Source organism: Spirochaeta lutea (genome assembly GCF_000758165.1).
Taxonomy (GTDB): domain Bacteria; phylum Spirochaetota; class Spirochaetia; order DSM-27196; family Salinispiraceae; genus Spirochaeta_D; species Spirochaeta_D lutea.
This window is the reverse complement of record NZ_JNUP01000072.1, coordinates 155,192-212,862: the sequence shown is the minus strand read 5'-3', so window position 1 is coordinate 212,862 and position 57,671 is coordinate 155,192. Positions and strand designations below refer to the sequence as shown.

Genomic DNA, 57,671 nt, shown 5'->3' with positions numbered 1-57,671 from the left:
GCAAAAACCCGGCACTGCAGTAGGACGGGCAGATCATTCTCCTAGATCGAGACGACCCATGGGGTATGGAATGAGGGGGAAGGCCCGGCAGGGAATCTAGGGAGTCAGGGTACCCAGGAGTAATGAGGGGTTAGGGGGAGGCATATGGGATCTTGTTGGAATCAAGCTGAGGCCTGAAGGGTCACCAGGAAGGAATAGTCGTTTCCCTCCCCCAAGAAGGAAAAGTCTACAACTATCTTGCCCTTGGGGGTGTTCCACTGGGCGCTAATCACCTGGTATCCCTGGTGGCGTTGGATCCGGGGATCCTTGAATACCGAGATGCCCCGGGAAATTTGTCCGGGCAGACCGAGGATGGCGGTGTAGCTGTCAATGAGGGTCTCCGCTGTTTTCAGGGTTCGGGTAAAGGAGTCGGAGGTAATATCCTGGTTATAGCCGTTGAAGACGAACCAGGAGAGTTTATTGTCCCGGAAGCTGAAGGTCCAAACACCGGACACATCGAAGGCTGCATCCTGGAGCTCGATGGTGCTGGCGGTGGTTTCCTTCGCCCGAGGATAGAGGGCCAGAAGCTCGGCCTTGGACATGCCAATGTATATATCGGTGGTTTGATGGGGTGCAAGGGAATCCTGGGCGATCTGAGGACCCTGGGCGCGGTGCAGGGGAGCTTCTGCCAACCCCACAGCGGGTACCCCCCTGGTGCTCTCACCCACGGCCTCCACGCCGGAGGTAATACTGTTCCGTACCGTCTGGGTGAGGGATGACAAACTTCCTTCGGAGGAACATCCGGCGAGGGCCAGGACCAGGATCAGACCCATCAGTCCTGGATTAACTATGCTGTGTTTTTTCATAGGGTAATTCAACTGTGCGATGAATCTGCGTTTGTTGTCCATTCCCGGCCCCTCAGGTCTTCCCGTTATCTGACTGCAATGCATGTATAGTTACGAGACTCATTCAAACCGTAGTGTTGAAAGCGCCATGCGCCGGACTAACACTAGCAACCCATTTCTTTGAAATGATTTACTGGTTTCCATGTAATACGCATACAAATTGCAAATGACTCATAAAGTATACACCATCGTATTCGTTCGTGATAGATGCCTAAGAGTACCCCGGGGTTCTGGGGCTGTCAATGATTATTCCTTAGGAGGGGAGGGTTACCGGTGGGCAGATTTCAGCGGTTCCTGCAATCCGCGCATAGACCGGTGAACTGTACATAGGCCTGGGAAACGGTAAATCCGGCCGTTCCTTGGACCCGGGCTATCACCCCATCCAGTCCCTCGGCGGGCACATCGAAGATCCGGTTGCAGGATGTGCAGATCAGGTGGTAGTGGGGGGTATCCATAACATCGTAGCGGTCGGTATCGCTTCCGGGGATGTTCAGGCGTTCGATCCTGCCCTGTTCCTGGAGGATGTGTAGATTACGGTAGAGGTTGCCCAGGCTCAGAGAGGGAAATTCGGGCTTCAACTGGTCGTAGAGCCATTGGGCGGTGGGATGGGTATCAGTGGCTGCTATTACCTGGAACAGGCGCTCGCGTTGTGCACTTTTCCTGAATTTTGAAACAGTCATGGGGGTAGTATACACTGAAACCGGCTTATAACGGAAGTATTTCGAGCTTCACCAGGCCGTTGTATACGAATTGTACGCTCATTCCGGCCAAAAGGATTCCCATGATCCGTTCAATGACCTTAACCCCCGTGTCCCGGAGCACCTTTCGCACAAAACGGCTGCCGAGCATGAAAATCACCCCCAACCCTAAGACCACGGCAACCACTCCCAGAAGCACCAGGGAAAAGACGAGGTTGTGGGGATTGTCGCTCAGGTAGAGCAGAATAGCAGTTATCGCCCCGGGGCCGGAAAGCAGGGGCAGGGCCAGGGGAAAAATCGCCACATCCTGCCCCGGGGAATCCTCTTCCTGCTCGGAGGTTTTGGTCCGCTTAGGTTTCGCAAATAATAGGTCCGTTGCAACAAAAAACAGGAGGATTCCGCCGGCAACGTACAGACTGCCCGGCATGATTCCCAGGGCCCCGATGATGGTCTGACCGAGAAATATGAAGAGTCCCAGGACGATGAAGGCGATCAAGGGGGCACGCAGGGCGATTTTCCGGCGTTTTGCCAGGGGCATTTCTGCGGTCAAGGAGAGGTAGATCATGGATACTCCCAGGGGATCTATGAGGATGAAGAGGGCCAGAAAAATGGGAATGATCTGTTGTACCATGGTGTTTCCTTCGGGTGATTCAGGGTCTAGGTGAGTTTTACGAAGCGGCAGATGCCCATAGGAATCCACACGAGTTTATTGGCGTCATCGGGCAGAAGCAGTCGTCCTTTCTCGCTGTCCAGTCCGAGAACCGGGTAGTTCCGTTCATCCCGGAAGGCCAGGGTAGCCCGACGCTCCTCCGGAACCGTATCTAAAATGAGCCGTACGTAGAATGTACCCTTTTGCATCTTCTCTCCTTCGAAGGGAAATGATACAGTGAAACGCCTGGTATGAACACCTCCTTTCCTTATAATCCCCATTACGATGATCCCTACTTCTCCCCCGGAGCCGGCTTTGCCGAGGCTACCCACGTATTCATCCGCGGATCGGGACTTGACCTGAACATCCCCCGGGGAATCACCATCGGTGAGACGGGCTTCGGCACCGGCCTGAATCTCTGGGCCCTTCTGACCCACTTACCTGACTGTAGCCGGCAGTCCGGTGCCTTCCCGGGGAGGCCCCAGGGGCCGGCAGACGCGCTGGACCAACCGGCCGAGGCGCATAGTAGACCGGCGGGAGTCCAGAGCAGCCCGGCCGGATCGCGAGATCCGGCAGAAAATGAGAACCCCATGGCTGGATCGCAGAATCCGGCCGAGGCGCAGGGCCAACCGGCTGAGGCGCATAGTAGACCGGCGGATTTACAGAATCCGGCCGAGGAGCGGGATGTGGTCGACAGGCTCCGCGGCCAACCAAGGGAGCGAAAGAATCCGGCGGAAGAGTCGCCAGAGTTGTGGTACTGGTCCGTGGATGCGTATCCGCTGGAATGGGACCAACTGCAAGAATGGCTACAGCCCTACTGGGACAGCGGGGAGTTGTCGGCCCTGAACCCCGGTGATGTACGGTCTTGGTACCAGGCACTGGGGCTTGGACTGGGGCGGCTGGGGTGGCACCTGTCTTCCTGGGACTTTCGGGGCTGGCGGGTACGGCTGGCTCTCTGGCAGGGTGATGTGGAGGGAATGCTCTCGGCCCTAGGCCATTCCGGCGTGTCCTTCCATGGCTGGTTCCTGGACGGCCACAGCCCGGAGAAGAATCCCCAGATGTGGTCTTCGGAGGTGCTGCAGGATGTCGGCGCATTAACCTTGCCCGGGGGATTCGCGGTTACCTACAGTGCGGCCGGGGTGGTGAAGGCCGGACTGCGCCGGGCGGGGTTCCAGGTAGTCCGCCGGCCCGGTTTCGGAGTTAAGCGGCACATGGTGGTGGCGCGAAAACCGGCATCGGGTCCGGAGGGTGTTTTCGAGGGCTGAATAGCATGAACATACCAGGGGGCGGCCCTGGTTGCATTGCGCCGAGCGGCACCATGCCGGGCACCCGGGGTTGAACCCCATTGAGCCGGGCCGAGACACCGGAGTCAATCTTGACAAAACCAGTGGGGGAGACGTAGTATTCATTCATGAATCAGGTTCAGATAAGTCGGAGTATTAAGCAAACCCTTTTGTCTGATTCTCTATGCTTCAATGAAGCACTTTCATCCCTTCAATCCAGTTACGGTGATAATCCCGAGTTTTATTCCATTCTCATACGCCTACTGGCCCAGAAGGCCATTGAACCCCACCGTGCCCGGGAAATATACCGGGCAGCCCAGGATCTTCAGGAACGGTTATCTACGGGAATGCACGCTTCGGTGGATTTTAGATCCGCCCTCATGGAGTATTTGCTCTCCCAGGAGTCGCTCTACACCTTTCCGACGGTGGTGGAGTACCAAGAGTATGAACAGCAGCAGAACCACGCCCTGACAGACTTCCTGACCGGCCTGAGCAACCGCCGGTTTTTTGAGACCCAATGCACCCAGGAGCTGCACCGGGCCCGGCGACACGGCTACCGGATTGCTCTGGTCTTTGCGGATGTGGATGATTTTAAGAGCATTAACGATGAGTTCGGGCATAAGGCAGGGGATATGGCCCTGATCCGGATCGCCCGGTGCCTTCAGAAAAACGCCCGGATCGAGGATATAACGGCCCGGTTCGGGGGTGAAGAGTTTGTGGCGGTCCTGCCCCATACCGACGGTCAGGGTGCTATGGTGTTTGCTCAACGGCTGTGTCAGGCCGTAGCATCCATGAAACTGCCCTATTCCATAACCCTTTCTGCGGGGGTCGCTGTCTTTCCGGAGGACGGCATGAAGGTACGGGATCTCCTGGATACAGCCGACCGCCGTATGTACCAGGCAAAATCCCAGGGTAAAAACCAAGTGACAGGACCCGGAAGTCGTTCCTAACTCTTGATCTATTCACCCGGGAACCGGCCGCCCAGCGAGGGCTACAACCCGGCATCGGTACCGGATTGCCTCCTACCCAAGAAAGATGGAACAGCCCCCTTGAACATTATTCAGCTATTTTTTATTGTGTGCCCCACACGCTCATAAACGAGACCCCTACATAAAAGGCTTAAACATCATGCAGTACCTCATTGATCTATTCAGTCCCCAGGAGCTTTTGCATCTGGTTGGCGTTGCTAACAAGTTACGTATTCTTTCAACAGAAGATAAGCGATATGTAATCGCTCTCCGGATGTCGACTCCCTACACCCAGGACCTGGGGTACGAGATCGAACCGGCCAAAAAGCTTCGGTTCAACCGTGTTCTGAACCAGTTTTTTTCCCAGATGCCCCTGGGGGGGCGGTGTGATAAGGATATATGCGGTATCTGCGACCGCTTAGAAAACCTGCGTCAGGATTTCGCTGGACCCCAGGAATCTCTGGAGTTTTCTCTCTTTATGGACTGGGTTTCCCATAGTACCCAGGAATATAATCCTTCCATCGCAGCGACTCCCGGGGAGACATCTCAGAATGATGAGTCCCAGGAGGTTCGCGCGCCGCTGACTGCCCTGGAACGGCTTCAGCACCAAACCCGCTTAGATGAGGTCCATCGCAGTAAGCGGGTAGCCCGCCAGGTTGAGGCGTTCCGAAGTTACGAGATCGATCAGGATGATTTTGCCGATTCTAAGACCCTGGATACCTTGGAGCCAGGGGGTGTGCCGGAATCCGCCGAGACCTCCCGTGAGACCCCGGCCAGGGAAGCAGGAGTCGGGGAAGAAGCAGCCCCGGAAATAGCAGGTCCCGCCGAACTCCGGAAAAAGCCCCTGCGCCTCCGGGTAAAACGCCGATCCGGCAGTGTTCCATCTACCCCGGCCCGGGAAATCACCCCGGACAACAGCGCCGAACAGGCCGGACCCAAACCCCATGAGGGGAAGAGCCTGCAGTTTCCCCTCCACCGCCCAGATTCCTTGGAGCAGCTGGAAAAAACCCGGGAGCCCCTGTTTGTCCTGAATGCTGAACATCCCCTGGTCTCCACCCTGGAGTACATGGCCCGGATCGACCTGGATTCCCTGAATGCCCGGGGGCTGGAGGATTATTCCCGAGAGGCCAGGCAGTTGTTTCAGACCGTTTTGGATGTGTTTAATGAAATTCATACGGTAAAACAACCCCAGGCCTCGAACCAGTAGGGGCTTGTTGATATACTCCCTGCATGAATCAAAAAACGTTCAAGGTTTTACCCAATCCTGGGCTAATTCTTTCCGGGGCGGCCATCGGTGCGGCGAATGCGGTACCCGGGGTTAGCGGCGGCACCATCGCCGTAGTTACCGGAATCTATGACCGGCTCATTTCTGCCGTGAGCGGTTTCTTTTCCAACGAGTACGGGTGGAAACAGAATCTCTGGTACCTGGTGCAGGTCGGGGTCGGCCTGGGTCTGGGTATCATCGCTATTGCCCATCTGGTGGACTGGCTCTTCCTTCGGGCTCCTCAGCAAACCACCTTCGGATTTATGGGATTAATCGCCGGGAGTATTCCCTTCCTCCTCCATATTGCCCGTCCAAAGGAGTTCCGCTGGTACCATGGGGTGGTATTTCTTGTTTTTTTAGCGGGGATGATTCTCCTGAGTCTCCAGCCCGAACCCCTGGAATCCGGCGCCATGCGTGAGCTTACCCCGGAATCCGCCCTGGGTATCTTCGCGGCAGGGGTCATTGCTTCGGCTGCAATGGTCATTCCGGGTATCTCCGGCAGCTTTATTCTGTTGATTCTGGGATTGTACAGCACCTTCATCGGGGCGATTAAGGATTTCAATCTGCCCCTGTTGGGTATTCTGGTTCTGGGGGCTGCCCTGGGCATTATCGGTGTCAGCAAACTCATGGGGTTCCTGCTCCGGCGATTTCATAGTCTGACCTACGCTGCCATCATCGGGTTGGTGTTGGGGTCCCTGGTCGAGCTGTGGCCCGGAATCACCCTGGACCTTACCGGTGGCGTGTCTGTTCTCAGTTTCCTCGGCGGTGCTGGGGCGGCGTATCTGCTGGGTCGCCGGCCCAACGCCTAGACCCTTCAATAAACTCCCGTCCTTCCCCTGGAGTGATTAAAACGGTCGTGACCGCGAGGAACCTGCAGGCGTGCTGACAAAGCGCGCCTAAGATGCTACCCTTGGAACACACCATACAAGGAGCCATGCTATGTCGAAACCCCTGCTTGCCGGAATTGAGGCCGGAGGAACGAAGTTTGTCTGTGCGGTCGGATATTCCCCGGTGGATATCCTCAAGGAAATCCGATTTCCCACTACGACCCCGGAAGAGACCATGACCCGGGCCTATGATTTTTTTAAGGAATGCCAGGAAGAGTACGGGCCCATAGCATCCCTGGGAATCGGCTCATTCGGTCCGGTGGATTTGGATCGGCGATCCAAGACCTACGGGTATATTACATCCACCCCGAAGGTGCGCTGGGCTGGTACGGATATCGTCGGATTTTTTAAGAGTAGAATGGATGTGCCTATTGGGTTTGATACCGATACCGGCGCCGCAGCATTGGGAGAGGGACGGTACGGTGCCGGCCGGGGTTGCGATACCTTTCTCTACCTGACGATTGGAACCGGAGTCGGCGGCGGTGTGGTGGTAGATAATAAGGCGCTTCACGGGTTGGTTCATCCGGAGGTGGGACATATTCGGTTGGTACCCCGGGAGGATGATACCTTCCAAGGTACCTGTCCCTTTCACGGCACCTGCTTAGAGGGTATGGCTGCCGGCCCGGCAATTCAGGAGCGTTGGGGCAAACCGGGTATCGAATTACCCGAGGACCATCCGGCCTGGGATCTTGAGGCCTATTATTTGGCCCAGGGGCTGGCTGCTATGGTACTGACCCTGAGTCCTCAGCGCATTATCATGGGCGGCGGTGTCATGCATCAACCCCAGATATTTCCGGCTCTTCGGCGGTATTTGAAGGAGTTTCTCAACGGGTATGTTGACAGACCGGAGATTACCGAAGAACGGGAAGATTATATCGTATTTCCTGAGCGAGAGAACCAGGCGGGTATTACCGGTGCGCTTCTACTTGCCCAGGACCAGTTAGGAGCAGTACAGTAACCATATGGCAGATTCTCAGCAAAATCGGCGTAAACGAGGCCGTCGCAAGAAAAAAAACAAACAAGATCAATCCCAGTCTCTTGGCAAAGGGCAGGGGAGGGGGGGCTCTCGGGGACCCAAGGTCCGGGCCCTAACTCCCTACGACGATCCTTCCCGTACCTACATGCCGGATCCTCCCCCGATCCGGGAATACGATCCGGATCCCATAACAGGCGATCCGATTGAGAATATCTTGGCAGCCATTGCCCACCCCTCCACGGGAAAGCCGGCGAATATCGAGAGTGTAATCCGGACCCTGGAGGGCCAGGAGGAGCTTACCGAAGGGCAACGGATCACCTATATCGGGGCAGGGTGTTTTGGAGTGGTGGAAGAACGCCGGGAGCAGGGAAAACTGGTGGTGGAGATCATTAAAAAAATCCCCTACGAAGACACCCACGCTACCTACCCCTGGCGCAGGGAGCAGAGTCCCGGCATTTCCCGGGATTACCAGCCCAAGCCCGAACCCCTGGACAGCCTCTATACCCCCGAAGAAGAACGGGAATTCCCCAAGCTCGGTGCTGCCAGCAGTGCCCACTACATGCCTCACAGCAATTAAAAAGCAAGACAGCCGGTTCGATCAGGCATGAGGGGCAGGAGAATACCTCCTGCCCCGGAAAAATCGTGCTGCCCCCGGAATCGGAGGCAGGTGTTCCGATCCCCTTAGTTGGTTTGACCCTTCCGTTCCATTTTTGCCCAACTATCCTTCAGGGTGACGGTCCGGTTGAATACCAGGGTGCCGTCCTGAGGAAGGTGGTCGATTTCATCGGCGGTAAAATAGCCGTTGCGCAGGAACTGGTAGTGCTCCCCGGCTTTCGCATCCGTCATACAGGGTTCAGCCTTAGCAGTCACCTCCACCAGACTCTCCGGATTCAGGTAATCCAGGTAATCCTTGCCTTCCTCGAGGGTTCCCATGTCGGGTTTCACAAATAGGTTGTCGTACAACCGGACCCGGGCATCCACGGATTCCTGACAGCTTACCCAGTGCAGGGTGCCCTTGACCTTTCTGCCATCGGGGCTTGATCCGCCCCGGCTTTCGGGATCGTAGGTGCAGCGAAGCTCAGTGATAATTCCCCGGGCATCCTTAATTACCTCTTGGCAGGTAATGAAGTAGGCGTGTTTGAGGCGGACCTCCTTACCGGGTGATAGCCGGAAGTACTTCTTGGGGGGGGCTTCCATAAAATCTGCCCGCTCAATGAATAGCTCCCGGGAGAACGGAATGGTCCTCCAGCCGGCAGATTCATCCTCGGGATTGTTCTCCGCATCTATCTGCTCGGTTTTTCCCTCGGGGTAGTTGGTAATCACTACCTTTACCGGATCAAGGACTACCATCACCCGCCGGGCCGTACGGTTCAGCTCCTCCCTGACGTAGTATTCCAGGGCCGAGAGATCCACCATCCCTTCGGTTTTACTAACCCCCATCGCACCCACGAAGGCCCGTATGGCACCTGCAGGGTAGCCCCTCCGGCGGATACCCGAGATGGTTGGCATCCGGGGATCGTTCCAGCCCTCGACAATATTCTTCTGCACGAGTTCCAGGAGCTTACGCTTGCTCAGGACGGTGTAGGTAAGGTTCAGTCGGTTAAATTCTATCTGCCTGGGAGGGTTGGGCAGTTCCAGCTTCTCAAGATACCAGTTGTACAGGGGCCGGTGATTCTCGAACTCCAGGGTGCACATGGAGTGGGTTATTCCCTCTATTGCATCGCTTTGTCCGTGGGCCCAGTCGTACATGGGGTAGATGCACCATGCATCGCCGGTACGGTGGTGGTGGGCATGTTTAATCCGGTACATCACCGGATCCCGCATATTGAGGTTTGGATGGGCCATATCAATCTTTGCTCTGAGCACGCAGGAGCCGTCGGGAAATTTCCCGTCCCGCATGTCCTGAAAAAGCTCGAGGTTTTCCTCAACGGTGCGGGTTCGGTAGGGGCTTTCAATGCCGGCCTGGGTGGGTGTTCCCCGGTTCTTGCTGATCTCTTCGGGACTCTGGCTGTCAACGTAGGCAAGCCCCTTGGATATGAGCTGTTGTGCCCACTGGTACAGCTGTTCAAAATAGTCGCTGGCAAAAAACTCCCGGTCTTCCCAGTCAAAACCAAGCCAGTGGATATCTCGTTTTATGGAATCCACGAACTCTACATCTTCCTTGGTGGGGTTGGTGTCATCGAAGCGAAGATTGGTTTTGCCCTGCCATTCTTCGGCAATCCCGAAATCCAAGCAGATGGCCTTGGCATGCCCAATATGCAGGTAGCCGTTGGGTTCCGGAGGAAATCGGGTTGTAACCGGAGGGGGAAACCGTCCGGAATCCATGTCGTCCTTAACTGTTTGCCGTAAAAAGTCTAATCCTGGTCGTGTTTCATCACTCATGCCGGGCAGTATAGCAAAAAGGTATTTATATTGCATAGAAGGGAGCATATACTGGTGCCATGGATCTCCTTACCTGGCTTAGTGAGCTTTTTACAAAACAAGAAATCCAGCTGGACACCCTGGTGCTGCGGCTTGCCCTCTCTGCTATTTTTGGGGGTATGGTGGGATTAGAACGGGAGCGCAAAAATCAGGCCGCCGGTCTCCGTACCCATCTTCTGATCTGCCTCGGCGCTACCATTCTCATGATGCTCTCCATCTACATGGCCCAGGCCTTTCCCGGGGATGCGGCGGATCCCTCCAGAATCGCCGCCCAGGTGGTCTCGGGTATCGGATTTCTCGGAGCCGGGGCCATTGTCCGCATGGGACTGGATATCCGGGGTCTGACTACCGCAGCCAGTATCTGGGTGGTTGCGGCTATCGGTCTGGTGACCGGCGCGGGCATGTACGCTGCTGCCGTTATTGCGGTGGGCATCGTACTCTTTGCTCTGGGGATTCTGGAACGGATATCCACCAAGGTGTTTCCCAAGGCGGTAACCCGGCGTTTGAGTTTATCCGGGGAAGGCCTCCAGGAACGGGTTGAGACTATCCGGGGGATCATCGAGGATCAGCGGGTGGAGATTCACGGAATGAGCATTGATTACCAGGTTAAGAAGGAGGGGGTCACCATGCATCTGGATGTACTCATTCCGAAGGACATTCCGGTCAACCAGCTGGTGGTATCCCTTTCCGATATACCCGGGGTTAAACGGGTCAACCTTGAGTTCCACCCCGGTACCTAGAACCAAGAACCATAATGAAGGAGCAAATCATGACCACACAACCTGTAGGAACGAATGGACCGGTAGTCTCGCGGATCGGCTTTGGCTGTATGGGCCTGGGGGGTGATTGGACCGATGCTCCTCTATCGGCCCGGGCGGTGGATCAGGCCCGGGAGGTGGTGGAAGCGGCCTTACAAGCGGGGTTCACCCTGTTCGACCACGCCGACATCTATACCCGGGGCAAGGCTGAGGAAACCTTCGGAGAGTTGCTCAAACAGCAGCCCGGGTTACGCCAGTCCATGGTCATTCAGTCAAAATGCGGTATCCGGTTCGCCGATACCCCTGAACCCGGCGCACCGGGCCGGTACGACTTTTCCTATGACTACATTATTCAGGCGGTAAACGCCAGTCTTCGTCGTTTGGGTACGGACTACCTGGATATCCTCCTGCTCCATCGGCCTGATCCCCTCTGCGAGCCCGAGGAGGTGGCCCGGGCCATTGAGCAGCTCCATTCCCAGGGGAAGGTTCTGCACTTCGGTGTATCAAACCATAACTGGGCGCAAATTCAGCTCCTAGAATCTACCCTCACCCGCCCCCTGGTGGTGAATCAAATCGAGATGAGCCTGGCTCACTACGGATTTGTTGAAGCCGGGGTAAGCCTGAACCAGTTCAGTCCCCGGTATCCCCAGGGATTAGAGGGAACACTAGAGTACTGCCGACGCCGGGGGATTCAGCTTCAGGCCTGGAGCCCTCTGGCCCAGGGATATCTCACCGGCAGGCCCCTGGACGATCAGCACGCCCATCTGGCCCAGGTCGCGGAGCTGGTGGGCCGGTATGCCCAGCAGCACGGGGTGGCCGAGGAAGCTATTGCCCTGGCCTGGCTTCTTCGCCATCCTGGAGCCATCGTTCCGATTATCGGAACCACCAATATCGCCCGGATTAACGCCTGCGCCCAAGCAGACCAGGTACGACTCTCCCGGGAGGAATGGTACCATCTCTACACCGCCGCCCGGGGTGCGGTCATGCCCTAACCGGGAAACAAGCCCAACTCAAGAAGGCTGGCCGACCCGTTCGGGCCCAGGATAATATGATCCAAAAGGCCGATCCCGATGATCTCCCCGGCGCGTAACAGCCGCTCGGTAACCTCCAGATCCTCCCTGCTGGGTTCCAGGTTCCCCGAGGGGTGGTTATGGGCTACGATGACCGCCACCGCCCGGAGCTCCACTGCCGGTGCAAAGACCTCCCGGGGGTGGACAATAGTCCGGTTGATAAGCCCGATGCAGGTTACCCGAACCTGGATAATCTCGTGGGCGCCGTTGAGGTAGATCGATATGAAGTGTTCCTGGTTGCGGTGGGAATAGTGATTGATATGGGAAAGGACATCCTGGGGGGCTGATATCTTTTTACCCCGGGGGGTGTATACCCGGCGAAAGTACTCAGCCGCAGCGCTGAGCATGGCGGCCTTGGCAGCGCCGATCCCGGGGATGCGGGAGAAGATCTCCGGTTCGGGACCCCGGTGGCCCTGCAGACTGAGCAGGGGAAGAAGAAGCTTGCTGAGTTTCGAGACCGGGTGTCCCTTAATGCCGCTTCCGATCATCAGGCCGAGGAGTTCTTCATCGGAGAGTCCGGCAATTCCGGAGGAAACCGCCCGCTCCCGGATGTTGGGTTTTAAGGATCTGCCATGGAGGATAGGGAGTCCCGGCTCTCCGGCAGATCCATGATTCTGGTATAAGGGTGTTTTCATACACCTATTACCGCAAGAAAGAGCCGGGTTGCTTCAAATTCTATCGGATTTCCTACACCACCCGCTTATCGATGAACTTGGAGCTCATGAGGCGTGCCACGGCCATGTAGCTCGGCTTGAAGGGCAGGGACTGGCCGACCTGGTATTTTTTCTGGCCAGACGGGGTCTTGTTGCTACCCAGGCTGTACACCGTCATATCGCTGGTGCTCCCGAAGAGGCTGACCTCGGGATCCAGGGGTTCGAGATCCGCAGCATCAACATCGATTAATCCGAAGTCCACCAGGGCGCGGAAACTCTTATCGCTAGGGTCGTCTTCCTGGGCCTCAATGGCGTGGCCGATGTTTCCTTCTCCGATTACCCCGTCGGGCTGGGCGTCCTTTTCCTCAATTTCCAGGATCTGGGCATCGTATTCGAAGACTGATTCGCTTAGGGTGCTAAAGCGCTTCTGGTCCAGGGGACTTGTCCCCATGAATACTGCTTCCCCCACCCGGAAGTGGTTCACGGCCTTGGGAAGTTTGCCCTGTTCGATGACTGGCAGGGTGATGCTCGTGCCGCCGCTGACGAGGCTTACCTTGGTTTTAAAGGTGGCCTCGATGAGCTGTTTATAGAGGGACAGCTGGACGAGCTTATCCCGGGTGGGTTCCACCCCAAAAAGACAGCCGAGGTTGGTGCCGATCCCGATTATGTCGATGTGTTCCAGGGCAAAGACCCTGGTGTAAAAATCTATGAGGTTATCCCCCAGGATTCCCTCCCGGAGTTCCCCCATCTCGATCATAATAATGACCTTGTGGACCTTGTTCTGCTTGCCTGCAGCCCTATTCAGGGCCTCGATGGTTCGGAAGGAGCTGTTCAGGGATACGTCGGCATAGGTAACTACCTGGTCTGCAAAGCGGATAGCCGGGGGTTTGATGTACATGGTTTGAATTTCCGGATTCAGCTCCTTCACATGGCGCAGTCCCGTGAGCCGGCTGTCTCCCACGGACTGCAGGGCGCCGCTGAGAATGGGATCGGTAAGAATTTCTTTTAAAAGCCGCTTATTCCCCGAGAGCATCTTAACGATGAGGGTCCAGGTGATGCCGTGTTTTTCAAAATAGGTGTTGAGGGTCCGGATGTTTTTAAGGATTCGTTCTTTGTATATTACCAATTCGGCCATGGTGGCCTCCTTCCTGGGATGCCGGGGAATCTTACCGGGGGAGCCGCATTTCGGCGTATTTTGAGGTAAAGCCCACGGCTTCATAGAGTTTTTTGGCCGGGTTGTCGTACTCAACGTGGAGGGAAATGTCACCCTTGGTCTCGGATATGGCGGTTTTCATAAGCTGCTTACCGATGCCCTGTTTTCGGAAGTTACGGTTTACCGCGATGTACACGAGAAAGTGGGGAGGCACGTACCCGTCCATGCCCGTTTCATTCATCACGACCAGACCTGCCAGCTCGCCGCCTTTGTGGGCGGCGATGAGAAATCCCTTCTCTCTATTGTTGGCCGACAGGGCGAACCGGATGGCATTCTCAATAGCGGCCGGGGTATCCCGGAACTCTTCCAGGTGATCGTGTAAAAACGCCACGGCCTGCTCTAGGGTAACCCCGCTGGTTGACAGGTTTTCCTTGGTTATAACCGTAATGTCTGCTGAGGCTTTGTCGCTCATTCTACTTGCTCCTTTTGTTCTTCGTTATGCTGGGATTGGGAATCTGCTGTTAATATGGGCTCGGCCTGGATTTCGTGGGCGTTCATCATCTTGGCGATGCGCTGAAGGCTTGAGAGAATCAGGCTCTGCTCCCATGTGTCCAACTGTTCAAATTGGTCAAGAAATTCATCCTGGATGAAGGATGGGCTAGCCTCCAGGAGGATCTGCGCCTTGGAGGTCAGGGTAAGAAAGACCCGGCGTTTGTCCTCGGACGACCGATTGCGTACCACTAGATCCTTTTTTTCCAACCGGTCGATGATGCTGGTAACGGTGGCCTGGGCCAGGTTCACCGCTTTGGCCAGGTCGCCGGTGGCGATTTCACCGCTGCGCTTGATCTCGTTCAGCAGCAGCAGCTGCGGACCGGTCAGTCCTATGGTCTTTTTCAGGTGTTGAGAATGTATGTCGACTGCGCGGATTATCTGACGCAGGGTTTTAACCACCAATAAACTCACCGTTCTATCCATGTATCCCTCGGTTCACTGTGATGCCCGGGGACGGTTATTCCTCAACCCCGGGTGGTTCTATGCCCGTACTAAGCATATACCCGGGGATTTTCTTGGTCAATTCCTTCGTATTATAAGTATTAGAGTGCTAAAGTTTCGTACACTAAGCAAATAGTAGCAAAGTTGGTTGGTTTTGTAAAGGGTCTGCATTAATATGCATAGATTACGAAGCAACACATCTGATGCCAACCCCATTCAAATCACCATAAAAACCTATAAAGTAAGAAATTATTGATGTATTACGGTGATTTGAATGCTATATCCCATAAAAATTACTTAGTATACGAATAAATACTTGACAGAAACATATCCTTTTTACTATGCTTTATCAAGACTTAAAAAAATAGTGTACTAACTAATACTTGCAGATCAAAATAAAGGAAACCCAATGGAAGAGCGGAAAGTTAAGATTCGGGTTGAGGGCGTGTATAAGATATTCGGCCGCCATCCCGAAAAAGCCCGGGAGCTCATTAAGCAGGGTGTGTCCAAGGACGACATTCTGGAGAAGACCGGGCAGGCTGTCGGAGTTGCCGATGCCAGCTTCGATGTGTATGAGGGAGAGACCCTGGTTATCATGGGCCTCTCCGGTAGCGGTAAATCCACCCTGGTGCGCTGTATTAACCGGCTTATTGAGCCCACCTACGGAACGGTTACTATCGACGGTGTTGATATTACAAAGATGAATGAAGAGGAGCTCAGAGAGGTTCGCCGGAAAAAGTTCGGCATGGTCTTTCAGAGTTTTGCCTTATTTCCCCACCGGACAGTCATTGAGAATGCGGAATTCGGATTGGAGATTCAGGGCGTACCCCTGGAGGAGCGGCGGCCCAAGGCCCAGGCCGCTCTGGAACAGGTTGGTCTTGGCGGCTGGGAGGAATACTACCCCGAGAATCTTTCCGGGGGAATGAAGCAGCGGGTAGGTTTGGCCCGGGCCATGGCCATCGAACCCGATGTGTTGTTGATGGATGAGGCCTTCAGCGCCCTGGACCCCTTGATTCGAGCGGACATGCAGGACGAGCTGCTGTCCCTGGAGAGCCAGGTACACAAAACCATCCTGTTTATTACCCACGATTTAGATGAGGCCCTGAAAATGGGGGACCGGATTGTACTGATGAAGGACGGCCGGGTAGTTCAGATCGGAACACCCGAAGAGATCCTCTCCAATCCCGCGAATGCCTATGTGGCGAAGTTTGTAGAGAACGTGGACCGCTCCAAGGTGCTTACCGCCGAGGATGTCATGGTTAAGGCCCGGCCGGTGGCCTTCGTAAAAGACGGCCCCCGGGTTGCCCTGAAGGCTATGACCGAGGCCGGACACTCGGGTATCTACATTGTGCGGCAGAACTACGAGTTGGTGGGGTACATGAGCGCCGAGCAGGCTGCCGAGGCAGTTAAGCGGGGTGACAGCTGGCTTGATCATATTTTTACCCTTGATCAGGTCCCCACAACCCTACCGGATGTTCCGGTTAGGGATCTATTCGGGCCGCTCTCGGATAAAAGCTGGCCTGTGGCTGTGGTGAACGAGAAGAATATCCTGAAAGGGGTAATCGTACGGGGTTCGGTATTCGCCGCCCTTTCAGAAGGAGGAAGCGATGAATAATATAATTCCCCAAATACCCCTGGCTGAATGGGTGGATAGCCTGCTCAAATGGATGACCACCACCTTTTCATGGCTGACCCGGGCGTTTTCTGCGGTGGTAGGCACCGGTATCGACTGGATCAGCGAGGCGCTGCTCTTTATTCCCCCGATTATCCTGATTCTAGCCATCGGCGGGCTAGCCTGGTTCATTTCTACCCGGAAAATCGCCATCGGATCGGTTATCGGTCTGTTGTTTATCTGGAATCTGGGGCTTTGGGAGCCTACGGTGTCAACCATCACCCTGGTTCTGCTGTCCACGGGCATTGCTGTTCTCGTGGGGGTTCCCCTGGGAATTGTAGCGGCCCTGAACGAGACCTTCTTTAAGATTGTAAAGCCCATCCTGGACTTTATGCAGACCATGCCGGCCTTCGTCTACCTAATTCCCGCTATTCCGTTTTTCGGCCTCGGGGGAGTGTCGGCGATCTTCGCCACGGTTATCTTCTCTATTCCCCCGGCTATCAGGCTGACGGCCCTGGGAATCAAGCAGATTGATAAGGAGTTAATCGAGGCCTGTGTGAGCTTCGGTACCACCACCCGCCAGAAGCTCTTCAAGGTGCAGATGCCTTTGGCCATGCCCACCATTATGGCGGGGGTGAACCAGACCATCATGCTCTCTCTGTCCATGACTGTTATTGCATCCATGATTGGTGCCGGCGGTTTGGGCGGCGAGGTATGGCGGGCAATCCAGCGATTGCGCCCCGGCCAAGGGTTTGCAGCCGGATTGGGTGTTGTAATAGTAGCAATAATCTTGGACCGGATTACCCAACATATCGGTGATCCCGGAGCCAAGTCGAAAAAGAAATAACTATTCTGTAGGAGGAATGTATGAAAAAGGTACTTGGAGTACTTATGGTGATACTACTGGCCGGTGTGCTGGCGGTATCCTGCGGCGGAGGCGATGAGCCGGAGCAGGCTCAGCAATCCCAGCAATCTGAGCCCGAAGAGAAGGGTGAGGTTGATCTGGTCTACGTTGAATGGGCTCGTGAGGTAGCAATTACCCATGTTGCCGGTGAGATCCTGTCCCGCCTGGGATACGATGTGGATATTACTTCCGTAGCAAACGCCGCTATGTGGGCTGCTGTGGCCTCTGGAGATGCGGATGCACACCTTTCAGCCTGGCTGCCCGCAACCCACGGTATGTACTACGGTCCCGAGGGTGAATACACCGATCAGGTTGAAGACCTGGGTGTAACCTATGAGGATGCCAAGCTCGGTCTTGTGGTACCCACCTATGTCGAGTTTGATTCTATTGCCGAGGCAGCAGCAAATGCCGATGCCTTTGACGGCCAGATTATCGGAATTGACCCCGGTGCCGGCATGATGCAGCAAACCGAGAATGCCATTGAAAATAATATCAGCGGGATGGGCGCCTTTGAGCTTGTTGAAGGCAGCGGAGCAACCATGGCAGCCGCCCTGGGCAACGCCATCGACAACGAAGAGTACATTGTCGTAACCGGCTGGGCTCCCCACTGGAAGTTCGGACGCTGGGACCTGAAGATTCTTGACGATCCGGATAAGGTGTACGGCGAGGCTGAAACCATCCATAACATCGGCCGGCTGGGTCTTGCCGAGGATATGCCCGAGGTTCATAAGTTCCTGAGCGAGTTTGACTGGCTCCAGGTTGATCTGGGTTCGGTGCTGGTGGCAAACCAGGACGGAGCTGATCCCCGGGACAGCGCAAAAGAATTCGTCGATGCAAATATCGATCTGATCAACAGTGCTATGCCTGCTGGAATGAGTCTCTAAACCACAGGAGCAAATTAAAGAACATCGATAAATTCTTTAAGAATAAGGGATCCCGGTATTCACTGGGGTCCCTTTTTTATGGTGGATAGCGTTACACCATGATGATATAGTAGTTCTATATACAGATACTATGCAGATGAATCCGACGCAGTGATCCTGAAAGGATGGTTTTAGATGAACAAGGCAGCAAAAACCCTAGGGGCGGTATGGGCCGCACTGTTAATGGTGGCTGGCGGGGTGGTATTTGCCGGGGGCGGAGCTGAACCCCAGCCCGAAATTACCTTTCGGAAGGCTCCCACCTACATTTCTCCGGGAAGCCAGGATAACGGGGTTCTGACTCTCGAAATCTCACCCGATTCAGTCAAGAACACCGAATTCGCCCGGGTATTCGAACTAAAAATCTATAACAAAAATGGAGAGGTGGTGCACGCCGTAACCGCAGAAGTGCAGGATACCCGCTCCCTCCTTGCAAGAACCTTCGGCGTCGGAAACAAACCGATTCTGAATATCCCCGACAGCCTCGTTTGGGACGGCAGCAGCAACGGAAGCACCGTTCCCGATGATGTGTATTTTTATCAGTTGACCCTGGCCAATAAGCAGGGGTTGAAGTCTTCTACCGCTCCCCTTCAGGTGGTGGTGGATACCGTTCCACCGGAAATAACCTCGGTACGGCCTTCAGCCAGCATCTTTAGTCCCAATGATGACGGTGTGCGGGATACTATCTCCTTCCGGCACCGCACAGATGCGGCGGCATCTTGGGTCTATGAGATTCTGAATGATGCAGGCCGGGTTGTGTGGACCGATCAAACAGCGGCTCCTGAGGATCCGACGGCACCCGGGGTATTGGCGGTAGAAACCGTTGAATGGGACGGGAAGGCTAACCAGGGCGGGTCCGCCCTTCAGGCTGACGGTACCTATACCTACCGGCTTACCGGAGTGGACCGGGCCGGGAATACCGCGGTTCAGGAAGTGGTATTTCAGCTCAGTACCGATGAATCGGCGATCCGGGTAACCCTTCCCGAAGACGTAAGTCCGCATTTCTCCGCAGCCGCTGACGGGGAGCTCCCTCTCTCCCTCACTATCTCGGATACCGACGGCATGGAATCGTGGAAGGTTGAAATTAAGGATGAAGACGGCATTGTTGTCCGCCGTTATACAGGCACCGGAGAGGTACCGGCTTCCCTGGTGTTCCGGGGCATGGGGAATCCCGGCCGGCCGGAGCTGGAGAATGTAGAACTGCCGGACGGGCATTACACTGCTGAGTTTTCCGCAACCTACGAGAACGGTACGGTGCCGATTTCTGAGCCCCTGGATATTTATTTAGACAACACCCCCCCCGAGGCTGGTATAAGCTTGGCAACCCAGCCTGAGGCTACTCCCCGGGGACTTCCCCTGGTGTTTGGGGGTGATTCCAAGCCCCGTCTTCAAATTCAGGCGAATTATGAAAGCGGTGAGGATTGGGAGCTCGTAGTCGAGCATGAGTCAGGACAGAGCTTCAGCCTCAGCCTGGAGGCTCTTAATGAGGCCGGGTTTGAGTTCCCCCTTGCTTGGGATGGAACCGTCCCCGGTTCCCTTGCCGGCGCCCTTGGCGGGCAAACCGGCCGGTCCCTCCAGGCCATGGATGGGCTGTATCAAATCAGCCTGGTAGCCACCGATGAAGCGGGAAACCGCGGCAGCAGTAACAGCGCGCGGTTCATCAAGGATACCACTGACCGGTCAGCTAACCGGGTACGGTTGAGTCAGACGGCCCTCTCTCCTGGGGGCGATAAGGGATACGAGGTTGTCCGGATTACCCCCGAGCTGAGTTCGGCTAGGTACGTGGAGTACTTTGTACTCTCCATTAACGGCGAGGACGGTAGGCCTGTCTTTAGCCGGTCGGTGACCGAAGCCCTCCAGTATGTGGAGTGGCCGGGAATCCGGAACAACGGCATCCCTGCACCGGACGGTCGGTACAGTGTAGAGGTAACCATTAAGTACCTGAACGGCGATACCTCCCGATTCAGCGCCAATGAAAAGATCGTTCTCAACAGAACGAGGCCCCAGGTAACGGCTACCATAAACCAGCGAGTTTTCACCCCCAACGGCGATGGCGAGGACGATATCCTGACAATTCAGCAGACCTCCTCCCAGGAAGATGTTTGGTACGGTGAGGTAATGAATGCCGATGACCAGGTGGTGCGCAGCTTCGAGTGGGATGGCCAGGTGGAAGATCTCGTTTGGGACGGAACGGATGATCAGGGAGAGGTGTTGCCCGATGGTATGTACTCGTATGTAGTCTATGCCACCAACGAGGTCGGAAATGTGGGATCTGCAAAACTCATTAATCTGAAGATCGATAACCTGTCGGCGACCATCAGCATCGAGCCGGACCTGGATGTATTCAGTCCTAACGGCGACGGCTTCCGAGATACGGTCACCCTCACGCCCACCGTGGCGGACCGTGGTCAGCTCCGGGGATGGGAAGTAGAGTTGATTAACGAGACCGGCAGGATCCGCCGGTTGATTCAGGGCGGTTCGAATCTCCCCGAAACCATTGTCTGGGATGGGGTGAACGACGCCGGTACCGTGGAGGACGGAACCTATCAAGCCTCCTTCAGAGTGGAATACTCAAATGGAACCGCAACGGAAAAGGTCAGCCAGCAGAGCATTATTCTGGTTAAGACTCCGCCCAAGGGTGAGATTTCCGTTTCGCCTGAGCGCTTCAGTCCCGACGGGGACGGGGAGAACGATATCCTAACGCTTTCCCTGGACGCTACGGCAGCCGACCGGCCCATTGATAATTGGCGGGTAGAAATCCTTGATCCCATGGGAAATCTGTTCAGGCAGTGGTCGGGCCAGGGGGTACCTCCGGAAACCCTTTCTTGGGACGGTACCAACGGTAGTGGAGAGCTCGTTCAATCCGCAGTGGACTACATCGCCCAATTCCGTCTGGAGGATAATCTCAAGAACTTCCATGTATCCGGGGCGGTAATCACTGTCGATGTGCTTGTCCTGGACGAGGGCGACCGGTTACGGATTAATATTCCCAGCATTGTGTTTGCTCCGAATACCGCAGATCTCTTCGACGTGACCGGAGATATGCTAACCAGGAACCTGGATACCCTGCGGCGTCTTGCAGAAATCCTCAATAAATATCCGGATTATAAGATTGCCATTGAGGGACATGCCGTTCAGATCTACTGGAACGACTCGGTCCGCGGACCCGTGGAGCAGCGCGAGGTTCTGATTCCTCTCTCCCGCAACCGCGCCTCTGAGGTACGTCAGGCATTGACCATTCTTGGGGTAGATTGGAATCGAATGACACCCCGGGGAATCGGGGGAGCCCGGCCGGTGGTGCCCCATGGTGATACCGAGAACCGCTGGAAGAACCGGCGTGTAGAGTTCATCCTTGAGCGGAACTAGGCCGCCAAGGGGCTCTTGGACCTCTCGGACCGGTAACACCGATATGAGAGGTAAGAGATAGACGGATGAGGCGGTGGTATGACCCCCAGGGGGTCTGCTGCCGCCTTTTATTTTCATAATGCGTACACCCTTCAGCGGAACGCGGGATGATGGGGCATTATTCCGGTTCGAACCCGGGCATTGTCCTGCTGAAACCGAACCGTGCTAGGGTGTACGTACTTGGATTCAAGCCGAGTCAGGAGGTGCATTGATGGATACGCAACAAAAAGGGGTCTGTATTTTGGTTGCTCCGGGATTTGAGGAGGTGGAAACGGTAACACCTATGGACTTTCTCCGCAGGGCGGGAGTACGGGTCAGGCTTGCCGGGATTGGTGATACATCGATTACCGGGAGCAGGCAGCTCACCGTTGTTACCGACTGCCTTGTTCAGGACTACCAGGGTATCCCCGATGCAGTGGTATTGCCCGGAGGAATGCCGGGAGCGGCCAATATCTATGAGTCTCCCCAGGGAAGGGATTTGGTGAAGCGGGTGCTTCAGGCCGGGGGAATCGTGGCTGCCATCTGTGCTGCCCCGGCGGTAGCCCTCGGCGGCTGGGGGCTCCTGGAGGGGGTTCGTTTTACCTGCTATCCGGGCCACGAAGAGGCGGTAAGCCAGGGAACCTGGGTTCAGGACCGGGTGGTCTGGGATAAACCATTCCTTACCAGCCGGGGACCGGGAACCGCCGCTGAATTTTCCCTCGCGCTTATTTCCCTCTTATCCGGCAAGAAGGCTGCGGAATCGGTGGCAAGGGCGACGTTACAGCCGGAAAGTACCCTTACCTGGCTTGAGGGCTTTTCGACGAAGTAAGGGCGGCTGCCTGGATGGCTGTAGATGATGAGTGGTAGTAGGTATTTTTCCCGGCCTTTGGTAGTCAGTCCGGATTTTTAGAAGTAAAACCGCTAGTTCTGACGGATATCAGGGTATGGAAACCTCTTCTGCCGTCAAGTCTTTGGTAATTACGGTCATCCTTCTCTTGTTTGGCATGCCCGGGGTATGGTGTCAACCTGAACATGTCGTATCGCCCGCGGACGAAATAACCGGGGGCGCGGATGCGCTGGAGCCCGGGAACCTTGGCAGACTGCAACGATGGGTGGTGTTGGAGGCCCTAGGGTTTACTGCCAAATCTCAGAACACTGGATTTTTTTGGGACGCCGCCCTCTCTCTGGGGGCTCGTGGTCCCGGGGTAGGATCCTCCCAGGGGGCTTGGAAGGCCTTCAATCGAGAACCGGCTGAACTCCGGGTCTATGTATTTCAGCCCCTGGAAACCGCTCAGTATCCCCGATTAGCAGACCTGCGGGTGTCCCTCCCGGGATTTTGGGCGGGGAACCTGAGCTGGGGGGCAGGAACTGCTCAGTTGAGAAGACCATGGAACCCGGGTCCTGCTGATTTTGCGGTGTTGTCCGGCGCCCCCCTGTCCCGAGCCACGGAATTCGCATCGCCGGGGAGCGGCAAGCCCGGGGTTGCCGGGGTAGGGGGAGAAGGCCGGTTCCTTTGGGCACTCCGTTTTGCCGATGATGAGCGTCCCCAATCGCTGCTGATTGGGCAGTGGGCATCCCGGGCTGATTTCCCCAGTGTTCTGGGGGTCTGGGGCGCCTTCGATGGTGGTGGTGAGCACCAGATGGTATTCGGCATCCGTGGTAGGGGGATGGCAGCGGCCCGGGGACGTCCGGTGGTTGGGGGGAGTTTTTGGGGTGCCCTGGGGGTTGGGTTTGAATCGAGCCCGGGTCTGCCCTGGGGCTGGGCTAGGCAGGAAGATCCCAGGGAGGCCATGGCTCCCCTGGTGACCCCCCGGTGGGAGGCTGGTGTGGGCCTTCATATTCCCTGGTATGCTCTCTACACAGAAAAGCCCCTCATCTGGACCGAGGGCTATGCCTCCCTGGGGAAGGAGTTTTCCAGCGGGTTGCTTTGTAATCTTCAGGTAGGTGCCGCCAGCCCTGGAGCAGGCAGAATAGGCCTGAGTGCCCGATGGAGGATAAGGCTCTGGCAGGGTGGGTTGGATGCCGGCCCGGGCTTCCTTGGAATCCATGAAGGGACTGCGGACGGATTTGCCGGTCCTGTTGGGCTGTCGGGTGCTATTGCCGCTGGACCGGCGGGGATATTCGAGGGGACCGGCCGGGTGTATGTTCAGGGGTTTGGTAGGGTGTTCGGGAAAATTTCTGCTGAGGCCGGGTGGAAAGCCCGGGATGAAGAGCTTCCTTCCCGGATATTCACCCTGGAATGTCTCGGGGGTATCCGAGATAGGGGAGAGCTTGCCCTCGGATTCCAGGGAATTGGCGACGATTTTCTCGGGGCGTTCACCGGTGTGGGGGGATTCATACGCGGCACTGCCAGGTTTAGGGTGGACCCTGTATGGCGGCTGAAGATGGAAGCCCGGGTGGAGACAGGTGATCTCCTGTCTCCAGAAATTCTTCAGGGGGCGGGAGTCTCGCTGGTGCTGCATCCAGGGTTTCAGGAGCAGCTGGAGTTCTCCCTATCCTGGCGACTGGAACGGATTTCTCAAAAGTAGGATGTTTCGGGGGGCGGTACAGGTTAGCAATGCCGTGGAGTCACCTTAAAACCCGAATACCAGGGAATTAGAGGCTGAGCAGTTCTTTGGCAACGGTGGAGTATATGGTTATTCCGGTAAGGTCTATGAAGGTGGACATGAGGGGGCCGGCGATTACCGTGGGGTCGCCTCCTAGGCGGTGTATTACCAGGGGAGCCAGAGCACCCAGTAGTGAGGAGAACAGCACCACGAATACCAGACTGATCCCGACGACCATGGCCTGGTATACCTCCAGACCCGGGGGCAGAAAGACGCTTCGGAGCAGAATGACCAGTCCCAGGAGAACCCCCATAAGGAGACCGACCAGCAGCTCCTTCAACATAACCCGCCCGATATCCCGGAAGTTCAGGTCGCCCATGGCTAATCCGCGGATGATCAGGGTGGAACTCTGGGTCCCGGAGTTACCCCCCGTCTGGGTGATGACCGGGATGAAGAGGGTCAGGAAGTAGGCCGAAGCGAAGATGCTACCGAAGGCATCGAGTACGTTGGTGGTAACGGTACCCAGGACCAGGAGGATGATGAGCCAGGGAATCCGCTTCTTGATCATTCCCCAAACCGAGGTTTCTAAATAGATGTCCGCAGATCCCTCCATGGCACCCATCCGGTAGATGTCTTCGGTCTGTTCCTCCCGGATTACATCGATGACATCATCGAAGGTGACGATGCCCAGGAGTCGGTTGTAGCGGTCCACGACAGGGAGGGCCAGGAAATCATAATCCTCCAAGGTCTTAGCAACCTCCTCCTGGTCGGTATCTTCACGGACGGATACAACGTTCTGGACCATTTTATCCCCGATGCGGTCGTTGTCGTTGGAGAATAGGATTTCCCGCAGGGAGATAACACCCTGAAGTCGTTTCAGGGGATCCACAACGTAGACATAGTAGATGGTCTCAATATCCTCTACGCCCCGGCGGATGAACTGGATGGCCTGGGCAACCGTGATATTCGATCGCAGGGCTACGTACCTGGGGGTCATGAGTCCGGCTGCATCGTCTTCATCAAATTTAAGGAGGAATCTGGTTTCCTGTTTAGCCTCATCGGAGAGGGAGTTCCAGACTGATTCACGGACCTCGGGACTGATGGCCTGGATAATGTCTGCCAAATCGTCGGGTTCCAGGCGCATGAGAATCTCTTTGGTACTGTCCCGGTTAATAGATAGAAGCAGCCATTCCTGATCCCCCTCGGGCAGGTGGGTAAGAAATTCAACCTTGCGTTTTTCCGAGAGCAGCAGGAAGAACTCCGAGGCCTCTTCGTCATTCATGTCGTGCCAGAGCTCCAAGAGTTCGGTGTTGGACAGTTCATTCAGTACCTGGGAAATATCATCCTGGTCCATCAGGTGCAGGTACTCCTTCAGTTTTTCACGAAGATTGCTCATGCTCCCAGTCTCCCACGAAGAGAACCTCAGGTTCCAGGGTGATGCCCAGACCGTCCTGCACCCGCTGCTGCACCTGGGTTATCAATGCTCGGATGTCAGAGGCCAGGGCGCCGCCTCTGTTGATGATAATATTTGCATGACCGGGACTCACCTGAGCTCCCCGGTAGGCGAGCCCCCGCAGGCCCAGACTGTCGATGAGTTTACCCGAGGGCGCGCCGAAGTCGCGGTTGTTTTTAAAAATACTGCCGGCGCAGGGCGCATCAAAATGCCCCTTACTCCGGCGGTCCGCCTCGTACCCCCTCATACGGTTCCACAGAACCCTGGAATCCTCCCGGTGAAGATTGAACTCTCCTTGGAGGATAACATTCGAGTTTTTCATAAAGGGAGTGTCCTTGTAGCGGAACTCCTCCCTGGAGGGGACCATGGTACGGATGGTACCCTGGGGATCCAAATAGGTTACCCGGGTAAGGATATCGGCAATCTCAGAGCCGTAACACCGGGCGTTCATCCAGATGGCCCCGCCCACACTGCCGGGCATGGCGTAAATAAAATCAAAGCCGGATAGGCCTTGGTCGGCGGCCCAGGCTGCAGCCTTGCTCACCGGTATGCCCGCCTGGGCAAAGAGGGTAGTCCCCTGGCGGCGGATCTCCGACAGGGATTCCATATGGATTACTAAACCGGAGATGCCCGCATCGGATACCAGGATATTAGCTCCGCCGCCGAGAATGAACCAGGGGATTCGGTGCTCCTCTGCACATTCTACTAAGCGTTTTACATCCGCAATTGATCTGGGTTGGGCGAAGACCTCGGCCGGGCCGCCCACCTGAAAGGTGGTATAGTTGCTGAGGGGTTCCCCAAAGGCGATTTTGCCCTCAATATTGATTTTTTCAAAGAGATCACGTACCCTGTTCACACCCTGCAGTATATCGACCAAACTATCCTATGTTAAGCAGAATATTGGAGGTATATCGGCTTGAGCCGATGGAAAAGACTGGTACAATGGGCGTCATCAAAACCTGGGGTTCTCGGGCATTTTGTCCTAGCAGTTTGGGCAGTCAGAACCCGCTTGGGGGTAGGAACCGATCTGTTCCCGTCCCTGAACCGACGCCGAACCGGGGGTGCGGTTGAGCCCCGGGGTGACTAGTCTGGTAACCGGAGAAAAGGGGTATTGCGTGACACTATCGCTCTATAATTCAATGGGCCGCCGGGTTGAAGAATTTAAACCCATCCACGATTCCGAGGTCCGTTTATACGCCTGCGGCCCCACAGTCTATAACTACGCACATATTGGAAACCTCCGAACATTCCTGTTTGAGGATCTGTTAGTCCGAGCCCTGACCTACCTGGGATACAGGGTAACCCATGTAATGAACATCACCGATGTAGGGCACCTGACCGACGACGGCGACGATGGTGAGGATAAAATGATGAAGACTGCCAGGGAGCGGAAGCTGAGCCCCTGGGAGATAGCAGAGTTTTATACCAAGGCCTTTTTTGAGGACACCGAAAAGCTGAATATCCAGAAGCCTAGCATTGTCTGCCGGGCAACGGAACACATCCAGGATATGATAGCCCTGGTGAAGCAGCTGGAAGATCGGGGGTATACCTATCAGGCCGGGGGCAACGTGTATTTCGATATCAGTAAATTCCCCCGCTACGGCGAGCTTGCCAGCCTTGATCAGGAAAACCTCCAGGCCGGTGCACGGATCGAGGTAGACCAGAACAAGCGGAACCCCAGGGATTTTGTACTCTGGTTTACCAATTCAAAGTTCGAACACCAGGCCATGGTTTGGGACAGCCCCTGGGGACAGGGATATCCGGGTTGGCACCTGGAATGCTCCGCCATGAGCCGGAAGTACCTGGGAGATCAATTTGACATCCATTGCGGGGGAGTAGACCACGTTCCCGTCCACCATACCAATGAAATTGCGCAAACTGAGGCGGCAACGGGTAAATCCCCTTGGGTGCGGTATTGGCTTCATGCCGAATTTCTCCTCACCAAAGCCTTTAAAATGAGTAAATCCTCGGGTAATTTTCTTACCCTCTCCCGCCTGGAAGAAATGGGTTACACCCCCATGGACTACCGGTTTTTCTGCCTCGGGGCTCACTACCGGACCCAGTTGACCTTTACCGAGCAGGCTCTGCAAGCCGCTCAGTCCGCCCGCCGGAATCTCATGTCCCGGGTCGGTACCCTGCCCGACATGGACACAGCCCGCCGGCAGGAAGGTGTCTCCGGATTGTCCGAAAAGGCCCTGGAGTACCGCAGGCAATTTACCCAACACATAGCCGATGATCTGAATATGCCCCGGGGTTTGGCGGACGCCTGGGCTGTTGTGAAGGATAAGGAGCTCCAGCCCTGGGAGAAGCGCCTCCTCATCGCGGGGATGGATACTATCTTTGGGCTTGGCTTGGGTGATTTTACTGCCCCAGAGGAGGATCAGGTCTCCCAGGAGTCCCTTGACCCCGAGTTGGTCCGGCGTATTGAACTGAGGATTCAAGATCGAAACGAGGCTAGGAAGAACCGGAATTTTTCCCTAGCCGATTCCATACGGGATGAGCTCAAATCCGAAGGAATTATGCTCATTGATACACCCCAGGGAACAACCTGGACACCAGCTGAAGAAAAGCTGTAACGAATACCTGAGGCGTATTGTTTAATGAAGTGGACCAAGGAACAGGAAGATCTATTTTACCGCGTGTATACCGAGGTGTTTCCCATAATCGCCCGGGTAACCGCTAGGATAACCAACAGCCGCGAAGCTGCCGAAGAGGTTTGTCACGAGGCGATGATACGGTATTACCACCGGCTGGATCAGATTCCCGATGAGAACCAGGCGAAGTACTGGCTCATCCGGGTAAGCAAAAATCTGGCGCTGAATTACGTAAAGCGTAAGAAGCGTGAACGGAAGGCTTATGAACGGTTACTGAAGGAACCCGTCCGGGATCAGAAATCCGGGGAGGATCTAACTATCCGTAGCGAGACCCGGGAAGAGGTGCAACAGGCGCTGGAGAAGATTCCCGAGAAGTACCGGGTTGTATTGGTAATGAAGGAGTACGGTGATTTGAGCTACCGAGAGATTGGCGAGGTTCTTGGATTGAGCGAAGGAAATGTGAAGGTACGGGCCTTTCGCGGACGTGAAAAGCTTGCTGAGGTACTGAAGCGTGGAGGTAGTGGCTATGGGGCTTGATAGAGAATTATTGTCCGCCTATATCGACGGGGAAATACCCGAACCTTGGAAATCCCGGATAACCGCCAGGATCGAAAACGAGGCCGATACCAAACAGGCCTACGATGAACTCCTCTATGCCCATAGGGTGCTGAAGAACGATAGTACGAGGATTGAAGAGAATCTTGTGCCCCAGGGTGAAGAGGTACTATCAAAGATTTATGCGACCCTTGAATCCGGAGGGGCTAAGCCGGCCAAGACTTCTCCCTTTTCCGTAATTCGAAGGGGAGGCATTTTTTCATGGCGGATGAGCCTTCCCCTGCCGGCAGCTGCCGCCGCCGCTCTGGTGCTCATGTTCAGCCTTGGGTTTGGTCTGGCAAGTTTATCCCGGACCCCACGCATGGATAATCAGGTTGCCGACCTCTCGGCTGCCCAGGCCCAAGCCCAGGTTTCTCAGGTTCTGGATCAGGGCTTTCTCAATCCCGTTGCATCCCGAGGCTCCTCCGGATCAACCACCGGCTCCACCCCCCAGGGATTCTACTCCCGGACAAGCTTCGACGGTCTTCCCCTCTCGGTGGACCAGCTTATGGTGCTGCAACAGGCTCTAGACCAAATGAAAACCGGCCCTCAGGCAGCCTTGCCCGGGGTTACCATCACCGTTCAAGACCTGAGCCAACTGATTCAGATCCTACAGGGAACAGGTCGTATCCGAGAGATTACCATTGAGATGCCGGAACAGCGGAATCTTGAACTCATCGGCGAGCCGGCCTTGGTTACCTCTAGCGGTACACGGCAGGTCCCTCCTGGTCTGGATTTTTCCCCTTCCCCCGAAGCAGGCCAGACCCAAGGCCTGGAGAATTCAGGATTGATCATCCAAGGGAACAGCGCCAATGAGTAGAACTGACCGGGCCAGGGTTCCAATTGTTTCTCTCTTGATGCTCTGTTTTACTGCGGGAGTCTACGGACAAGATGTACAACCCCGGACGGATAGCCAGCTCGGTGATCCTCCCTCGGTTCAGTCTGTTCCCGAACACGCTCCGGATACGCCTAACCAGGGCGAGACGGTAACCCCAGGCCAGGATGCCATTCAGCAGGATCCCCAGGCCATTCTTGAAGCCCTTCGGGACGATGCACTGTTAGTAGATATTCAAGCCCAGGTGGAATCTGATGACGACCGGATTCTATGGAGCATGCAGTTCCGGGAGATTACGGTCTACGGGAAGGGCGTGCAGATCCGTATCAACGGGCTGAACCTGACTATTGAGGCGGAATTTACTCCCTTTACCCAGCAAAATGGCGATGTAGTTCTCCTGGCGAAGGGACAGACCTGGTTGCGGGATGAGGGGACGAAGGAGGTACAGTATCAATCTGCCTTTACTTCGGTGCCCATCGTGTTAGGGGATCCGGTGATTTTCTACCCCCTGGGGGTCGATTCACAGGAAGCCGGACTTGGAAAGGCAAACCTGGTCCTCCATATTCGTATCCAATCCCTCTCGGAATTTCTTGAAAAAAGCCAGGAAGGGCAATGAGACCTTCCTTTACAAAAATCCGGCTCTGGTTACTGCTTTCCGGCGGCGTGTTAGTTGTTCTGCTCGCTGTTCTCTGGTACCAGGCGTCCCGGCCGCCCTACCTCGATGGAGTCTACCCCCGTATTGCCTCTCCCGGTGAGGTGTTGGTTATCGAAGGAAGGCATTTCGGATCCAACAGGGGGAGCTCGCAGATTTTCATTGCCGGCACACGGGTAACCCAGAGCCGGATTATCGAGTGGACACCCCAGCGGATCAGCCTGAGGGTTCCGGATTCTGTGCAATCCGGGCTCATCACCCTGGAAACCAACCATGGCCAAAGTAACGGTCTGCTTTTTGCGAACCGGGCCCAGGTTCCCCGCAGGGCGGAGAGTCAAGCCCCAGGCTCCGGGGAGGGCTTGGAATCCAATTCAGATATACAATTGGAACCAGTCCTGTCCTCAGCCGCCCGAGGATACACCACCGGTGCCCTTGTTACAGTGAAGCATCCATCAATTCCTGATATCCAGGGAAACGGTGCAGTTTACCTCCCGGATAGCCAGGGGGAGAACGGAGCTGTTGTTCCTCAGTTCTGGATGCGGGGGAGTGTCGGGTTTTTTATTCCTACCTGGGCTCGTAGCGGGGATGTAACCCTGAAATTTCCCGGAAGGGAACCGGTTACCCTGACCGTCCCCATACTCATACAATCCGAGTTGCCCGCCGTTGAGGTTTCCCACCAGAACTGGATGATCCATTACGGATTAGAGACCCGGGTGACCCAGGGGCAACCCCAGGATAAACTCATTATCCGGGTGCCCCTCCCTCCCCAGCGACCTTACCAACGGATTCATGAAAAAACAGAAACCATCAGTGGTCTGGATGAGGGTTGGCGAGCCGTCCGACGGGTGGCAGAGCAGCCCGGTCAGGACTATGTCATCGCCCTAGGACCTGACGGGACAGGTGAACAGCCGATCGATCTGACTCTGGGGGTTCGGGGTACCAGCATCGGGTTGTCATATGAGATTGACCCTGGGCAGGTTTCCGGGAACTATCAGGGTTTTTTACCCGAGGTTGAAGGCTGGGACAGACTGGACCGGGTTCTCCATCCCCATGCAACGAGTACCCAGATTCAAGCCGCAGCATCGCGGATTGTGGGAAGGCAGTCGAATCCCTACCGCAAAGTACAGCTGGTGTTCGATTGGTTAGCCGGCCAGCTCGAACCCGGTCCGCCCGGGGGGGTGTACGGCCTCTCAAGCCGGTATACGGAGGTGTTGCTCGACCCCTCCGAGGCTTTGGAGGATGAACAGGTTGTAACCCCTGGCTCTTCCAGGGACTATGCCAGTCTCGGGGTGGATCTGCTCCGTGCAGGAGGAGTGCCGGCCCGGATGATCGACGGGTTTCTAGTGCTGCCCTACAATCATCTGGTACCCCATGCATGGATTGAGTACTTTTTGCCCGGGTTGGGCTGGATACCCGCAGATCCGGCTCTGATGGACGGAATGGTTAGCCAGCATCCCGGATTACCCAAGGATTCTGAGGACTTCTACCGAAGGGGGATTGATGCCTACCACATCCTCTTGGCTACCGAACCCAGGGGTTATATGGATTCCCTGGAGCACTCCGTGTTGACCAGTATTAAGCTGCCCGGTATTGCCCAGACACTTCCGGGAATCTTTTACACAACCCAGGGTGTCCGTTTGAGCCAGGCCCGCTGGAAAGTTCCCTACCTAACATTCTAGTAATTCATTCCCGGATGGCCGGGAGCTTTGTTGACATCTTATTTCCGATTCCGTATCCTGCAGCCATAAAATCCCCCGTAAGCAAGGAGCGACATGTGTCTATACTAGAAAAGGTAGATCCCGAACTGTATAAGGTAGTCCGTCTAGAGGAAAAACGGCAAATCGAGAAGCTGGAGATGATCGCATCGGAGAATTTTACCTCTCCAGGGGTACTTGAGGCCGCCGGTACAGTACTTACCGATAAGTATGCCGAGGGGTATCCTGGCAAACGGTACTACGGGGGATGTGAATATGTTGATATGGCGGAAGACCTTGCCAGAGACCGGGCGAAGCAGCTGTTCGGGGCAGACCATGTGAATGTCCAACCCCACTCAGGATCAAGCGCGAACATCGGTGTGTACAATACCGTCCTTGAGCCTGGTGATACCATCTTGGGTATGGACCTCGCTCACGGTGGACACCTCACCCATGGGGCCAGCGTGTCGGTATCCGGTACCCTGTACAATGCCGTACACTACGGTGTGGATAAAGAGACAGAAACCCTGAATTATGATGAGATTCTACGTCTTGCCCAGGAGCATAAGCCGAAATTAATAATTGCCGGTGCATCGGCGTATCCGCGTACCATAGATTTTGATCGATTCCGCGCCATTGCCGATGAGGTGGGGGCGTTGTTTATGACGGATATGGCCCATATTGCCGGTCTCGTAGCAGCGAAACTCCACCCGAACCCGGTACCGGTAAGCCATTTCACCACAACAACCACCCATAAGACCCTTCGTGGCCCCCGGGGCGGAATGATCCTCATCGGTAAGGATGGGGAGAATACCATCGGCAAGGTGGCAGCAAAATCCGGCAGGACCAAGCTGTGGAGCGAGTTGCTGGATTCTTCCATTATGCCTGGGATCCAGGGGGGACCGTTGATGCATATTATCGCCGCCAAAGCTGTGGCATTTAAAGAAGCCCTAGAACCCTCCTTCGTGGATTACCAGAAACAAATCGTCAAGAACGCCAAGGTCTTGGCTGATTACTTTACCTCCAAGGGGCTGCGTCTCATCTCCGGAGGAACGGATAACCATCTGATGCTTATGGATGTGACCAGCCTGGGGATTACCGGAAAAGAGGCGGAACAGATGCTGGATAAGGCCAACATTACGGTGAACAAGAATGCCATTCCCTACGATACCAAGAGCCCCTTCGTTACCAGCGGTATCCGGATCGGGACCCCGGCCCTCACGACCCGGGGACTGAAGGAGGATGATATGCGTACGGTGGGTGAGTTCATCTACACCGTTTTGTCCAGCAAGGGTGATGATGCTACCGTTGCTTCCGTTGCCCATGCAGTATCCCAGTTCAGTGCAAAATTCCCAAGAACTTCACAACAATAGGTAGCAAAACCTTGGAGATGTGGTATGCTGGAAAACCCGAGGAAAATCCTCGGGTTTTTTGTATTGGATGGAGCGATTCCGGAAATGATTATCCTGGAGGAAGAAGTTCCCAGGCTATCACAATTGACTTAGCCCAGGGCGCTCCGTATACTTTGAACTAAGACTAACTACGGGATACGGTATGAGCAACCCTTTACAGCTTTCCATGGTGAACTTTAACAAAGGTGCATACATCATTGTTGAAGGTAAACAGAACGCAAATCAGTTTTTTATTATTCGCCAGGGGAAGGTCCGCATTAGCAAAGAGGTTGAGGTGGTTGCTGAAGAGGGGGGGAACCTCCTTGGGCCTGGAGATTTTTTCGGGGTTGTGGCTACCATGTCCGGTCACAGTCATATTGAAACAGCCCAGGCCATAACCGATTGTTCTCTGATCTCGGTAACCCGTGAGAATTACGGTACCCTGATTGAACGGAATACCCCGGTAGCCATGAAGATTATCGAGAGCTTTTCCCGGCGTATGCGGTATCTTGACCAGGCCCTGGCCCGGTTAACCCAAAAAACCACTAACGCGGATGAGGATATTAACCATCTATTTGAGGTGGCTGAGTACTACGCAAAACAGAACCAGTACAATCAAGCCTATTACGCCTACTACCAGTATCTGAAGTTCTGCCCCCAGGGAATGCATGTGAATACGGCGAAACAGCGGATCATGAAGATCAAGCCCTATTCAAAGGCTGTGTTTCTGGAGGATGAGACAGAGACTTTTACCCGGCAGTACCCCAAGGATACCATGGTCTTTTCTGAGGCGATGCCCGGGAAGGAGCTGTACATCATCCAAAAGGGGTCGGTTAAGATTACCAAGATTGTAAACGGAAATGAGGTGCTCCTCGCAGTACTCAAGCAGGGAGATATCTTCGGGGAGATGGCTCTCCTGGAAAATAAACCCCGTAGTGCCAGCGCTATCGCCTTTGAGGACTCGGTGTTACTGGCGGTTACGAAGGAAAATTTCGCCCGGATGGTAAAAACCCAACCCCAGATTATTTCCCGACTGACAACCCTGCTTTCCGAGCGGATCTGGTTTATTTACAAACAGCTTGCTAATACCCTCCTGAGCGATCCGGTAGGAAAACTCTACGATGTCCTGCTTATCCAGCTGGAGAAAAACAGGATACCCATAAAGGCCAACGAGGCGCATACCTTTGACTTCGGGGCTAAGGAGTTGGTTCATATGGTGGGGCTCAGCAAGCCCGAGGGTGATCGTGCTCTCATGGAGCTCATGAAAAATCCCAAAATCCGGGCCATGGAAAACCGTGTGTTCTGCTCGGATATTGATGAGGTTCTCAAACAGGCTCAGTATTACCGGAAGCTCCAACGGATCTCCCGAAGCCGGGATACCGTGGCACGGTAACCGCGGTTATGGAGTCCTACCAAGTCTTAGAGGTTGATTCGCCCCGGTTATACCGTCAGTTCTATCGTCTTCCCGCACGGCTCTATGCCCAGGAATCCCGATGGGTACCGCCCCTCTGGTCGGATGAACGTCGGGGATATCAATCCTCCAACCCGATGCTGGATGGTGTGGATTTTACCCTCTTGCTTGCCTACGATTCTCAGGACATCACCCGGGAGAGGCCCCTGGGGCGGCTGATGGTGTACCATGACCGGGCCTTCAATGAGTCCCAAGGGGAACAGGTTGCCCTATTCGGCGCCTACGATGCGGTGAACGACCGGAGGGTAACCAAATCTCTCATGGACCGTGCTAAGGTCTGGGCTGCTGATCGGGGGTTGCGGGGGATTCTCGGACCCATTAACCCGGTGGCGGAATTTTGGGGGGTGTTGATTCAGGGGTTTGATGAGTCCGCCATGTTTCTTACCCCCTACAACTACCGGTATTACCATGACAATCTCATCATGGCTGGTCTGGAAAAGGCAATGGATCTGTATGCATACCAAGCCGATGCCAAAACCGGCTACACCATACCCCACCGCTATCAGCGCTTTCGGGAACTATTCTTTAAGCGAAATCCCGGGTTTTCCCTGCGGCCCTTTGATCCCCGGCGGATTGACCGGGAGGCTGACGCCATCTACGAAATTTCTAATATCGCCCTTGCTGCGAATTGGGGCTACGTACCGGTGAGCCGAGAGGTGATGGGGGATATGGTAAAGCGACTGCGGCCCATCATCGATCCCAGGGCAATCTGGTTTGTAGAGGATCAGGGGCGCCCCGTGGGGTTCTGTCTGGGGTGGCCTGATTTTAACCTCGTGCTGGAGAAAACCAGGGGCAGGCTTTTGCCCTTCGGGTGGACTCACCTGCTGACAACCCTGCCGCGGGTACGGGATTACCGTCTCTTCGGCCTGGCGGTGCTGCCGGAGTACCACGGCCGGGGTTTGGATGCCCTGCTGTACATGAGTCTGTACGAGGCCCTGGCTCCCCGGGGGATTCGCCTGGAGGCTAATTGGATCTTGGAGAACAACCATCGAATGAACCGAGCATTGGTTAATCTGGGGCTTGAACGCACCAAGACCTACCGGCTCTACCGTGACTCCTGGTAGGCAACGACCAGCCAGGGGCTGAACCGGATTACCATCCCCTGGGTGAGGGGGGAAGGGCTTCAATGGTGCTTTCTTGAACGCCTGCTGTTTTTTTTGATACACTCCCCTTCTAAATGAGAGGGAGGAGCTATGAAAGCCATTGAACTTGAAAAGACGTACAATCCCCGGGACTTCGAAAACCGGATCTACCATTACTGGGAGCAGGGGGGGTATTTTCAGCCCAGAACCCCGAAGGACGGTGAGAACCCCTATGTAGTGGTCATTCCTCCCCCTAATGTCACGGGTGTACTCCACCTCGGACACGGTTTGAACAATAGTCTCCAGGACATACTGGTTCGCTACCACCGCATGAAGGGCGACCCTACTCTCTGGGTACCCGGTACCGACCATGCAGGAATCGCGACCCAGAACATCGTAGAAAAGCGACTGCGGAAGCATGGGACCAGCCGTGAGGAGCTGGGACGCCGGGCCTTCCTGGATGAAACCTGGAAGGTTAAGGAAGAACACCATCGGATAATAACGGATCAGCTCAAGAAGATCGGAGCGAGCTGCGATTGGACCCGGGAGCGGTTTACCCTGGACCAGGGCTTGAGCGATGCTGTCAAAGAGGTGTTTGTCTCCTTATATGAGCGCGGCCTCATCTACAAGGGAACCTACCTGGTAAACTGGTCCGTGGGGGTGCAATCTGCGCTGTCGGATGATGAGGTTGAGTTTAAGGAAGTGAAGGGAAAACTCTACCACTTTCGGTACCCCCTGGAGGACGGATCCGGGTTTGTTCAGATTGCAACGACCCGGCCGGAGACCATGTTGGGGGATACGGCTATCGCGGTGCATCCCGAAGACGAGCGGTATGCTGGGTTGGTAGGCACCAAGGTACGGCTGCCGTTGACGGATCGGTTGATTCCCATCATTGCTGATGGGTACGTAGACCGGGAGTTTGGTACCGGTGCCGTTAAAATCACCCCAGCCCATGATCCCAACGATTACGAAATCGGAAAACGGCATGACCTAGAGCTGATCAATATTATGAACCCCGACGGCACCCTGAATGCTTCCGTTCCGTCGGAATACCGCGGGCTTTCCATGCAAGAAGCGCGGAAGGCCGTGGTACGAAGGATGGAGGAGGAGGGGTTCTTCGTGGATGCGGAGGACCATGTGCATCAGGTCGGTCACTGTTACCGCACCGATACGGTGATTGAACCCTACCTCTCTGAACAATGGTTTGTTCGAATGCAGCCCCTGGCCCAGAAGGCGCTGAGGGCCTGGGAGGACGGGAAGATCACCTTCTATCCGAAAAAATGGGAGAATACCTACACCCACTGGATGCGGAATATCCGTGATTGGTGTATCAGCCGGCAGCTTTGGTGGGGTCATCGGATCCCGGTTTGGTATGATGAAGATACCGGGGAGATGATTGTAAGCCGGACTGATCCGACCCAGGATCCGGGGAATGCGGGTCGGCGGTTGCGTCAGGACGAGGATGTTTTGGACACCTGGTTTTCCAGCTGGCTTTGGCCCTTCAGTGTTATGGGTTGGCCCGAGGATACCGAGGATATGGCTCGGTTTTTCCCCACCACGGCCCTGGTTTCCGGGTATGACATTATCTTTTTCTGGATAGCCAGGATGATCATGGCCAGCCTTGAGTTCATGGGTGAGGTACCCTTTAAGGACATCTACATTACCGGTCTGGTTCGGGATAAAAAGGGTCGGAAGATGTCAAAAAGCCTGGGAAACGGGATTGATCCCCTGGAGATTGTGGATGAGTACGGCGCCGATGCCCTCAAGTTTACCCTGGCCTTCCTGGCCGCCCAGGGGCAGGATATCTTGCTGGATAAGCAAACCTTTGGGCTTGGCAGCCGCTTTGCCAATAAAATATGGAATGCCAGCCGCTACCTGCTGATGAACCTCGAGGGCCGGACCCTGTATCGGGTTCAGTCCATCGCCAGGGGTGAGTTAGGGGGGCTGAGGGATGTGGACCGGTGGATTCTCCACCGCCTAAACCGGTGTGCGGCCCAGGTTCGGGGGGCCATGGACACCTACCGGTTCAACGATGCCACCAGTGCGGCCTACGAGTTTTTCTGGAATGATTTCTGTGACTGGTATATCGAAGCAAGCAAGCTGGGGCTGGGTTCAGGGGATGAGGATGAGATGAACAGGACGGTTTCCATTCTCATGTATGTCTTGGAAGAGTCGCTGAAACTGCTCCATCCCTTTCTACCGTTCTTGACCGAGGAGATTTTCCAGAAACTACCCCAGGTGGCAGATTCGGATATTGCCGCTAGTCTTGGTCTTGAATCTGGCCGGGCGTTGATTGCCGAGGGTTTTCCCGAGGCTGAAGACTGGAGGGACTTCCCCGGCGAGGCTCTGGCCTTTGAATCCCTCCAGGATTTGATTAGAAAGGTACGGACCCTGCGGAGTGAGTTTACCGTTCCGCCTACCCGGAAAATCCGCTTTTCCCTCCGGTTTGAAGAGGGATTTCACCACCGGGAATTTTTCGAGTCCCATGATGAGCTGATCCGGTTGCTTACCGGAACCGAGGTGCTGGAGTACTGTCAGGATAAACCGGATACCACCGGCGCCCTGGCGGCCCCGGGGGTGGGGTTTGAGGCGTACGTCTATATCCGTGAGTATATCGATGTGGAGGCTGCCATCGCCCGGCTTCGAAAGAGTATTGAGAAGGAATCCAAGACCCTTAGCGGTATTGAGAAGCGGTTGAGTAATGATGCCTTCCTATCCAATGCCAAGGAAGAGTATATCGAACAGGAACGTCAGCGCCGGGAGGAACTATCCGAGCTGATTGCGAAGATGGAAGGATACATTGAGGACCTTCAGGCCTGAGGCGGTATCGGCGGTACCCCGCTAGGGTACGGGTTCGTACCCATGGGAGCGTACCGCCGGTTCTGCGCTACTGCACTGCCAAGCCGGATTGAACCTTCCACAGCCCTGCGTAGATTCCCCCTGCCTGGATGAGTTCCTGGTGGGTTCCCCGCTCGGCCAGGGTTCCTGCGTCCAGGACGAGGATTTGGTCGGCGTGACGGATGGTGGAGAGACGGTGGGCGATGACGATGGTCGTCCGGCCCTGGGAAATATGCAAGAGGGATCGCTGTATGGCGGCCTCGGTTTCGTTATCCACCGACGAGGTGGCCTCATCCAGAATAAGAACCGGCGGATTTTTCAGTAGCGCCCGGGCAATGGAGATACGCTGACGCTGCCCCCCCGAGAGCTTCTGCCCGCGTTCCCCTACCAGGGTTTCGTAGCCCTGGGGGAGGGAGCGGATAAACTCGTGGGCCTCGGCGTGCTTCGCCACTTGAATGATCTGATCCGCGGTTGCCTGAAAGCTTCCATAGGCAATGTTATCCGCCACCGACCCGTGAAACAGAAATACATCCTGACTAACAAGTCCTGCGGCATGCACTAGATCCTCATTGCGGTATTCCCGGATGTCTATACCGTCCAGGGTGATGGACCCTGCGGTAACATCGTAGAACCGGGTTAGGAGTTTTATGAGGCTGCTCTTTCCGGCTCCGGTGGCTCCAACGATCCCGGTGGTTTTTCCCGGAGGAATGGTGAGGCTCAGCCCTCTGAGTACCGGGGGGCCGCTCCGGTACTGGAAGTGTACGTCCTTGAGGTTGTACGCACCGGTGATGGAATACTTGTCCAGGGGCTTGTCACCCCGGGGCAGATGTTCCCGGGTGTCCAGGAGATTCATGATACGTCGGGTGCTTGCCATGGCCCGTTGAAAGAGATCAAAGGTCTGACCCAGACGGGTAAGGGGCCAGAGCAGCCGTTGGGTTACAAAGATCAGCAGGCTGTACAGCCCCACTTCCATGTCGCCCCTCAGGGTTTTTAACCCGGCAAAGATTAAAATTCCGATGAATCCGGAGAGTATAAGCATCCGAATAAGGGGGACAAAGGCGGAACTCAGTTTGATGACCCCTTCGTTGGCCTTTCGGTAGTGTTCCGACAGACCTGCAATGCGGCGGTTCTCATACTCTTCGGTCCCGAAGCTTTTGATGGTTGCAATCCCGCCCAGGTTATTCACCAACTGGCCGTTGACCGAGGCTGCCTGTTCCCGTACTGAGGCGTAACCCGGGGTGAGCTTTTTTTGAAACCAGACCGAGCCTGCAATAATGAAGGGCATGGGTAATAATGCCATCCATCCTATTTCCGGAGCAGAGACCATAAATAGGCTTCCGATAACCAGAACGGTGACGGCTACCTGAATGAGATCGTTCGCCCCGTGATCCAGGAAGCGTTCCAACTGGTTTACGTCATCCCCGAGAATGGAGATGAGCCCCCCGGTGGAGCGGTCCTCAAAGTAGGCAAGTTCGAGGTTTTGGACATGACGGTAGGTATCCTTGCGCAGGCGATCCTGGGTTAGCTGGGCGAGGTTCCGCCAATACACCTGAAAGAGATACTCGAAGAACGATTCCAGGATCCAAATGAGGGCGGTTACTCCCCCGAGGACCAGGAGCTGGTCTCCCGGCTCGGGAAAACCGAGACGGCCGATGAGACTGTTTTTTCCCTGGACGACGATATCTACCGCTGCACCGATGAGGGCCGGCGGGGCCAGATCGAAGAGCTTATTAAGGACCGAAAAAAGGCTCGCAAGCACTACCTTTCCGCGAAAGGGGGTTAGGTAGGAAAGCAGGCGTATCAGAGGATGGGATTGCTTACTCATAGTCAAAAATAATGGCATGTATCAGCGGGAGAGTGCAACAAGGTTGAAGGGAGTTGTTCGGATAGGAAGCGACCAGGGGGAATCGAACCCCCGTCACAAGCTTGGGAAGCTTGGGTAATACCATTATACGATGGTCGCAGGTGGACAAAAGATAGACGATCCCGGGGGATTCTGTCAAGAGAAAAGCCGGGACTGGCTACTCATTCACGGAGGTGCGGTGGGTCAGAAGGGCGTGGAGTCCAAGACCGATGAGGCTGCCCAGGAGGGCACCGAAGCTGTTCACCAGGGCATCAATGATATCCGAGGTGCGCCCAACGCTTTGTTGGATCAGTTCAAGGAATCCACCGTAGACCGCGCAGAGCAGAGCGGACAAGAGAACGGTTTGGATGGGGTGTCTCTTTCTGAAGACCGATAGTACTGCCAGGGCTCCTAGGGCGGTGTAGGCTAGACCGTGGAACAATTTGTCCCTACCGGCGGTTAGGGAGGTGTCGGGCAGTTGAATCACACTCAAGACGAATACCAGGATAAGGGATAATCCGAGGAGAATGCGGCTTATGGTTATAATAGTTTTTGATTTCATGTAGACCACAAGTTATACACACAACAGCCCCGGATTTCAAGAAATGCCGGGGCTGGAGGGTGGTTTTAGGCCTAGAGAGAAGGGGGGGGGTGGTCCTTCCAGGGCCCGGCTATACGAAGAGGTTGATATTACCCTGGGAGGCTGCATTCAGGTAGCTGGCCACCCCTCCGATTTCTACCTCGTCCAGGAGCTCCTCGCGCTTGACCCCCATGACATCCATGGACATTTGACAGGCTACCAGGCGTACCCCCGAATCTATGGCATCCGTGAGCATCTGTTCCAGACTCTGTACACCCTTGGCCTTCATGCGCCGGCGCATGAGGGCTGCTCCGGCGCCGCCCATATTGATTTTGGACAGGCCGAGCTTGGTGGTGTTTCCGGGGAGCATCCAGCCGAAGGCCTTCCCCAGGAGATCCTTCCGCACCCGGGGTCTTGCAGTTTTCTTAAGAATGCTCAGTCCCCAAAAGGTAAAAAACAGGGTAACCTGCTTCCCCGCGCTGGCGGCACCGTTGGCGATTACCAGGCTTGCCAGGGCACGATCAAGATCATCGGAGAACACCACCAGGGTGGCATGGTTCTTTAACTCGGTTCCGGGAAGGGGGCCCCGGCTCGAGTGCAGGGGCGGAGAGTCCTGGGCGCGGGCTTTTTCCACCAGGGCGGTGATTCTTCCCCGATGTTCCTCCAACTCCAGGAGTGTATTGCCGGTCATGGTGCACCAAGCCTCGACATCCTTGGCAAACCCGGGATCGCTGGCAACCTCGCGGATACGCTGCCCCGGCTGGGCCTTGTCTATCTGTTTTTTCAGGGCTAGGATCGGGCCTGGACACTGCAGGCCGACGGCGTCAACCTCGAGAGGTGTAATTTCCTGGAGGGATGTCGGCGGGCTCATGGGGCTATCCCCAGGACCTGAGGATGTTCGGGAATCCGGGGGAGCGGCTTGATAGATATGATCATCCTTCCAGATGATATCCCGTGCGAAGATATCTTCATTGCTTTGTTTCTGTACCGCGAATTCATAGGTTTTGTATCCCCCGGAAAGGTTGTAGACATCCTCAAAACCGGACTGACGAAGAATTCGTTCTGCCATGTATGCCCGTTGTCCAACGCCGCAGAAGACCACCAGAGTCTTATTCTTCGGCACCTCCCCGAGGCGATTTCGCAGCTCGTGGATGGGCAGATTGATTGCCCCTTCGATGGTACCAAGACCTGCTTCTTCGGCAGTACGAACGTCGATGAGTTGGATTTCGTTTTGGTCGCAGCCCTGGATCTGGTGCCAGTGGATATGCCTGCTTCTTCCGGTCATGATATTGTCCGCCACGTATCCTGCAATGTGCACCGGATCCTTGGCGCTGGAGTAGGGCGGCGCGTAGGCGTGTTCTAGATCAATGAGATCCTCAACGGTACCGTTGCGGCGTATTATTGCAGCGATGAGGTCAATACGTTTATCCACTCCCTGGTACCCAAGGATCTGGGCTCCGTAGATCCTGCCCGTTTCCCTGTCAAAGAGGGTTTTCAGGGTCATTGCCATGGCATCAGGGTAGTATCCGGCATGGCTGGATGAATGGGTGATGATGGATTCAAACCGGATGCCTTCCTTGGTCAGGGTCTTCTCGCTTAAACCGGTGGAGGCAACCGTTATGTCAAATACCTTGGCAATGGCGGTGTTAATGGCCCCCTTGTAGGGTTTATGGTTCCCCTGGGAAATATTGTCAGCGCAGATCCGTGCCTGCTTATTGGCGGGTCCCGCCAGGTAGGTTATGGCCGGAGTATTTGTGATGGGGTTGGGAAACTCTATCGCATCACCCAGGGCATAGATGTGATCATCGCTGGTTTGAAGGAATTCGTTCACCCAAATACCCCCGGTGGAGCCGATGGTAAGACCAGCCTCCTTGGCAAGTTTGTTCTCCGGGCGTACTCCGATGGAAAGGATAACCATGTCTGCGGTGATGGTTCTTCCGCTGGAGAGGGTAATCTCCATGCCGGGAGAGGCCTCCCCTGGGCGTTTATTCAGTGGGGTGAAGGCGGTGACCCCGTCGTTCAGGTAGAACTCAACCTGTTTGCTTCGGAGATGCTGGTGAACCTGGGCTGCAATCTCATAATCCACCACATTCATGACCTGCTGGGCCATCTCCACGATGGTTACATAGAGTCCCCGACGGTGGAGGTTCTCCGCCATCTCTAGGCCGATAAACCCGGCGCCTAGGATCACGGCGCGCTTCGGTTTATTGTCTTCCAGGAACCGGAAAATGGCATCTGTTTCCTTCACCGCCCTAAGGGTAAAGATGCCCGGATTGTTGATCCCGGGAATCGGCGGACGGACCGGTTCTGCACCGGGAGAAAGAACCAGGGTGTCGTAGGACTCATCCCAGGTCTTCCCGGATTCTAGATGTTTCAGCCTCACCTGCTTCTTTTCCGGCTGGATAGACAGGGCCTCGGTGTGAATCCAAACATCGATATTGAGGTTCTCCTTGAAGCTTTCGGGGCTCTGGACGAATAGACGGTCCCGCTGGGATATCACCCCGCCTATGTAGTAGGGAAGGCCGCAGTTAGCGTAGGAGATGTATCCTCCGCGTTCCACAATAATAATCTGAGCGTGTTCATCTAACCGCCGAAGGCGGGCAGCGGTGGTTGCGCCGCCGGCGACACCGCCGATGACAAGGTACTTCATGGTTGACTCCTGGTATTCGATATTTATGTATCTATATTAATACCATGTTATCAATATGTCAATGTTTGAATATTAGAAATTTATAATATACCCCGTTCTAGGCTATTCCCATTGAACTAGAAGCTCTAGGCCGGTATCAGGGGGCGTCACCGGTAGGACACGGTAGACCAGGGGAACAAGGGGGCAGTCATCCGTCATGTCCAGGCGGTTCGGCCACTTCCAGGTATAGTTGGCTGTGTCCGGCAGGGGCAGGACAGGTCCCAAGCTTCCCTGGGGTAATAGGATGACGGCGGCGCCGAAGAACTGGATATCGGCCTCGGTGAGGGTATTGGGCAGGAGAATCTCCATCTGGGCTGACCAGGAATCAGGTGTCCCCTCGGGCTGGGAGAAATTCTGGTACCCGTCCCATAGGGTCGTGGATTTAATCCTCGGGCCATCATAGGCGGATGGACCACTGAGGGACATACCCACACCGGTGTTCCGGGTGGACCCCTGTGCCTGGACGGAAATCAGATCGCCCCATTGAGCTGATTCGGGAACCGAAACGGTCAGATCAATGGCAAACAAGGTGAGGGACACGGAGGTGCGTTGCCCCGGGGTGACGGTTACTGGGGCTGGGGCGGTGGCGCTGCCTAGAAGCAGGGTTGTTTTAGCAGTCGAGCTGCGGCGCACTCCTGCCAGTACGCTGATTTGATACTCTCCGGCCTCCAGGGGCAGGATGGCCGAGCCCTCGGGGCCCAGGGTGGAGGACGCCGCTACCGACCAGGTTCCCTGGCCATCCTGACTGTAGGCGAAGACCTCATACCCATTGGCGATGAGGGATGAATGTTCCGGTCCCAGGACGGCCCTGGATCGGCTTCCTGAGCCGGGGACAAGCTGAACGCGGATGCTGCCCTGATTCTTCTCCAACATCGGCTGGTCGGCGCAGCTCAAAATCCCCAGAAGACAGAGAAGCACCGCCCCTAAGAATGTGCCGGATTGTTGTTTGTTCATAGAAACCTCCTTGGATCTACCAATTCCCCCGGCCTAGGTCCGGGGTGGATATGATTGTTTCCATGGGAAAGTGGGGTTTTGCTTCAAGGCGGAGGGAAAAATCGTGTATTTCCTGGTGGGCTGATGATTGTAAGGGTGCCTAAGGGCAGCCCATCCCCTGAAGGGGGACTACAGGTTACCCCGCAAGGTCTGGTGTTCGTTTCAACCGCCTAGGTCCTCAGAAGGGCTGTACGCACACCGGGCTCTTTTTAGAGAAGCCGACGGGGGTTCTAGGGTACGCCAGGGGAACAGGAGAGCATACTGGGGGATATAACCGGGGGGATCTTAAAGGACCCGGGCGATGACTCCCTTCAGGTAGAGCCCCTCGGGAAAACTGGTCCGGACGGGGTGGCAGGGCGCCTGGGACAGGTGTTCGAGGATCTGAACATCCCGCTGTACGTCTTTAGCCGCCCACTGAATCATGGCGACAAAATCCTCCCGGGTGACTAAACCGCTGCAGCTGAAACTGGCAAGGTAGCCCCCCGGGCGGAGGGCCGCCAAGGCATGGAGATTCCCGTCCTTGTAGGCTCGAAGGCCGCGGTCTTTTATTCTCCGGCTGGGAACCAGCTTCGGCGGATCGAGGATGATCATGTCCTGGCTTTCGGGGGCGAGATTCCGGAGAAACTCAAAGGCATCCTCTCGTACCACCGAGAACCTGTCCTCCCAGCTTCGGGCATTGAGAACTGCCCGGTCCAGGGCTTCCTGACTGGTATCCACCGCGGTGCTGCTGGCGGCCCCGGCGGACAGGCAGGCGGTGCTGAAGGCGCCGGTGAAACTACAGATATCCAGGACATTCAAGCCCCGGGAATAGGCAGCAACCCGCCGCCGGTTCTCCCGCTGGTCCGTATAGAACCCGGTCTTCTGGCGGCTCAGGCCGAGACTGACCCAGGACTGCACGCCGTATTCCCGAATCGGCACCATATCCGGAGGCGGACTGCCCCAGACCAGGGCCTCCCGGGGCGGCAGGCCTTCCATGGCCCGGCCGTCACCCGAGCTGACCTCCAGAATGCCCTTCAGGTTCGGCATGAACTCTCCGGCGCAGCCCTCCAGTCCGCGGATTATCATGTCCCGGCGGACCTCGGCGCTGTAGGTTTCCAGTTGCAGAACCAAATAATCAGCGAAGCGGTCCACCACCACCCCGGGTATCCCGTCACCCTCGCTGAACACCAACCGGCCCGCAGTGGTGATGCCATCCTCGGCGATCCCCAGATCTCGGCGCAGGGCAAAGGCCCGGCGAAGCATGGTCTGGAGCCATTCGTCCTCTCGCGGCAGCTGGTCATCCCAGCTGATCATCCGCAAGGCGATTTTAGATCGCGGATTCACCCAGGCATGTCCTATGAACCGGTGATCCGCGGTCTGTACCCTGGCGGCCTGGGTCGCGACAGCGGGATCGGATTCCCAGAGGGACAGCCGGGCCTTGGAGGATGATTCTAAGGCCCCTGAAAAGATCCAGGGATGACGGTTTCGGGGAAGTTTATCCTTTCCGGGACCCAGGGTGAGGGTAGGCGGAGACGGCGCCGCGGTCATTTCATAGACTCCATAATGTATCGTGCGATTTCCGGGGTTCCGTTCCGCAGTTTGCGGTTCCGGATCCGCCGGGTTGCTTCCTCCAGGATTTCCGGATTGTCGATGATCCGGCGGACCTGATCGACCAGATCCCGGGGTTCGGGCAGGAACCATCCAAAACCGTTCCGAACCACGAAGCTTACATTCCCCTGCTCCTGGCCGTAGAGGCGCTGACTCAGGAGAACGGGTTTGCACAGGAGCAGGCATTCAAAGATGGTAGCCGGTCCGGCCTTGGTAATTACCAGGTCCGCACTGTTCATCAGTTCATACATAAAATCGATGAATCCGAATATTCGAATGCGGGCATCCGGGTAGGCACCGGCGATTTCCTCGGCCCGCTGTTTCTGGTGAGCATTTTTTCCGCAGACCATGGCGATCTGCACTGGAAGCCGTGCCTGGAGGAGCTCCTGGAGCACCTCTTCACCCTGGGGCAATCCCTCTCCGCCCCCGGCGATGAGCACCAGGGGCTCATGGGGGGTGAACCCCAGGTGCTCCTTGACCGCGGGGATGTCTCCCGGATCCATGGCCCGGTTAAACCGGGAATTCAGGATGGGCGGGTAGCGCATGACCTTCGGTTTTTTAAGATTGGTGAGGATACCCCGTTTACGGTAGAAAAAGAGGTCAATCTTGGCCTCCTTCCACGCCCTGGTGCTGAATACAATCATGTTCATGAATTGGTAGAAGAACCACATGGGGTGGCAGGAGAAGGGGTCCAAAACGATGGTAAGGCTGGGCATTCCGCGTTTTTTCAGTTGACTCAAGGCCCGGTAGAGGGGCCGGGTGAGTAGAAAATGCAGGTTTACCACCTTGGTGATCTTATGTTCCCGGATGAAGCGACGGATATGTCCTGTGGAGTACAGGACCATAGCAAAGGTGTGGACGTGCATAACCCAGGGAATCAGACTCATCTGATATATCAGAGGCCATAAAATCGGGACTGTGAAGGTTGAAAACTGATACCCCTGCTCCACCAGAGCGCGCTGAACCCTGCTGTTGGGATTCAATCCGTCGAGGAGAAACAGCTCCACCTCATCGGGGGAATAGCTGCTGGTTATCTCCCGCTGGAGGGCCCGGGCAGCGGCTATATGTCCGCCGCCGGTGGGTAGGTATAGAAACAGGATACGCTCTTTTTCTGCCATGGAGGTCACTATACTACGCCCGAGTGATTTCAGCAAATTAAACCGCCATGGAGGGGACCTGGGGGCATCCGGATCACCGGGAACATGAACCGGGTTGGGGCATTAAAATCACCCTAGAATTACCCTAAAGTCTCGATAAATGGCTATACTGTTATAAGTATGATTTTACCGAAGGACCTTCTTTCTGATTCTACAACCCAGCCCGGCATCCTTGGGCAGAACCCGGGGCTAGCGGGGGAGTGCGGGGCCCACCTGGCCGATTATGCCCTAACCCACCTCGGGATAGCCCGGGAGGATCTATTCCACGGGGTATCGGTGTCCCGGGATGATTTGGATGAACCGGGACATTGGATTTCGACCGGAGATACCGCGGTGCTATTCCGGAACCTGATGGCTCAGAGCGGGCCCGGTGGTACCCACCGTATCTTCGGTCCGGCGGGACGGCAGTTCCGGTTTTTGCCCCACAGCAGCCTGGGGGCCCTCTATTCCCTGATTCCTGCTGGGGAGGTGGTCCGGGATATTTCGGCCCATGTTTCTCGGGTGACCCAGTTTTTTCAGGCTGAGTGTCTGGCTTATTCCCGGAGCGGGGCGTCCATCGTGCTGGGTTGGTATCCCCAGGCCCTGGAGCTGTTTCCCGGTCCCATGGACATGTTCATCCAGGGTCTTCTGACGGCGGATCTTCAGGCCCAGGGGTATTCGGTTCTGAGGGCGGACCAGGCCGTGTTCGGATTCGATCTTGAGATGCTGATTCACCGGGCATACGGTCACCAGGGGTGGAAAACCGGTTGGCGGGATGATGTACTGTTCCTTCAGGGTTCGCCCCTGGCTCGGCGGATTTCCTGTACTCGCCGGGAGCTGGAGCTGCGGGGAATTCCCTGTACCCCCCGGGAGTCGGAGCTGCGGGGGATCGGCGGGGGCGGGCTGGGGGACGGCAGGGCCTTCCAGGGCGGGCAGGGTGATTCGAATGCCCGGAGCATCCGGTGTCTGGAGGTTCTAAGGGATGTGTTCCTGGAGGATCAGGTAGTTTTCCGAGCAGGCGAGATCTACAACGCACCCTTCAGCCGGATCGACTTCGTCTGGAGGCAGCCGGGGTTGATATCCCGGCTGGTGAATAGCCGGCGCCGCCGAAGGGGGCTGCCCAAGCTCATCCAGGAGCTCCAGAGTGAGGTAGCCCGGGGTACGGAGCGCTATTTTGAGATGGTTCGTCTGCACCAGACAACCCGGCAGCAATCCAAGATCTTCCGCATGTATACCAAGGACGGCCTAGCCCAGGGGGTGGATTCCGGGGATGATCCCACCCTCTGGCTGCCCCAAGGGAAGGAGCTTGCTGTGCTGTTCTGCGATATCCGGAACTTTACCCAGTTGTCCGAGAGGCTCTCAGCCAAGGAGGTGGTCGGGCTCTTGAATACCTTCTTCCGGACCATGAACGATCGTATCCGTGAACACCGGGGTGATATCGATAAACTCATGGGGGACTGTCTCATGGCGCAGTTTGAGTCGGTCGACCAGGCAGTGGATGCGGCGGTAGCCATGGAAAAAGCCCTCCAGGATCTGAATAGGGATCGTATCGCCCGGGAACTGCCCCGTCTGGATATCGGTATCGGGATTAGTTTCGGACCGGTGGTTCAGGGGAATATCGGCAGTCATTCCCGGATGGATTATACCATTGTAGGAGATACGGTGAATGTGGCCAGCCGGCTTGAGAGTCTTACCCGACACTACAAGGTGCGGTGCATCATCTCCGAGGATGTTCTGAACCGGTTAGAGCAACCCCGAACCCTGCGGTTTATCGACCGGGTTCAGGTAAAAGGGAAGGCCCTGCCGGTGAGCATCTATGAGGTCTACGATGCGGATCCCGATTGGGTTAAGGCCATGAAACAGCGGTTTCAGCCCCGGTACGATCTTGCATACCGGGTGTACAAGATGGGCGATTTTCACCGGGCTGTATCCCTCTATGCCCATATCTACCGAGAGGTTGGGCCCCATAGCCTGGATACCGAGCTTTCTGCTGATCCGGTGGTGCTTTTTTATATCGATCGCTGCCGGGAACTCCGGGATCAGGTGGATCAAGGCGCCCTGTCCCCAGAACGCTGGGGCGGTGTGTACCGGTTCCTGCGGTAGGGGCGGTGCCGGGAGCGCTCCCGGTCAGCTCCGGCCCCCGGGAGAAACCTCATCCTCCCCCGGTCAGCTACCGGGAGTAACCCCGTCTGCTCCCGGTCAGCTCTGGCCCGCCCCCCGGCCATCCTTGACCACCCTTTCTCCGAACCGGTACTATACAGGCACGCCTAATCCATGGTGCACAACAATGAGGAGGATGCTTTGTATAAGCCCGTCGACCCTAAGGTCAGCTTCCCGGCAATGGAGGAAGGAATTCTTGCTTTTTGGGAACAACATAAGGTTTTTGAACAATCGTTAGATAAAAACGCAGATTCGGGAGACTATGTATTTTACGATGGTCCTCCCTTCGCCACAGGTCTTCCCCATTTCGGCCACTTCGTCCCCGGTACTATCAAGGACATTATTCCCCGGTACCAGACCATGCGGGGCAAACGGGTAGTTCGCCGCTTCGGTTGGGACTGTCATGGTCTGCCTGTTGAGTACGAAATGGAAAAGGAACTGGGAATCAGCGGAAAAAGCGAAATCGAAGCCTATGGGATTGATAAGTTCAATGAGGCATGCCGGGGGATTGTCCTGCGCTATACCAGCGAATGGGAAAAAACGGTTACCCGGATGGGCCGGTGGGTGGATTTCAAGCATGATTATAAAACCATGGATCCCCAATACATGGAGTCCATTTGGTGGGTGTTCAAGAGTTTGTGGGAAAAGGACTTGATTTACGAGGGGCACTACATTCTTCCTTACAGCCCGGCCCTGGCCACCCCTCTGTCCAATTTTGAGGTTAATCTCGGCGGGTACAAGGACGTCCACGATCCGGCAGTAACCGTACGATTCACGGTGCAGGAAGATGCCCAGGGGAACAGCCTGGATTCCGGCGGCGGTACTACCTACTTCCTGGCTTGGACCACTACCCCCTGGACCCTGCCCAGCAACCTGGCTCTGGCCTTCGGACCCGAGATCCAGTACGTCAGGGTGCGGGATGGGGAGGATTATTACATCATGGCTGAGGAACGCCTCTCTGCCTACTACAAGGATGAAGCGGACTACGAGGTGGTAGCCAGGTACAGCGGGACCGATCTCGCCGGCTGGCGCTATGAACCCCTCTTCCCCTATTTCTCCGAGCTCCATGACCAGGGTGCCTTCACCACCTATCTCGCGGACTATGTGACCACCGAGGACGGTACCGGTATTGTCCACATCGCCCCAGGGTTCGGTGAGGATGACTACCAGGTGCTCAAGGATTCCGGACTGCCGGTCATCTGTCCCATCGATGCCGAATGTAAATTCCTTCCGGAAATCCCGGATTTCCAGGGACTCTTTGTAAAGGATGCGGATAAGCCTATCATTCAGTGGCTCAAAGACAAGGGGAAGCTGGTCAAGCGGGAGAACTATTTGCATAGCTATCCTCACTGTTACCGTACCGGAAAACCCCTCATCTACCGGGCTATATCCAGCTGGTTCGTTAGAATCGACCGCATTAAGGATTCCATGCTCAATGCCAACGATCAGATATCCTGGGTTCCCTCTCACCTCCAGAAGGGACGCTTCGGAAAATGGCTGGAGAACGCCCGGGACTGGGCAATCAGCCGGAACCGCTTCTGGGGAAATCCTATTCCCGTCTGGAAATGCGATACCTGCGAGGATGTGGAGTGCCTGGGCAGCATCCAGGAGCTTGAGGAGAAAACCGGGCAGACCGTATCGGATCTCCATAAACATTTCGTAGACCCCCTAACCTGGAAATGCAGCTGCGGCGGTACAAAACATCGGATTCCCGAGGTTTTGGACTGCTGGTTTGAATCCGGGGCCATGCCCTATGCGCAGAACCACTATCCCTTCGAGAATAAAGAGTTCTTCGAGCAGAATTTCCCCGCCCAGTTTATATCCGAGGGCTTGGATCAGACCCGGGGATGGTTTTATACCCTAACCGTTCTGGCCGCCGCGCTCTTTGATAAACCGGCCTTTCAGAACGTAATTGTGAACGGCTTGGTGCTCGCCGAGGACGGTCGGAAGATGTCCAAGAGCGCACGGAACTACAGCGATCCCGTGGAGGTTATCAATACCTTCGGGGCTGATGCCCTGCGTTTGTTTTTAATGAACTCGGCGGTGGTCCGGGCAGAAGACCTGAAGTACACCGATGAGGGGGTCCGGGAGGTCCTGAAATCGGTAATCCTGCCCCTGTGGAACGCCTACAGTTTCTTTGTGACCTACGCCAATATTGACGACATCCAACCCGAAGGGGCGCCGGATCTGCCGGCAAACCCCCTGGATACCTGGGTGCTATCGGAGATGGAAACCCTGGTCGAAACCGTAACCCACCACCTGGACGGCTACGATCTGCAAAAGGCCGTGGAGCCCCTGGTAGCATTTATCGACCAGCTAAACAACTGGTATATCCGGCGGAGCCGCCGGCGGTTCTGGCGGAGCGAGAATGACAGCGATAAACTCCAGGCCTACCAGACCCTGCATACGGTGCTGCTCAGGCTCATGCAGGTGGCAGCTCCGGTAATTCCCTTTATTACCGAGGAAATTTATCAGAATCTGCGCACCCAGGAGATGCCCATGAGCGTGCATCTCTGCGATTATCCCCAGGTCATTGCCGGTCGCCGTGATCCCGCCCTGGAACGGAAAATGCACCTCACCCAGCAGGCGGTGAGCATGGGCAGGGCGATCCGGAGCATGCATAACCTGAAGATCCGCCAGCCCCTGAACGGATTGCACCTGGTTACCAAGGATCGGGACGAAAAGAATGTCCTCATCGAGATGGAAGACATCATCCGGGACGAACTGAACGTAAAGGAAGTGATCTTCCGGGATAACGAGGAGGATCTGGTGGAATACAGCGCCAAGGCCAACTATCGGGAGCTGGGAAAAGAACTCGGCAAGGATATGAAGGCGGCGGCGGATAAAATCTCCGGATTAACACCCGAGGATATTCAGGGGCTCATGGACGGCGCCACCCTGAACCTGGATCTTGGCAGCCGGAGCATAGACATAACCATTGATTCCATCCTGGTTCAGCGGGAAGAGAAGCAGGGTCTGAAGGTTCTCAACGAGGGCAGTCTGACGGTAGCCTTGGATCCCGTGGTGACCGAAGAGCTGCGCCAGGAAGGATTGGTCCGGGACCTGGTCCGGGGCATACAAAACCTCCGTAAGGAAGCGGGGTACGAGGTGAGCGACCGCATCGGAATCACCCTGCAAGCCCAAGGGGAATTATCCGAGGCCCTGGAATCCTTCGAGGATTACCTCAAGGAGGAGGTACTCTGTGAGCGCCTGATCCTCACCGACAAGGTCCAGTCCACCAGCCTGGAGAGCGGTGACGCGGTGTGCACCCTCTCTATGGAAAGGCTCTAGGGTATGAAGAAGAAGGCCGGGGCCGGGAAGGGGCGCCCGGCTTTTTTTATGGCCGGCCCGAGGGTGGGACCGATTTTGGCATTGACCATGGTAGCTTTGCTCTGGACCGGGTGCGCGAGTCTGCCCCGGGGCGAGTCCCGGGAGTACCTGGATTTTATTGAGCAGTCCTGGGACGGGGGCCTGCCGAAGATCGCCTTGAAGGCGGATTTGAAGCAGGATCCGGGGTTATGGTCCCTGCTGCTTCGGAGCCTAACCCCCGAGTCGGGGCTTCTTTCCTCCGCCGGACTGGATACCGGCCCGGTGGCCGATTCCCTGACCCAGGTAATGACCGATCCCGGTCTGCGGCAGCGTATTCACGAGGTGTTTTTGATCTCCGGTATCCGCCTGAACGAAGCCACAGGATTTCCTGAGCAGGGATTCCAGATGGTCATCCTCGGGGATATTCCCCGGGTCTGGGTTGGGGCGTACCTGGCTTCCCAGGGATGGGAGGAGGGGCCTGCGGGGCTTGACGGTTACCCCTGGGCAAGAACCTTTTATAGTCCCTCTTCGGCCCCTCAGACCTCTGGTTCCGACGAAAGTCGGGGGAGCGCGGGGACTCTGGGTCCGTCCCAGGGGATAAGAATCCGTATCCTGGAAACCGGGGTGTTGGCGGTGGATCCCTTCCGGGAGACGGAAAGCCGAGGCGGCACCCGGGAGTCCCGGGGTTCTACCGTACTTGCTAGGAATGCAGGGCCGGTGGGCGGTATTACACGCTTCCTGGACACCCAGGATGATGTTAGCTTCCGGCTGGGAATGCAGATTTCAAATCCCGCTTCGGGACAGGGATCCTCCGGACTGGTAGAGGAGTGGGCTGTTTTTTCTCTCCGGAGCGCCTGGGGTGATTCCACGGTCCAGGTCCTCCCCCGGGGAAGCGGCGCAACCACTGACGGGTCGGATGGACCATCCGATGACGGAGCCTCCCCCTGGTTCCTGGATATCTGGGTACAACCCCGGTTTGAATGGTCTGCCAAAGAATCACCTCTTGATGAATCTTCGGGCCAAGAATCGGGACAGGCGGTAATCGATGCCTGGCAGCGTTCCCGTTCTGCCTCCCTCCGGCTGTTGCTCTCCTCCCTGACCCGGCGGGGACTTTTGCCCCTTACTTCCCAACAGTTGAGAAACCGGGTACTCTTTGAGACCCGGGGAGTTCAGGGGGTCTTCGCCCTTGGGGTGCCCGCGGGCCCGGATAACCTGATGCACCTCGTAAAGGAGTTGTCACATGATTGGCGTAATTGACTACAAGGCCGGTAATCTTCGGAGTGTGGAAACTGCATTGGGCCACCTCGGAGTATCCTACCGGATTTCAAACAACCCAGAAGAATTGGCGGATTTTGATAAACTGATTTTTCCGGGAGTGGGGGAGGCGCGGTCAGCCATGGATGAACTGCATTCCACGGGGCTGGATGAGGGGATCAGGGACTTCTTTGCAACCGGAAAACCCCTCCTGGGTATCTGTCTTGGGTGCCAGATCGTGCTTTCCGGCAGTGACGAGCGTAACACGGCCTGCCTCGGTTTGGTCCCCGGGCGTGCCAGGAGCTTTTCCCAGGAATTCACGGACCGGAGGATCTCCGATCTCAAGGTACCCCAGATCGGATGGAATCAGGTGAGATGGAACACCGGGAATCCCCTGGCGGAGAGACTTTTTCACGGTATACCCCAGGATCGAAGCTTCTATTTCGTACACTCCTACTATCCCCAGGCTGAAGAGGCGGATTCGGTTCTCTGCACCACCGAATACGGGTTTCCCTTTTCTTCCGGGGTGAGCCGGGAAAATCTGGTGGCCGTTCAGTTCCACCCGGAAAAATCCGGGGAGTACGGGTTGCGGCTCTTGGGAAACTTCTGCGGTCCCTCATTTTAAGGAGAGTGCCATGTTAGAAAAACGCGTTGTGGTGTGCCTGGATGTCCGGGCCGGTAAGACAACCAAGGGTGTTAAGTTCCAGGGGAACGTAGATATCGGAGATCCGGTGGAGATGGCCAGGATGTATTATCAGGCCGGGGTGGATGAGCTGGTATTTTATGATATTACCGCCAGCAGCGAGGACCGGGGCATCATGGTGGAGGTCGTGAGCCGGGTAGCCCGGGAAATTTTTATTCCCTTCGCGGTCGGGGGCGGAATTGGGAGTCTGGAAGATATGCGGCGGGTTATATTGGCCGGCGCAGAGAAGGTTTCGGTTAACTCCCAGGCGGTCAAGAAGCCGGAAATTATCCGCCAGGGGGCTGATGCCTTCGGGGTTCAGTGTATTGTCCTGGGAATGGACGTTTTCGCTGATCCCCATAAACCCTCGGGCTACGGGGTCATGATTAACGGCGGCCGGGTGAAAACAGACCTTGACGCTGTAACCTGGGCACAGGAAGCCGAGCAGCTGGGAGCCGGAGAAATCGTGGTGAATTCCATTGACGCCGATGGTACCAAGGACGGATACGACCTGGAGGTAACCAGAAAAATCTCTCAGGCAGTGGGAATTCCCGTGGTGGCCAGCGGGGGAGCGGGAACCCCCGAGCACCTCGCGGAGGTCTTGACCTCCGGGAAGGCTGACGCGGCTCTGGTTGCCTCGATGGTGCACTTCGGAGACTATTCGGTCACCCAGATAAAGGAACACCTTCGGTCCCGGGGTATACCGGTCCGGATGGACTGGGGGTGAGGGGGCTGTATCTTCCTCATTCCGGTGGGGGTTCATGTAAAAACCCCGGTCTCTACTTGCCCGAAGGGCCCCTTTCTGTGTATATTTAAGCGGGAGCTATTGATATATACAATAAATCCTATATATAATATGGGAGTAGGATTATGCCAAGCTACGATTATGAATGTACACAGTGCGGCCACGTATTTGAGGAATTCCAGTCTATGAGCGATCCGGTATTGACCGAGTGTCCTTCCTGCGGAACCGATGGACTCAAGCGGCTCATCGGCGGCGGTCTGGGGGTTATCTTCAAGGGCAGCGGATTTTATGTAACGGATAATAAGGCGGGGAAATCCTCCTCGGGGAGTAGCCGCACCGGCAAAGAAGGGTCTGCCAAGGAAGGCACGGCCTCAACCGCCGGATCAGGTTCTGATTCAGGGACCGGGGCGTCGGATGCTAAAACGTCGGAAAAGGCCGCAGTTTCTTAGGGGTTGTTATGTCTAAGGTTGAATCGATTTCAGAATACCACGTTGATCAGCAGGATGAATCCGTTGGTTCACTCTGTCCCGAGGAGCTTATGGATGATTATTCTCAGAAGCTCAAGGTCTGCGGACATCCCATCCGCCTGAAGCTTCTTTGTATGATTTCCAAACAGGAGGATCCCTGCGTAAGCGAACTCTGGGTATGTCTGAATCAACCTCAACCCGTTATCAGTCAGCACCTGGCGGTTCTCAAGGATAAGGGGATTGTGCAATCCGAGGTAAAGGGAAACAAGAGGACCTACTCGATAGTAGACCCCTTCGTGCAGCGGATTGTGGATTCCATTTTACCCGTGGCAGAAAAGGCTATGTAGTACCCCAGCCGAGGACTCTAAACCCCGGCTGAAGCTGAAATGCCCGGGCACCCCATGGAATACCCCCTAGGGTTAGCAGCATAGAACCAGACCCCGGTCGCCCAGGACCGGGGCATTTTTATATCCGATCAGGTTTGGGCTGTGGGAATTAGAATGAACCGGTGAGTGATGATGCCGGCGTATACTATCCCAGGGTTGTAGCGGCCAATGTCGACTAACACACGGTGTTGTGCCTATACCCGTGTTCTGCCTAGAGGGAGAACACATCAGTTGATTATCAGGTCGATGGTATTAATAACCAACGCAGTTGCAGAGAGAATGGTGGTAATCCAGCCGATGGTGGTCATGATGTCGCTTGCCATGAAGTTCTTAAAATTCTCCCACCCGTTCTTTTGAACGAAGATAATGGCCCCCGGGGGAACACTGGTCTCCAGGTTCACCCGTTCTACCGAACCGTCGGGCTGAAGAAAGCCCACATTGTTCCGGTTCCCCGTCTCGGGATTTACCCCGCCGGCGAAATCCAGATAATCCCTGACGGTAAACCCTTCTATCCATTGAAAGGATTCCCGGCCGCCCCCGGTGGTCAGAACCGTTTCTCCGGTAACGAAGACCCGGAGAACCTTCATGGGAATAACCAGGGTATCTCCGGGGTGGAGCTGGAAGTCCCTGGAGCTGTCCCGGGTTTCCCATATCTCCCGAAGATCGGTCAGGGGCTGACGGGTTTTATCATCTCCTGAGATGTAATAGGCCCGTTCGTAGTCCGCGAATACCGTGGGACCTCCCACGAGCTCCAGGGCTGTTAGCAGACTCATGCCCGGGCGGTAGGAAACCTCCAGGGCAAGGGAAGTGGAGCTGAGGCTGCGCAGATCCGATCCGCTGGCTTCCTTGCCTGCCACGGCGCCGTGGACTATGACCGGAGCGCTGTCTCCGGCGGTGGAGGGGATGATTATCTGGTCGCCATTTTGGAGGTCAATATCCTCCAGGTCCGGGTTTTCGATCCGCTGGATCTCATAGGTTCCCTGGGGGGTCAGCCGTTTCCGGGTGATGTACCCCGTGTCCGCCGTGGGCTTCAGGCCCCCGGCGTAGCGGATGATCTGAGCAAGGGTTTCTCCGGGGACAAACTCCATCTGTCCGGGAACTGCGATCTCCCCGGTGATACTGATCTGGTGTTCAGCCCGGCGGACAAAGATCTGATCACCCGGACGCAGGAATGGATTCTGATTCCGCCGGGCATACTCGCTGAATTGGAAGA

Annotated in this window: 48 protein-coding genes and 1 tRNA gene (1 of these 49 cut by a window edge); 30 read left to right on the top strand and 19 right to left on the bottom strand. The window is 55.9% G+C overall.

Going from position 1 to position 57,671, the window contains the following annotated elements:
* Nucleotides 1-161: 161 nt before the first annotated feature.
* The 4 genes from DC28_RS14600 to DC28_RS14585 form a co-directional block, all read right to left on the bottom strand.
* Complete coding sequence (locus DC28_RS14600; protein ID WP_156104710.1) at nt 162-845, bottom strand: hypothetical protein; 684 nt, start codon at nt 843-845, stop codon at nt 162-164.
* 323 nt (nt 846-1,168) lie between these two features.
* Complete coding sequence (locus tag DC28_RS14595; RefSeq protein WP_037550300.1) at nt 1,169-1,564, bottom strand: Fur family transcriptional regulator; 396 nt, start codon at nt 1,562-1,564, stop codon at nt 1,169-1,171.
* A 25-nt stretch (nt 1,565-1,589) separates the two neighbouring features.
* Nucleotides 1,590-2,213, bottom strand: a complete 624-nt coding sequence (locus tag DC28_RS14590; RefSeq protein ID WP_037550298.1) for a MarC family protein — start codon at nt 2,211-2,213, stop codon at nt 1,590-1,592.
* A gap of 26 nt (nt 2,214-2,239) precedes the next feature.
* On the bottom strand, nt 2,240-2,440 hold the full coding sequence (locus tag DC28_RS14585; protein WP_037550295.1) for a hypothetical protein: 201 nt from the start codon (nt 2,438-2,440) through the stop codon (nt 2,240-2,242).
* 42 nt (nt 2,441-2,482) lie between these two features.
* On the opposite strand from DC28_RS14585, the gene DC28_RS15960 reads away from it, so the two are divergent.
* The 6 genes from DC28_RS15960 to DC28_RS14555 all read left to right on the top strand — a co-directional run bounded on the left by DC28_RS15960 (nt 2,483) and on the right by DC28_RS14555 (nt 8,186).
* On the top strand, nt 2,483-3,496 hold the full coding sequence (locus tag DC28_RS15960) for an MnmC family methyltransferase (RefSeq protein ID WP_052078955.1): 1,014 nt from the start codon (nt 2,483-2,485) through the stop codon (nt 3,494-3,496).
* 146 nt (nt 3,497-3,642) lie between these two features.
* Entirely contained in the window at nt 3,643-4,464 is an 822-nt protein-coding gene (locus tag DC28_RS14575; RefSeq protein ID WP_037550294.1) for a GGDEF domain-containing protein, read from the top strand.
* A gap of 178 nt (nt 4,465-4,642) precedes the next feature.
* Nucleotides 4,643-5,689 (top strand): hypothetical protein, encoded by a 1,047-nt coding sequence (locus DC28_RS15955; RefSeq protein WP_052078954.1) that lies wholly within the window; start codon nt 4,643-4,645, stop codon nt 5,687-5,689.
* 23 nt (nt 5,690-5,712) lie between these two features.
* Nucleotides 5,713-6,555 (top strand): DUF368 domain-containing protein, encoded by an 843-nt coding sequence (locus DC28_RS14565; protein WP_052078953.1) that lies wholly within the window; start codon nt 5,713-5,715, stop codon nt 6,553-6,555.
* Between the two features lie 130 nt (nt 6,556-6,685).
* A complete protein-coding gene (locus DC28_RS14560; RefSeq protein ID WP_037550291.1) occupies nt 6,686-7,591 on the top strand; it encodes an ROK family protein in 906 nt (301 codons plus the stop codon).
* 4 nt (nt 7,592-7,595) lie between these two features.
* Nucleotides 7,596-8,186 carry a hypothetical protein gene (locus DC28_RS14555; protein ID WP_037550288.1) on the top strand — a complete coding sequence of 197 codons (591 nt, stop codon included), beginning with the start codon at nt 7,596-7,598 and terminating at the stop codon, nt 8,184-8,186.
* Between the two features lie 104 nt (nt 8,187-8,290).
* Here DC28_RS14555 and DC28_RS14550 read toward each other — a convergent pair whose 3' ends face one another.
* Nucleotides 8,291-9,991, bottom strand: coding sequence for a glutamine--tRNA ligase/YqeY domain fusion protein (locus DC28_RS14550; protein ID WP_037550557.1), 1,701 nt, complete (start codon nt 9,989-9,991; stop codon nt 8,291-8,293).
* A gap of 59 nt (nt 9,992-10,050) precedes the next feature.
* Here DC28_RS14550 and DC28_RS14545 point away from each other — a divergent pair, with 59 nt between their 5' ends.
* On the top strand, nt 10,051-10,770 hold the full coding sequence (locus DC28_RS14545; RefSeq protein ID WP_052078952.1) for an MgtC/SapB family protein: 720 nt from the start codon (nt 10,051-10,053) through the stop codon (nt 10,768-10,770).
* A 29-nt stretch (nt 10,771-10,799) separates the two neighbouring features.
* Nucleotides 10,800-11,780: an aldo/keto reductase gene (locus tag DC28_RS14540; protein WP_037550285.1), complete on the top strand. Its 981-nt coding sequence runs from the start codon at nt 10,800-10,802 to the stop codon at nt 11,778-11,780.
* On the opposite strand, the gene radC is transcribed toward DC28_RS14540, so the two are convergent.
* From radC to DC28_RS14520, 4 genes are read right to left on the bottom strand one after another with little or no spacing between them, the layout of a single operon-like run.
* Nucleotides 11,777-12,493, bottom strand: coding sequence for a RadC family protein (gene radC / locus DC28_RS14535; protein ID WP_081942246.1), 717 nt, complete (start codon nt 12,491-12,493; stop codon nt 11,777-11,779). The two genes, DC28_RS14540 and radC, sit on opposite strands and share 4 nt — an antisense overlap.
* Before the next feature lie 52 nt (nt 12,494-12,545).
* Nucleotides 12,546-13,646 carry an alanine racemase gene (locus DC28_RS14530; protein ID WP_037550282.1) on the bottom strand — a complete coding sequence of 367 codons (1,101 nt, stop codon included), beginning with the start codon at nt 13,644-13,646 and terminating at the stop codon, nt 12,546-12,548.
* 31 nt (nt 13,647-13,677) lie between these two features.
* Nucleotides 13,678-14,136: a GNAT family N-acetyltransferase gene (locus DC28_RS14525; protein WP_037550279.1), complete on the bottom strand. Its 459-nt coding sequence runs from the start codon at nt 14,134-14,136 to the stop codon at nt 13,678-13,680.
* Nucleotides 14,133-14,639: a MarR family winged helix-turn-helix transcriptional regulator gene (locus DC28_RS14520; protein ID WP_037550276.1), complete on the bottom strand. Its 507-nt coding sequence runs from the start codon at nt 14,637-14,639 to the stop codon at nt 14,133-14,135. The genes DC28_RS14525 and DC28_RS14520 overlap by 4 nt, the downstream gene beginning before the upstream one ends.
* Nucleotides 14,640-15,066: 427 nt before the next feature.
* Here DC28_RS14520 and DC28_RS14515 point away from each other — a divergent pair, with 427 nt between their 5' ends.
* The 6 genes from DC28_RS14515 to DC28_RS14490 all read left to right on the top strand — a co-directional run bounded on the left by DC28_RS14515 (nt 15,067) and on the right by DC28_RS14490 (nt 24,005).
* Nucleotides 15,067-16,272, top strand: a complete 1,206-nt coding sequence (locus tag DC28_RS14515; RefSeq protein WP_037550273.1) for a quaternary amine ABC transporter ATP-binding protein — start codon at nt 15,067-15,069, stop codon at nt 16,270-16,272.
* Nucleotides 16,265-17,116, top strand: a complete 852-nt coding sequence (locus DC28_RS14510; RefSeq protein ID WP_037550270.1) for an ABC transporter permease — start codon at nt 16,265-16,267, stop codon at nt 17,114-17,116. The genes DC28_RS14515 and DC28_RS14510 overlap by 8 nt, the downstream gene beginning before the upstream one ends.
* Nucleotides 17,117-17,136: 20 nt before the next feature.
* Nucleotides 17,137-18,057: a glycine betaine ABC transporter substrate-binding protein gene (locus DC28_RS14505; protein ID WP_037550268.1), complete on the top strand. Its 921-nt coding sequence runs from the start codon at nt 17,137-17,139 to the stop codon at nt 18,055-18,057.
* Nucleotides 18,058-18,231: 174 nt separating this feature from the next.
* Nucleotides 18,232-21,459: a T9SS type B sorting domain-containing protein gene (locus DC28_RS14500; protein WP_037550265.1), complete on the top strand. Its 3,228-nt coding sequence runs from the start codon at nt 18,232-18,234 to the stop codon at nt 21,457-21,459.
* Nucleotides 21,460-21,709: 250 nt separating this feature from the next.
* Nucleotides 21,710-22,306: a DJ-1 family glyoxalase III gene (locus DC28_RS14495; protein ID WP_052078951.1), complete on the top strand. Its 597-nt coding sequence runs from the start codon at nt 21,710-21,712 to the stop codon at nt 22,304-22,306.
* A 115-nt stretch (nt 22,307-22,421) separates the two neighbouring features.
* The gene (locus DC28_RS14490) at nt 22,422-24,005 is read left to right on the top strand and encodes a hypothetical protein (RefSeq protein ID WP_037550262.1); all 1,584 of its coding nucleotides are present in this window, start codon (nt 22,422-22,424) and stop codon (nt 24,003-24,005) included.
* Between the two features lie 67 nt (nt 24,006-24,072).
* Here DC28_RS14490 and mgtE read toward each other — a convergent pair whose 3' ends face one another.
* Nucleotides 24,073-25,419, bottom strand: a complete 1,347-nt coding sequence (gene mgtE / locus DC28_RS14485; RefSeq protein ID WP_037550258.1) for a magnesium transporter — start codon at nt 25,417-25,419, stop codon at nt 24,073-24,075.
* Complete coding sequence (murB, locus tag DC28_RS14480; RefSeq protein WP_037550544.1) at nt 25,403-26,332, bottom strand: UDP-N-acetylmuramate dehydrogenase; 930 nt, start codon at nt 26,330-26,332, stop codon at nt 25,403-25,405. The genes mgtE and murB overlap by 17 nt, the downstream gene beginning before the upstream one ends.
* A gap of 259 nt (nt 26,333-26,591) precedes the next feature.
* On the opposite strand from murB, the gene cysS reads away from it, so the two are divergent.
* The 9 genes from cysS (at nt 26,592) to DC28_RS14435 (ending at nt 38,609) form a co-directional block, all read left to right on the top strand.
* Nucleotides 26,592-28,052, top strand: a complete 1,461-nt coding sequence (gene cysS / locus DC28_RS14475) for a cysteine--tRNA ligase (RefSeq protein WP_037550255.1) — start codon at nt 26,592-26,594, stop codon at nt 28,050-28,052.
* 24 nt (nt 28,053-28,076) lie between these two features.
* On the top strand, nt 28,077-28,607 hold the full coding sequence (locus DC28_RS14470) for an RNA polymerase sigma factor (RefSeq protein WP_037550252.1): 531 nt from the start codon (nt 28,077-28,079) through the stop codon (nt 28,605-28,607).
* The gene (locus DC28_RS14465) at nt 28,597-29,484 is read left to right on the top strand and encodes a hypothetical protein (RefSeq protein WP_037550249.1); all 888 of its coding nucleotides are present in this window, start codon (nt 28,597-28,599) and stop codon (nt 29,482-29,484) included. Before DC28_RS14470 ends, DC28_RS14465 begins: the two co-directional genes overlap by 11 nt.
* The gene (locus DC28_RS14460) at nt 29,477-30,115 is read left to right on the top strand and encodes a hypothetical protein (protein ID WP_037550246.1); all 639 of its coding nucleotides are present in this window, start codon (nt 29,477-29,479) and stop codon (nt 30,113-30,115) included. Before DC28_RS14465 ends, DC28_RS14460 begins: the two co-directional genes overlap by 8 nt.
* Nucleotides 30,112-31,830 (top strand): transglutaminase domain-containing protein, encoded by a 1,719-nt coding sequence (locus DC28_RS14455; protein ID WP_037550244.1) that lies wholly within the window; start codon nt 30,112-30,114, stop codon nt 31,828-31,830. Before DC28_RS14460 ends, DC28_RS14455 begins: the two co-directional genes overlap by 4 nt.
* A gap of 95 nt (nt 31,831-31,925) precedes the next feature.
* Nucleotides 31,926-33,218, top strand: coding sequence for a serine hydroxymethyltransferase (glyA, locus tag DC28_RS14450; RefSeq protein ID WP_037550542.1), 1,293 nt, complete (start codon nt 31,926-31,928; stop codon nt 33,216-33,218).
* 181 nt (nt 33,219-33,399) lie between these two features.
* Nucleotides 33,400-34,629 (top strand): Crp/Fnr family transcriptional regulator, encoded by a 1,230-nt coding sequence (locus DC28_RS14445; protein WP_037550242.1) that lies wholly within the window; start codon nt 33,400-33,402, stop codon nt 34,627-34,629.
* Nucleotides 34,630-34,637: 8 nt separating this feature from the next.
* Nucleotides 34,638-35,771, top strand: coding sequence for a GNAT family N-acetyltransferase (locus DC28_RS14440; protein WP_037550240.1), 1,134 nt, complete (start codon nt 34,638-34,640; stop codon nt 35,769-35,771).
* A gap of 129 nt (nt 35,772-35,900) precedes the next feature.
* Complete coding sequence (locus tag DC28_RS14435; protein WP_037550238.1) at nt 35,901-38,609, top strand: valine--tRNA ligase; 2,709 nt, start codon at nt 35,901-35,903, stop codon at nt 38,607-38,609.
* Between the two features lie 67 nt (nt 38,610-38,676).
* Here the strand turns inward: DC28_RS14435 and DC28_RS14430 are convergent, their stop codons facing one another.
* From DC28_RS14430 to DC28_RS14400, 7 genes are all read right to left on the bottom strand, one after another.
* On the bottom strand, nt 38,677-40,452 hold the full coding sequence (locus DC28_RS14430; RefSeq protein WP_037550236.1) for an ABC transporter ATP-binding protein: 1,776 nt from the start codon (nt 40,450-40,452) through the stop codon (nt 38,677-38,679).
* A gap of 67 nt (nt 40,453-40,519) precedes the next feature.
* Nucleotides 40,520-40,590 (bottom strand) — tRNA-Gly (locus DC28_RS14425).
* 58 nt (nt 40,591-40,648) lie between these two features.
* Nucleotides 40,649-41,032 (bottom strand): VanZ family protein, encoded by a 384-nt coding sequence (locus tag DC28_RS14420; RefSeq protein ID WP_037550234.1) that lies wholly within the window; start codon nt 41,030-41,032, stop codon nt 40,649-40,651.
* Between the two features lie 109 nt (nt 41,033-41,141).
* Entirely contained in the window at nt 41,142-43,700 is a 2,559-nt protein-coding gene (locus DC28_RS14415) for an FAD-dependent oxidoreductase (protein WP_037550232.1), read from the bottom strand.
* Nucleotides 43,701-43,802: 102 nt separating this feature from the next.
* A complete protein-coding gene (locus DC28_RS14410) occupies nt 43,803-44,693 on the bottom strand; it encodes a hypothetical protein (RefSeq protein WP_037550229.1) in 891 nt (296 codons plus the stop codon).
* Between the two features lie 324 nt (nt 44,694-45,017).
* The gene (locus tag DC28_RS14405; RefSeq protein WP_037550228.1) at nt 45,018-46,259 is read right to left on the bottom strand and encodes a class I SAM-dependent rRNA methyltransferase; all 1,242 of its coding nucleotides are present in this window, start codon (nt 46,257-46,259) and stop codon (nt 45,018-45,020) included.
* Nucleotides 46,256-47,437 (bottom strand): glycosyltransferase, encoded by a 1,182-nt coding sequence (locus tag DC28_RS14400; RefSeq protein ID WP_037550225.1) that lies wholly within the window; start codon nt 47,435-47,437, stop codon nt 46,256-46,258. Before DC28_RS14400 ends, DC28_RS14405 begins: the two co-directional genes overlap by 4 nt.
* Nucleotides 47,438-47,596: 159 nt before the next feature.
* On the opposite strand from DC28_RS14400, the gene DC28_RS14395 reads away from it, so the two are divergent.
* From DC28_RS14395 to DC28_RS14365, 7 genes are all read left to right on the top strand, one after another.
* Nucleotides 47,597-49,558 carry an adenylate/guanylate cyclase domain-containing protein gene (locus DC28_RS14395; protein ID WP_037550222.1) on the top strand — a complete coding sequence of 654 codons (1,962 nt, stop codon included), beginning with the start codon at nt 47,597-47,599 and terminating at the stop codon, nt 49,556-49,558.
* A 198-nt stretch (nt 49,559-49,756) separates the two neighbouring features.
* Complete coding sequence (gene ileS, locus DC28_RS14390) at nt 49,757-52,906, top strand: isoleucine--tRNA ligase (RefSeq protein ID WP_037550219.1); 3,150 nt, start codon at nt 49,757-49,759, stop codon at nt 52,904-52,906.
* 3 nt (nt 52,907-52,909) lie between these two features.
* Nucleotides 52,910-54,181, top strand: a complete 1,272-nt coding sequence (locus DC28_RS14385; protein WP_037550216.1) for a hypothetical protein — start codon at nt 52,910-52,912, stop codon at nt 54,179-54,181.
* Nucleotides 54,165-54,803, top strand: a complete 639-nt coding sequence (gene hisH, locus DC28_RS14380; protein WP_037550213.1) for an imidazole glycerol phosphate synthase subunit HisH — start codon at nt 54,165-54,167, stop codon at nt 54,801-54,803. Before DC28_RS14385 ends, hisH begins: the two co-directional genes overlap by 17 nt.
* A 10-nt stretch (nt 54,804-54,813) precedes the next feature.
* Nucleotides 54,814-55,587: an imidazole glycerol phosphate synthase subunit HisF gene (gene hisF / locus DC28_RS14375; protein WP_037550210.1), complete on the top strand. Its 774-nt coding sequence runs from the start codon at nt 54,814-54,816 to the stop codon at nt 55,585-55,587.
* 143 nt (nt 55,588-55,730) lie between these two features.
* Nucleotides 55,731-56,054 (top strand): FmdB family zinc ribbon protein, encoded by a 324-nt coding sequence (locus DC28_RS14370; protein ID WP_037550207.1) that lies wholly within the window; start codon nt 55,731-55,733, stop codon nt 56,052-56,054.
* Nucleotides 56,055-56,062: 8 nt separating this feature from the next.
* On the top strand, nt 56,063-56,419 hold the full coding sequence (locus DC28_RS14365) for an ArsR/SmtB family transcription factor (RefSeq protein WP_081942242.1): 357 nt from the start codon (nt 56,063-56,065) through the stop codon (nt 56,417-56,419).
* 266 nt (nt 56,420-56,685) lie between these two features.
* On the opposite strand, the gene DC28_RS14360 is transcribed toward DC28_RS14365, so the two are convergent.
* Nucleotides 56,686-57,671, bottom strand: the 3' portion of a protein-coding gene (locus DC28_RS14360; protein WP_081942241.1) for a polysaccharide biosynthesis/export family protein. It continues 550 nt past the right edge of the window; the window shows 986 of its 1,536 coding nt (coding positions 551-1,536); its start codon lies off the right edge, out of view — the gene reads right to left on this strand; it ends in the stop codon at nt 56,686-56,688.

Bases quoted from the DNA above. Each gene is read 5' to 3' on its own strand.
- DC28_RS14460 (WP_037550246.1), top strand. From the start codon at position 29,477: ATGAGTAGAACTGACCGGGCCAGGGTTCCAATTGTTTCTCTCTTGATG.
- DC28_RS14575 (WP_037550294.1), top strand. From the start codon at position 3,643: ATGAATCAGGTTCAGATAAGTCGGAGTATTAAGCAAACCCTTTTGTCT.
- DC28_RS14565 (WP_052078953.1), top strand. From the start codon at position 5,713: ATGAATCAAAAAACGTTCAAGGTTTTACCCAATCCTGGGCTAATTCTT.
- DC28_RS14490 (WP_037550262.1), top strand. From the start codon at position 22,422: ATGGAAACCTCTTCTGCCGTCAAGTCTTTGGTAATTACGGTCATCCTT.
- DC28_RS14365 (WP_081942242.1), top strand. From the start codon at position 56,063: ATGTCTAAGGTTGAATCGATTTCAGAATACCACGTTGATCAGCAGGAT.
- DC28_RS14400 (WP_037550225.1), bottom strand. From the start codon at position 47,437: ATGGCAGAAAAAGAGCGTATCCTGTTTCTATACCTACCCACCGGCGGC.
- DC28_RS14530 (WP_037550282.1), bottom strand. From the start codon at position 13,646: ATGGCCGAATTGGTAATATACAAAGAACGAATCCTTAAAAACATCCGG.
- DC28_RS14590 (WP_037550298.1), bottom strand. From the start codon at position 2,213: ATGGTACAACAGATCATTCCCATTTTTCTGGCCCTCTTCATCCTCATA.
- DC28_RS14525 (WP_037550279.1), bottom strand. From the start codon at position 14,136: ATGAGCGACAAAGCCTCAGCAGACATTACGGTTATAACCAAGGAAAAC.
- DC28_RS14550 (WP_037550557.1), bottom strand. From the start codon at position 9,991: ATGAGTGATGAAACACGACCAGGATTAGACTTTTTACGGCAAACAGTT.
- hisH (WP_037550213.1), top strand. From the start codon at position 54,165: ATGATTGGCGTAATTGACTACAAGGCCGGTAATCTTCGGAGTGTGGAA.
- DC28_RS14405 (WP_037550228.1), bottom strand. From the start codon at position 46,259: ATGACCGCGGCGCCGTCTCCGCCTACCCTCACCCTGGGTCCCGGAAAG.
- DC28_RS14445 (WP_037550242.1), top strand. From the start codon at position 33,400: ATGAGCAACCCTTTACAGCTTTCCATGGTGAACTTTAACAAAGGTGCA.
- DC28_RS14600 (WP_156104710.1), bottom strand. From the start codon at position 845: ATGAAAAAACACAGCATAGTTAATCCAGGACTGATGGGTCTGATCCTG.
- DC28_RS14430 (WP_037550236.1), bottom strand. From the start codon at position 40,452: ATGAGTAAGCAATCCCATCCTCTGATACGCCTGCTTTCCTACCTAACC.
- DC28_RS14560 (WP_037550291.1), top strand. From the start codon at position 6,686: ATGTCGAAACCCCTGCTTGCCGGAATTGAGGCCGGAGGAACGAAGTTT.
- hisF (WP_037550210.1), top strand. From the start codon at position 54,814: ATGTTAGAAAAACGCGTTGTGGTGTGCCTGGATGTCCGGGCCGGTAAG.
- DC28_RS14415 (WP_037550232.1), bottom strand. From the start codon at position 43,700: ATGAAGTACCTTGTCATCGGCGGTGTCGCCGGCGGCGCAACCACCGCT.
- DC28_RS14585 (WP_037550295.1), bottom strand. From the start codon at position 2,440: ATGCAAAAGGGTACATTCTACGTACGGCTCATTTTAGATACGGTTCCG.
- DC28_RS14420 (WP_037550234.1), bottom strand. From the start codon at position 41,032: ATGAAATCAAAAACTATTATAACCATAAGCCGCATTCTCCTCGGATTA.
- DC28_RS14470 (WP_037550252.1), top strand. From the start codon at position 28,077: ATGAAGTGGACCAAGGAACAGGAAGATCTATTTTACCGCGTGTATACC.
- DC28_RS14410 (WP_037550229.1), bottom strand. From the start codon at position 44,693: ATGAACAAACAACAATCCGGCACATTCTTAGGGGCGGTGCTTCTCTGT.
- DC28_RS14385 (WP_037550216.1), top strand. From the start codon at position 52,910: ATGAAGAAGAAGGCCGGGGCCGGGAAGGGGCGCCCGGCTTTTTTTATG.
- DC28_RS14500 (WP_037550265.1), top strand. From the start codon at position 18,232: ATGAACAAGGCAGCAAAAACCCTAGGGGCGGTATGGGCCGCACTGTTA.
- DC28_RS14595 (WP_037550300.1), bottom strand. From the start codon at position 1,564: ATGACTGTTTCAAAATTCAGGAAAAGTGCACAACGCGAGCGCCTGTTC.
- DC28_RS14545 (WP_052078952.1), top strand. From the start codon at position 10,051: ATGGATCTCCTTACCTGGCTTAGTGAGCTTTTTACAAAACAAGAAATC.
- DC28_RS14515 (WP_037550273.1), top strand. From the start codon at position 15,067: ATGGAAGAGCGGAAAGTTAAGATTCGGGTTGAGGGCGTGTATAAGATA.
- DC28_RS14440 (WP_037550240.1), top strand. From the start codon at position 34,638: ATGGAGTCCTACCAAGTCTTAGAGGTTGATTCGCCCCGGTTATACCGT.
- DC28_RS14465 (WP_037550249.1), top strand. From the start codon at position 28,597: ATGGGGCTTGATAGAGAATTATTGTCCGCCTATATCGACGGGGAAATA.
- DC28_RS14540 (WP_037550285.1), top strand. From the start codon at position 10,800: ATGACCACACAACCTGTAGGAACGAATGGACCGGTAGTCTCGCGGATC.
- DC28_RS14520 (WP_037550276.1), bottom strand. From the start codon at position 14,639: ATGGATAGAACGGTGAGTTTATTGGTGGTTAAAACCCTGCGTCAGATA.
- DC28_RS15960 (WP_052078955.1), top strand. From the start codon at position 2,483: ATGAACACCTCCTTTCCTTATAATCCCCATTACGATGATCCCTACTTC.
- DC28_RS14435 (WP_037550238.1), top strand. From the start codon at position 35,901: ATGAAAGCCATTGAACTTGAAAAGACGTACAATCCCCGGGACTTCGAA.
- mgtE (WP_037550258.1), bottom strand. From the start codon at position 25,419: ATGAGCAATCTTCGTGAAAAACTGAAGGAGTACCTGCACCTGATGGAC.
- DC28_RS15955 (WP_052078954.1), top strand. From the start codon at position 4,643: ATGCAGTACCTCATTGATCTATTCAGTCCCCAGGAGCTTTTGCATCTG.
- DC28_RS14395 (WP_037550222.1), top strand. From the start codon at position 47,597: ATGATTTTACCGAAGGACCTTCTTTCTGATTCTACAACCCAGCCCGGC.
- DC28_RS14505 (WP_037550268.1), top strand. From the start codon at position 17,137: ATGAAAAAGGTACTTGGAGTACTTATGGTGATACTACTGGCCGGTGTG.
- DC28_RS14555 (WP_037550288.1), top strand. From the start codon at position 7,596: ATGGCAGATTCTCAGCAAAATCGGCGTAAACGAGGCCGTCGCAAGAAA.
- DC28_RS14455 (WP_037550244.1), top strand. From the start codon at position 30,112: ATGAGACCTTCCTTTACAAAAATCCGGCTCTGGTTACTGCTTTCCGGC.
- radC (WP_081942246.1), bottom strand. From the start codon at position 12,493: ATGAAAACACCCTTATACCAGAATCATGGATCTGCCGGAGAGCCGGGA.
- DC28_RS14370 (WP_037550207.1), top strand. From the start codon at position 55,731: ATGCCAAGCTACGATTATGAATGTACACAGTGCGGCCACGTATTTGAG.
- DC28_RS14495 (WP_052078951.1), top strand. From the start codon at position 21,710: ATGGATACGCAACAAAAAGGGGTCTGTATTTTGGTTGCTCCGGGATTT.
- DC28_RS14510 (WP_037550270.1), top strand. From the start codon at position 16,265: ATGAATAATATAATTCCCCAAATACCCCTGGCTGAATGGGTGGATAGC.